This is a genomic window from Chthoniobacter flavus Ellin428 (genome assembly GCF_000173075.1).
In the GTDB taxonomy this organism is placed as follows: domain Bacteria; phylum Verrucomicrobiota; class Verrucomicrobiia; order Chthoniobacterales; family Chthoniobacteraceae; genus Chthoniobacter; species Chthoniobacter flavus.
The window spans coordinates 400,248-457,918 of sequence record NZ_ABVL01000001.1 but is presented as its reverse complement, the minus strand read 5'-3'; the positions used below and the strand labels follow the sequence as shown (position 1 = coordinate 457,918).

The window sequence follows — 57,671 nt, the reverse complement described above, 5'->3', positions numbered from 1 at the left end:
CGAAAAGAAGGTGATGATCTTGTGGAAATCCCCCGATGGCACCAATTGCATGGCGTTCCCGGTTCCGATGCCGGCCGTATCGTCCACGATCGTCACCTGCCCCGTATTGGTCGTGTTCTGCCACCATACTCCGCCCAGCGTATCGCCGCCGGTCGTGTTCGTGCGATTGCCGTCCGCGAACGGATCGCTCATGAGCGTCACATCCGCCCGGGCCATGGTCACGAGGAACAGGAGCAGGATCGCCACTACGCATCGACGCCGATCACGTCGTAGTTTTGCCCACTTGGACAGGGCTTCCACGCAGGCCTGGAGGGATTGGCGAACCAAACGAACGCTCGTCATTCACTAATGACACAGCCCGCCCTGTCTAATGTCAATCTTGGGCCTTTAACTAAACAGCGGCAGGATATGACGGGAGAAGAGATTTCCGGTCACGTTGCGAGCGATGATGGCTTCGTTCGTGGCCAGCGCAGCGGTGTAGGCCTCGCCGAATTCGGCGGCAATCTTGAAAGAGACATGCAGGAATTGCCGGAAATGCGGGTTGTATTCCGGGCACGACGGAACATGACGGAGCGCGCCCACGAATTGAGCGGAACTCCATCGGGCAACTTCACCCGGAATGGGGAGCCGGGCCGGATCGATGTCCACCACCGGCGCGTACGGCTTCACCAGTTCCTCAAAGCGCGTCATGGCCCGCGCGTAGATCTCCGCGGCCAGGGTAAGGCCTTCGCCACCGCTCTCCGCCAGACCGATCAACTCCTCCAGCCAGGTCGTGCCCGCGGTTTTCACATGCAGACCGGCGTCGTGTTGGCGGATCAGGCGGCGGATGATGGGGTAGAGAGAAAACTTGTCGCTTCCGGAGTGGACGCTGAGCTTGAGGGTTTCCGGCAGACCAAATTCGCGGATTGCGAACGCGACGACATACAGGTCTTCGTCGAACTCCTTCTCGAACTGCGCGAGGTCGCCGACGTAATCGACGCCCTTGTTGAAGCGGCCGGTGAATTTCGGCGCGATGGTTTGGACGGGAATGCCTTCGCGGGCGATCATCGCGAGAATGAGCAACAGCTCCGCCGGAGTCTGCGGCCGGTCCGTCTCATCGACGGACACTTCGGTGATGAAGCGGTTTCGTTCTTTGCGCTCGGCAATGTAACGATAGATCCGGCCCGCTTCCTCCATGGCCCAGAGAAACTTCTCCGCAGTGGCGCGCAGGAGCTGCTCATCGATGGCCAGCGGCTCGTCCAATCCCGGGATGAAAACGCGACCGCGGAGATGCCAGTTTTCCTGGATGAAACCTTCGATGGATTCCTCGGTCGCCCGCTGGCCGACGTAATCGGCAACATCGAGCGTGAAGAAATCACTGGGCGCGATGAAGCGATCGACGGTCTGGAGATGGATGTGGTCCGCATCGACGTGGAAGCCGCCTGCCCACTCGAGCGCGGCCACCGCGGCCTCGGCCTCGGCGAGAACACTGGCTGGCTCGGTGCCCACGAGAGAATGCTCGCGGTTCGATTTGTTCCAGACGGGGGTGACCCCGATACCCATGGTGCGGGCCTGGGCGATCGCCGCCAGTTGCGCTTTGCCCTGCCGGGCGAAACGGTCGCCCATGCCAAGAGTGTATTTTTCAACGGATTTAAAGGATTGCATGGAGAGATTCAGTGAAGTGGTTTGCAGCCATTTAGCCCAATTCCGCCGCCGCGAAATCGCTGCTTTCTGCATTCCCCATTGAGTTTTCGGCAGTCCGCCGTCATCTGCCGTTTTTTCAATATCTAATGCCGAAACCGGCATTGCGGACGCCCGGCAGCGGGAGCATGTTCCGGACATCGATGTCCCCCGCCCTTTCCACCATCCCACTCCTGCTCGGCGCAATCGCCATTGCCGCCTGCTCTTGCCGGGCGGCAGAGATTGAGACCAGTGAATCGCAGGCGATCCTTGCGCAAATCCGGTCGCCGGAATTTCCCGCCCGCGATTTTTCCATCACCGACTTCGGCGCCTCGCCGAATGCGGACAGCACGGAAGCCATCGCGAAGGCCATCACCGCCTGCCACGCCGCCGGCGGCGGACGCGTCACTATTCCCGCAGGAGTGTGGCTCACCGGCGCCGTGCATCTCCTGGGCAACGTAGACCTGCACCTGGCGAAAGAAGCGACGCTGCGCTTCGTCCCAGAGCCGGCGAAATATCTACCGGTGGTCCTCACGCGTTACGAAGGCATCGAGTGCATGAATTACTCGCCGCTGGTTTATGCCTTCGAGCAGGAGAATGTCGCCATCACCGGTGCAGGGACCCTCGACGGCTCGGCCAGCTCGCAGAACTGGTGGGCCTGGAACGAGCGCGCCCCAGACAAACCGGCATTGCAAGCGGCGGATCGAAAGCAACTCGATCAGCAGGGCGCCGACGGAACACCCGTGGCCCAACGCATCTTTGGCGCGGGCCATTTTCTGCGGCCCAGCTTCATCGAACCTTATCGATGCAAAAACGTGCTCATCGAGGGCGTCACCATCGTCAACTCACCCATGTGGGAGATTCATCCCACACTTTGTACCAATGTCACCGTGCGTGGCGTCACCGTGCATAGCCTGGGGACGAACAACGACGGCTGCGATCCAGAGAGCTGCCACGATGTCCTCATCGAGGATTGCACTTTTCAAACCGGCGACGATTGCATCGCCATCAAGAGCGGACGCAACAACGACGGCCGGCGCGTCGGCGTCGCTGCGGAAAATATCATCATTCGCCGGTGCACGATGAAAGACGGCCACGGCGGGGTGACGATCGGCAGCGAAGTCTCCGGCGGGGTGCGAAACGTCTTCGTGTCCGATTGCCAAATGGACAGCCCCCGGCTGGATCGTGCTTTTCGATTCAAGTCGAATGCGGTCCGCGGCGGAGAGATCGAAAACATCCAGGTGTCCCAGGTGAAAATCGGCCGTGTCGCCAGAGCGGTCCTTTCCGTGGAATTCGACTACGAGGAGGGCGCCCATGGACCGGAAAGACCGGTGCTGCGCCACGTGCGCATCGAGAATGTGACCGCAGAGTCCTGCGGCAGCGTGGCCACGATCACCTCTTTTCCCGCGGCGGTGATCGACGATGTCCGCCTGAAAGATTGCACGTTTCACGGCGTGGAAGCGGCATCCCGAACCCAGCACGCCGGATCAATCACTTTCGAGAACGTCGACATTGAACCCGTGCGCAAGAAATGACTTACGAGAACTCCTCCTCCCGCCGCGTGGGCAGTTATCGTTGGGTCGTCTGCGGACTGCTCCTCTTCGCCACGACGATCAATTACGTCGACCGGCAGGTCTTCGGTATCCTCGCTCCGGAGATGGAGCGCATCTTCGGATGGAGCAATACCAATTACACGGACATCGTTTTCTGGTTTGAGGTTGCCTACGCCATCGGCCAATTGCTGGCCGGCCGCCTGTTGGATCGCATCGGCACCTTTGCCGGATTTGCGCTGGCCATGTTCTTCTGGAGCGGCGCCTCGATGCTGCACGCCGCCATGGCGGGCATCGTGGGCTTCAGCGTCGCCCGCTTTCTCCTCGGCCTGGGCGAATCGGGCAATTTCCCCGCATGCATCAAAACCGTCGCGGAATGGTTTCCTAAAAAGGAACGCGCGCTCGCCACGGGCATTTTCAATGCGGGTTCCAATTTCGGCGCCCTTCTCGCGCCATGGCTCGTGCCGCTCATTTTCGTCAAATGGGGCTGGCAATGGGCGTTTATCGGAACCGGCGCCGTCGGCTTTTTCTGGCTGGTCCTCTGGCTCAGGACCTATCGCGCTCCGGAGCAACATCCGCGTCTTTCCGCCGGGGAATTGGCTTACATTCGCAGTGACCCTGTCGAACCGGTCACGAAGATCTCCTGGCTGCGCCTGCTGCCCCACCGCCAGACATTGGCCTACGTCGTCGCCAAATTCCTCACCGACTCCGTCTGGCGCTGGTATCTCTATCTGCTGCCGCTGTTTTTCAATCAGCAGTACCACCTCGATATCAAGAGCTTTGGTCTACCCTTTGTCCTGATTTATTGCCTGGCCGACGTCGGCAGCATCGCCGGAGGTTGGCTGTCTTCGTCGTTGATTCATCGCGGCTGGTCGGTGAACGCGGGGCGCAAAGTCGCGATGCTCGCCTGCGCGCTCTGTGTCGTGCCGGTGGCCATGGTCACGCAGATCTCTCACATGTGGGCCGCGGTGTGGCTCGTCGGCCTGGCGGCTGCCGCCCATCAGGGCTGGTCGGCGAACCTTTACACGACGGCCTCCGATATGTTCCCGACCCAGGCCGTGGGATCCGTGGTCGGCATCGGCGGAATGGCCGGAGCCCTCGGCGCCATGGGGCTGCTCAAACTCACGGGTTACATCCTCGGTCACTCGGGGAGTTACACCCTGCTCTTTTTCATCGCCGCGGCGGCTTACCTGCTCGCCCTGGCCCTGCTGCACCTCCTCGCGCCGCGGTTGGCCGTGGCGAAGATCTAGCGAATCATGGCCAGGACCAAAAACGTTCTCGTTGCGCTCGGCTGGTACGATCACCGGCTGCTGCAAGGCATCGCCACCTATGCCACCGAACATCGCTGGCATCTCGCCGCGCACAGCATCATTCACGAAAAGGTCATTCCATGGGGATGGGAAGGCGACGGCGTGCTTGCCTGGTTGGCCGCCGGCGACGATCTCGCGCATTTCGTCGCCTCGGTGAAAAAGCCGACGGTGGATTTTTCCATGCGCCGGCCGCACCTGCCCTTTGCCCACGTGGTCCAGGATCACGCCAAAACGGGCCAGCTCGTGGCCAGCCATTTTCTCGACCGTGGTCTGCGGCACTTTCGCTTTTACAGCGACTCCGAGAATTGGTCGCAGGTAGAGCGTGGCGAAGGCTTTGCCAGGGCGCTGACGGCCTCCGGAGAGGAGTGTGAATGGTGGCGCTGGCGGGAAACGTCCGGGCAGGGCTCCGGACAAAACCAATGGCTGCGCCGGCGCGAGTGGCTGCTCCGCCAGATTCAATCCGCGCCCAAACCCCTCGCGGTCTTTACCGCCAACGGCACGCTCGCCGTGGAAATCCAGGAGGTCTGCGCGGAAGCGAAAATCCAGGTTCCGAGCGAAGTCGCCATCGTCGGGATCGACGACTATCTCCTTTCCGTCGGTGCGGCCAACCGCTCGATCTCCGGCGTCGATACGAACCTGGAAGAGCAGGGCTATCGCGGCGCGGAACTGCTCGATCGCATGATGCGCGGCGCCAGGCAACCGGTGAAACCGGTGCGGATTCCCCCCGCGCAAGTGATTACGCGGAAGAGCAGCGACATTCTCGCCGTGAACCACGGTGGCGTGGCCCGCGGGCTGCATTTCATCGCGGAACACTTTGCCCAGGCCATCAGCGTCGACGACGTCGCGCGTGCCGCGGGGATGTCGCGCCGTGGATTGCACCAGGCGTTTTCGGAACATGTCGGCTGCACTCCCGGGGACAAGATTCGCGGTGTGCGGCTAAATCTCGCCAAACGCCTGCTGGCGGAGACCGAAGACAAGATCGAGTCCATCGCCCAGCAAAGCGGATATCCCAGCATCAACACCTTCTTCATCGCGTTCCGCCGGGCGGAGAAAACCACTCCCGCGGAGTTCCGGAAGATCGCCCGCCGCGGGCGCTAACGCCCAACGCCAAACCACTATGAAAGCAATTCCCTTTTCCACCCTCTTCCCGGCAGTCGCGCTCGCCACCGCGTTGCTCTCGGCGCCCCTATCGGCAAAGGATCCCGTGCCGATCGAACCGCGTCCCGCCGTCATTCCGCAGCGTTCCGTTTCGATCCTGCAATTTGGTGGCAAAGGCGACGGAAAGGCCCTGAACACCGAGGCTTTTCGTGCCGCCATCCAGGCCTGCGCCAAAGCGGGCGGCGGCCGGGTTGTCGTCCCCCCCGGAACCTTCCGCACCGGCCCGATCGAACTTGCCAGCCATGTGGCGCTGATCGTGGAAAAGGGCGCGATCATTCAAGCCTCCGATCGCTTTTCCGATTTCGGTCTCCCCGATCCTTTGCCGGCTACGCAGCAAGAGATCGACGGTTACAAGAAGCTGTTACGTCCGCTCATCAGCGGCACCAAACTCGACGATATCGCTATCGCCGGTGAAGGGATCATCGACGGAGCGGGCTCGGGCTGGTGGGCCAAATCCGACAAAGCCGCCGAGCGCGCGGCCGCCGCTGCAAAGGCAGGAGAATCTGCTTCCACCAAGCCGGCCGATTCCACATCCCCAAAAAGTGAAAAGCCGGCACCGCCAGAAAAGCCGCTCTATGTTCCGCGCCCCTTCCTCATCACCCTGCGCGATTGCGCGCGTGTTCACCTCCAGGGAGTGACCCTGCGCAATTCGCCGATGTTCCATTTCGTTCCGCATCATTGCCACGACGTGGTCGTCGAGGATGTAACCATCTTCTCTCCCGCCGACGCTCCGAATACCGACGGGATTGACCCAGCCAATTCGCGCGATGTGCTCATCCGCCGATGCACCATCGATACCGGCGACGATAACATCGCGGTGAAAGGCGGCGGAGTCGCCAATGAACCGACGGAAAACGTCACCGTCACGGACTGCAAATTTCTCCACGGACACGGCGTCTCGATCGGGAGCGAGACCGAAGCCGGCGTCCGCAATTTCCTCGTGCAACGATGCGCATTTGAAAACACCGGGACCGCCCTGCGGATCAAATCGGACCGAACCCGGGGTGGCGTGGTGGAGAACGTCCTCTACCGCGACATCACCATGAAAAATGTCGAGACTGCCATCACCATCTTTCTCTTCTACGACGACAAGAAGGCCGCGGCTCATCCTGAGCTGGCGCCGGTGACGAAACAAACGCCGATGGTGCGCAACATCACCTTTCAAAAGATCGTCTGCCACGGGACCACCAGGAAGGCTGGCGAATTGGTCGGACTGCCGGAAAGCCCGATCAGCGATGTCGTTTTCGACGACGTGCATATCGACGGTGCGGCCGCTCCTTTCACCCAACAGGACATCCACAATCTGCGCACCGCCAATTTCGATGTGCAAACCGTGCCCGCCGCCAACGCTCTGCCCGCCACGCATTGAATTTCCACGACCGTCTCATGCAATCGCGCCCTTTCATTCACGACGACTTTCTTCTCACCACGCGCACTGCGCGCCGGCTCTATCATGAGTTCGCCGCCCCGGAGCCGATCTTCGATTACCACTGTCATCTCTCCCCGCGCGACATCGCCGAAAACCGGCAGTTTGAAAACCCTTTCGAAATCTGGCTGGAAGGCGACCATTACAAATGGCGGGCGATGCGCTCCAACGGAGTCGCCGAACGCTTCTGCACGGGAGACGCCACGCCGCTGGAAAAATTCAAGGCCTGGGCGGCCACCGTGCCCCACACCCTGCGCAATCCGCTCTATCATTGGACTCATCTGGAGCTCCTCCGCTATTTCGGAATCAGTGATTTGCTGGACGAATCGAACGCGGAGCGGATCTGGCATGAGATCAACGAACAGCTCACGAGCCCGGAATTCTCCACCCGCGGCATTCTCAAAAGATTTCGCGTCACGACTCTCTGCACTACGGATGATCCCACCGATGATCTGGCCCATCACGATACGCTCCGAACCAGCGAACCCGGCACCGAGGTCTGGCCGGCATTCCGTCCCGACGCCGCCCTGGCGGTAAACCGTCCGCAGGCTTTCAGCGCGTGGTTGCAACGCCTGGAGATAGCCAGCCAAATGGAAATCCGCTCCCTGGATGAACTCCTGGAGGCGCTTCGCAGACGCGGCGAATTCTTTCATCGGCACGGCTGCCGTCTTTCCGATCACGGGCTGGAACGCTGCTACGCCGAACCCTGCAGCGAAGCGGAGGCCGCGGCCATTTTCACCGCCGCGCTCGAGGGGAAGGAAGTTTCACCCGCCGAGCACGTGGCATACGCCTCCTTCGTGATGCTCTTTCTCGGCCGCTTCTACGCCGAGAAAGGCTGGACCATGCAGCTCCACCTCGGCGCCCTCCGCAATAACAACACACGGCTGCGCGGTCAGCTTGGGCCGGATACCGGATTCGATTCCATCGGCGATTTTCCGCAAGCCGGTCCGCTGGCGACTTATCTCGATCGTCTGGATTCCGAAGGCGCCTTGCCCCGAACCATCCTCTATAACTTGAATCCGGCGGACAATTACGCCTTCGCGACCACACTGGGAAATTTTCAGGACGGAAGCGTCGCCGGTAAAGTCCAACTGGGAAGCGGTTGGTGGTTCCTGGATCAAAAGGAAGCGATGGAATGGCAACTCAATGCCCTTTCCAATCTCGGCCTGCTCTCCCGCTTCGTGGGCATGGTCACCGACTCGCGCTCCTTCATGTCTTATCCGCGTCATGAGTATTTCCGGCGGGTCCTGTGCAACCTCCTTGGTCGCGAGGTCGAGTCCGGTGAACTTCCGGATGACGTCCCGCTGGTCGGCGGACTCGTCCGCAATATATGCCACGAAAACGCGCGGACCTACTTCGGCTTTCCGTCATGATGCGCCTTCTGCTCCCGCTTCTCTGCAGCGCGATGCTGGCCACGGCTCACAGCGAACTGAACCTCGTCGCCCACGGACCCGTCGGGAACAATGCCTGCGTCGATAGCCCACTACGGTTGACCTTCAACGAACCACCGGTTCTCGCGCATCACGGAAGAATCGAAGTTCGCCGCGAATCCGATGGCGCGACGGTGGACACCGTCGACCTCGCAGCGACCAAGTACACGGACCGCTTTGGAGATTCCGAGAACAGCACCGCACTATCTTACGAACCGGTCTGCATCGACGGAAACACCGCGTTCGTTCGTTTGCGGACGCAGTGCCTCCGGCCTAACGAATCCTACGAGGTTCGCATTCCGCCCGGCGCGTTTCAGGACGCCGAAGGGCACGACTTCACGGGCTTCAACACAGGGTGGACTTTTCGGACGAAAGCGACGCCTTCATCCAAAGCCGACCGCCTCATCGTCGCGGCGGATGGCACCGGCGACTTCTGCACCGTGCAGGGTGCGGTGGATCAAATGAAACCGGGCCTCACGCACGTTCCGGTGATCTTTATCCGGAAAGGGAACTATCACGAATTGGTGCGCATTGATCGCGAGCGCAAACATGTTCACCTCATCGGAGAGGATCGGCAGGGCACGATCATTAGCTATACCAATAACGAGAAGCTCAACTCGGGCTGGATCCAACGTGCCGTCCTGGGGTGCGAAGCCGACGATTTCATGCTGGAGAATCTCACGGTGCAGAACACGACGCCTTATCGTGGATCGCAGGCGGAAGCGGTTTGCATCAACGCCCAACGTTGCGTGTTACGAAACGCAAACTTTCTCAGCTTCCAGGACACCCTCAATCTCAGTGGCCGCGTTTACGTGGCCGATTCTTACATCGAAGGCGATGTCGACTATGTGTGGGGCTATGGCACGGCGTCTTTCGAGCGGTGCGAACTTCGATCGATGCACGACGGCTATATCGTGCAGGCGCGAAATTCCGCGGCACGACCGGGCTATCTCTTCGTCCACTGTCGACTCACGGCGGCGCCAGGCGTCCAAAAATGCTGGCTCGCGCGCATCGACACCGGGCGTTTTCCGGCCAGCCACGTCGCATTCGTGCATTGCGCGATGGGCCCGCACATCCTGCCCGAGGGATGGCAGATCATTGGTCCACCGGCGGACACTTTGCGGTTCGAGGAAGGCGGCAGCACGGACTCGAGTGGCCATCCGCTGGAGGTCAGCGGTCGGAATCCCGCGGCAAAAGCGCTCGCGCCAAAGGTGGAGTCTTCCCTTTCGGCCGAATCCATCCTCAGCGGGCAGGACGGATGGCATCCGCAGCAAAAGTGACGCCTAACAGGCCTTTTGAGAAAGGCGCCGGGCGCAGGCAGCGACGTTTTCAGATTCACGAACTGCCATACAAGTCGAAGGATGTCTCTGTTCACACCGCCACGGCTCACACCCGCAACGCGTCAACCCGTCGCGGAAACAATACTCCCCAAGGGCCGGCATGGCTTGTCGGCGGCACAACGACTGAGATGCGTCGTCCAGCCGAGGATTTCTAATTCGCTGCCAAGATGATTCCAGCTTTCGACCGATTCGGAAAAGGATCATGGAAGCCACGGTCGCCGCAAAGAGCCACCACAAGTGAGCCCGATCCAGGAATAGTTCACATCCAAAGATCACCGCACAAATCGCAAAAAATGACGACCCCTGAGACCCTCATCCACTTCGCGATGACCAGGCGAAGACTGGGAAAACCACCTGCAGTAAGGGAATCGATTTTGCGCGGAAGAAGAGGCTGCACAGTGAGTATCAATCTGGGTCCGCCCATCAAACTCCACTTCCCATGACGCGCGGCTGAACATTCCCTGAATGTTTAGTCATTTTCAGGGGCGTTTTTTGCGCCGGCCTTCAGTGTAGCCAGACAAATTTTCAGCCGAGAGAGGCCGGAGATCAAACCATTTGCCTTCGGCTCGCGAATCCTTATTAGGTGCGTCGCTTATCTCACCACGCGGGATCTACGAGAAGGCTGCGACCCAACACGCTTCATGTGCCATGAATACTCGTCTCTTTTTGTCTTTTTTTCGAGTGGCGGCAGCCGCCCTGCTTGGTGTCTCGGCGGTGGCGGCCGATATCCCTCCCACAGCCCCACCGGCGCTGGACGATTTGATCAAGCAGGGAGCGGAATTCGACGACCGCTTCGACGCCAAGGATGCGCTGCAATATTACAATCAAGCCGAGAAGCTGGATCCGAAAAACGCCGATGTGCTCGTGCGCATCGCAAGGCAGTATCGATATATGCTGGCGGACGCTTCTTCGAAGGCGGAAAAGCTGCGACTCGGCCATATCGCGCTCGGCTATTCCGAACGCGCCGCGGCCGCGGGCCCGAAGGATCCCGAGGCGCAGCTTTCCATCGCCATTACCTTGGGGAAGATGCTGCCTTACATGAAGACCAAGGATCAAGTGGACGCCACACCGCGGATCAAAGAGTCGGTGGATAAGGCACTGGCACTGGATCCGCGCGATGACACCGCGTGGCATATTCTAGGGCGATGGAATCGCGTCCTGGCCGATATCACCGGCTTGAAGCGCCTGTTAGCCGGTGCTGTTTACGGTAAACTTCCCAAGGGAAGCAACGCAGAGGCGGAGGCGTGTTTGCACAAGGCGATTGCCATTAACCCACATCGCCTCATGCACTATGTCGAACTCGGCCGGGTGTACGCGCAAATGGGAAGAAAGGATGACGCCCGCCGCTGCATCGACAAAGGGCTCTCCATGCCCAACCGGGAAAAGGACGATCCGGAAACCAAGGAACGGGGCCGCGAGGCTTTGACGAAGCTGAAATAGGTCGCAGGACACTCGGGGGTACGAGAGTGTGAAATAGTCTCCAAAACGTTTCGAACAGAAAAGGCAATTGTCGGGCGGCGATCTTCGCCGCCGCAGGGCGACGCATGGCCTTGGTTCGGGCGGAGGTGGCCAGGATGGCCGCCCTACCATTGCTCTCTCTACTTTCACCCGCCTGGAATGCCCTCCAGCAACGATCTCCAGAGGGAGGATTTGGACCCGTCACGCTGTAAACCATTCGTCTACGCTTTGCAGTATGAGGAATTCTTAATAGTACTTTCATAAGAACCCCAGAACGACAGTGTCTAGTAGTTCCCCATGCGCATCCTTCTCGTTGAAGACGAAGAGAAAGTAGCCCGCTTCATTACAGTCGGCCTCAAGGCCGAGCGTTTTGCAGTGGATACGGCGCGTGATGGGAAGACGGGATTGCAGATGGCGTCGCTCAATCCTTACGACTTGCTCATCGTCGACCTGATGCTGCCGGAAATCAACGGCACGGAACTGATCCGGCGCGTGCGCAAGCAGAACACCGATGTCCCCATCGTAGTGCTGACGGCTCGCGATGCGCTTTCCGACAAGGTGGCCAATTTCGAATCGGGCGCGGACGACTATCTGACCAAGCCGTTCGCCTTTGCAGAATTGCTCGTCCGCATCAAGGCGCTGCTCCGGCGCGGCGCCGTGCCGCGCGCCAATGTCATTCAGATCGCCGACCTCGAGATCGACCGGCTCGCGCACCAGGTGCGGCGTGGGGGCCAGTCGATCAAGCTGACCGCCAAGGAATATGGCTTGCTGGAATACCTGGCGACGAATGCCGGGCGCGTCCTCTCCCGCACCATGATCGTGGAACACGTGTGGGACCAGAGCTTCGAGGGATTGACCAACATCGTGGATGTCTACGTCCGCCAATTGCGGGCGAAGATCGACGAACCCTTCGACAGAAAGTTGATTCACACCGTGCGCAGCGTGGGCTACGTGATCAATGAAAACGGCATGGAATGAATTCCCAGTCGATCCATTTTCGGTTGATCGTCTGGTACGCGGGCGTCCTGCTCCTCGTGCTCCTGGGCTTCGGCGCGTTCACCTACACCACGCTCCGTTTTTTTGGCAATCAAGTGTTGGGTGAAAGCATGGCGCACCGCGCGCAACAGATCGCGGATTTGGTGACCAGTAATCCGGCGGGGAAGGATCCTCAATACGTCTCGCGGGAAATCGTCAAACGCTACGACCCGGCGACGAACGACCGTTTTGTGCGCGTCTCGCGCAGCGATGGACAGATCCTGTTTCTTTCCGACGAGCCGAATGACCGGAGCTTTGCTCCGCAGGAAATTCCGGTGTGGCAGCGCAAGGCGGAAAAACCGACGACGTACATGGTCGTGGCGCCGGGCGGCACCCGGTTGCTCGTCGCCGCCCAGCGAGTGCAGGCGCGCAACAACACGTTTTTAATCGAGGTCGGCGGCACGCTCACGTCCAACGAACAACTGCTTCAGCGCCTGCTCCTCACCCTTTTGCTGGGCCTGCCGGTGGTGCTGGCCGTCGTGATTTTCGGTGGCTATGTCCTCACCAAGCGCGCGCTGCAACCGGTGCAGACCATGATGCGCGCGGCCCAGGAAATTACACTGAGCCAGCTGAGCCGGCGGCTTCCGGCACTGAACAGCGACGATGAAGTCGCGCATCTGGCCGCGGTGCTGAACCAGATGATCGCCCGTCTGGATGAGTCCTTTCAAAACACGGCGCGTTTCACTGCCGACGCCTCGCATGAACTGCGCACCCCGCTGACCATCATCCGCGGCGAACTCGAAGCCATCCTGCTCGACCGCAAGCTCGAGCCGGATCTGCGCGATTCCCTGGCCAGTCTGCTGGAGGAAGCGGAGCGCCTCGTGCGTATCGTGGAAGGTCTTTTCGCCCTTTCCCGCCTCGATTCCGGTGAAGCCCAAACCGAACGTGTGCGGTTCGACCTGGCCAAACTCGCGGAGACGACTGCCGAACAGATGTGCCTGCTCGCCGAGGTGAAACACATCGATCTCGTCTACGAGACTTCCCACTGTGTGGAAATCGAGGGGGACCGCTCCCGGCTCAAGCAAGTCGTCGTCAACCTGCTCGACAACGCGATCAAATACACGCCCGAACATGGACGGGTCTCTCTCGCGGTGCGCTCGCAGAATGGCAGTGCACTGCTCGAGGTCTCCGATACCGGGACCCGGGCGTTTCCGAGACGGCCCTGCCACATTTGTTCGAGCGTTTTTACCGGGCGGATGAAGTGCGCTCCCGCGAGATCGGCGGAGCGGGGCTCGGTCTTTCCATCATCCAATCCATTTGCACCGCCCATGGCGGCGGTGTCACCGCCGCCAATACACCGCCCAGCGGCTGTCGTTTCACCGTTGAACTCCCGCTCGCCCACAAAAGCTAGCTCCGCATATCCATGAGCCAATCCTCCCTCTCGGCACCACCACCATCCGAGGCCAAACCCATGACGGAATCCACCCCGCCGCATCCTCACCCCGCGGCCACCACCCCGCCGGCACCTGCAGTTCATCCTGCCCCGCCGCCCACAGTTTCCCCAGCCCACTCCACTCCGCCGCAAAAGCGCCGTATGCCATGGTTCACCATTGCCCTGGTGCTGGCGGCACTGGCGGCAGCGATCCTCTATATGGGTCGCCATGAGAGCGGTTCCGCCGAAACTGCGAAGACGACGGTGGCCGTGGCGAAAGTGGCGCGTGAAGACCTCGTCCAGGATCTTTGGTTGTCGGCCGAATTCCACCCTTATCAGGAAGTCTCGCTGCACAGTAAAGTGGCCGGCTACTTGAAAGAAATCTCCGTCGATGTCGGAGACCAGGTCAAAGCCGGACAGAAGATTGCCGAACTGGAAGTGCCCGAATTGCAGGACGAACTGGCCCGGGACCAATCCGCCTACCAGGCGAGCCTGGAGGACGTGAAGCGGGCGGAGGCCGATTTTGCCCAGGCCAAGATCGTTTATGGACGCCTGCAAGGCGTGAGCAAGGACCATCCGAAATTGGTCGCCCAGCAGGAACTGGATGACGCGCGGGCGAAGAACGACGCGATGCAAGGGGCGCTCGGCGCCGCCCAGCAGCGCGTGCAGGAACGCCAATCGGAGGTGAACAAAACGAAGACGCTGCTCGATTACGCCACGATCACCGTCCCTTTCGAAGGCATCATCACCCATCGCTATGCCGATCCCGGCGCGCTCATCCAGGCGGGCACGACTTCGAGTACGCAGACCCTGCCGCTCGTCGATCTCGCCCAGCAGGACATGCTGCGTCTCGTCTTCCCCGTGCCGGAGTCCGCCGCGCCGCTGATTCAGGACGGCAACCCGGTGGAGGTTTCGGTCAGTGCGCTCAATGAAACCTTCAAGGGCAAGATCTCGCGTTTCTCGGGGAAAGTGGAACGCGCCACCCGCACCATGCACACGGAGGTGGACGTGCCCAATCGCGACGGCCGCTACAAGCCGGGCATGTACGCCTTCGTGCGCCTCATTTTGAAGGAAGAAAAAAATGCCCTGGCCGTCCCGGTCCAGGCCGTCTCCACGGGCGACAAGCCGACCGTCTTCGTTTTGAACAAGGACAACGTCGTCGAAGAACGCCCGGTGACCGTGGGCCTGCAAACTCCGGACAAAGTGCAGATCCGCGATGGCGTCGCCGAGGGCGATCTCGTGATCGTCGGCAGCCGCACGCTGGCACGTCCAGGCCAGAAGGCCACCGGCAAGCTGATCGAAACGCCCAAGACCAACTGATTCACCCAGCGCTGCATGAATCCACTCGTCTCCCAGGAAACTCTCGCCGCCCTCGGCCAGCTCGATACGTGCGCCGTGGTGAATGCCATCGAGTGCTTCGACGTGCGGCTGCGCAACGAAGGCTTCACCGACGCCTCCATTCGCTGCCAACTGCCCGCCCTCCCTCCCATGGTCGGCTATGCCATGACTCTGCGCGTGCGCTCCGAATCCCCCTCATGGAAGGGCGAAAACTATCTCGATCGCACGGATTGGTGGGCCTTTCTCCAGACGCAACCGAAGCCGCACGTGCTGGTCATCCAGGATATGGACCGCCACGCCGGCACCGGGGCGTTCATCGGCGAAACGCACGCGGCCATCCTGCAGGCCCTCGGCTGTGTCGGCGCCGTCACCAATGGCGCCGTTCGCGATCTGCCGTCGGTGGAGCGCCTGGGCTTTCGGCTGTTTTCCAGCAGTGTCGCCGTCTCGCACTCCTACATACATGTGGTGGAAGTCGGTGGCGCGGTCGAGGTTGGCGGGCTGCGCATCGCTCCGGGAGATCTGTTGCACGGCGACCAGCACGGCGTGGTGCTGGTTCCCGCAGAGATCGCGGAACAAGTTCCCGCCACCGTGGAGCGCATCCAGGAACGCGAACGTGCGATTGTCAAATACTGCCATACTCCTGGCTTCACCCTGGAAGGGCTCAAGCGCATCACCAAAGGCAGCCCCTGCACTGACGAATCCCAGCCGGATTCCGGCCGCAAAAGCTAACTCCTCCCTCTTCTTTCATGTCTCGTTTTTCCATCAAGTATCCGTACTTCATCATCGTCATTTGTTTGATGATTTGCGTGATCGGCGTCACCAGCCTGGTGCGCATGCCGGTCGACCTGTTTCCGGCGATTCGCATTCCCGTGGTCGTTGTCGCCACCTTCTTCTCCGGCATGCCGCCCGAGCAGATCGAAAATGACATCACCGGCCGCTTCGAACGCTTCTTCACCCTCGGCAGCGGCATCGACCATATCGAGTCGCGCTCGCTGCCCGGCGTGAGCCTGATCAAGGTCTACTTTCAGCCCGGGACCAACGCCGACTCGGCGGTAACCACCATTTCGAATCTGGCCATGGCGCAGCTTAGACGCCTGCCTCCCGGCACGCTGCCCCCGGTCGTGTTGAAGTTCGATGCCTCGAGCCTGCCCGTCTGCCTCATCACCTTGAAAGGCGAGGGACTCAACGAAACCCAACTCCGTGACATCGGGCAATTCACGGTCCGCAACCAGGTGGCGAGTGTGCCCGGCGCATCGGTGCCGCAACCGTTCGGAGGCAAGTATCGCCAGATCATGGTTTACGTCGATCCGCTGAAGCTGGAGGCACATCAACTCAGCGTCATGGACGTGGTCCGTTCGGTGAACGAATCCAACCTCATTCTTCCAGCCGGCGACGTGAAGATCGGCCCGATCGACTACGGTCTCTACACCAATAGCCAGCTCCGCGGCATCGAGGATATTAACAATCTGCCGCTGAAGACGGTGGATGGGAAACCCGTGCTGGTCGGCGACGTAGGCCACGCCAAGGACGGCGCCCAGATCCAGACCAACGTCGTGCGCATCGACGGCCAGAAATCCGCCTATCTCTCGATTCTCAAGCAAGGCGGCGATGCCAATACCATTTCCATCGTCAACGGGGTGAAAAAAGCCGTCTCCGAACTGCTCGACGTCCCGAAATCGCTCGTGGCAAATGTGGTGTTCGATCAATCCGTCTTCGTGAAGACCGCCATCGAAAACCTCCTCCACGAAGGCGCGATCGGCCTTGTCCTCACCGGGCTGATGATTCTCATCTTCCTGGGAAACTTTCGCGCGACCGTTGCGGTCTTTCTTTCCATTCCGCTCTCCGCGCTGGCGACCTTTATTGCGCTGTCCTTTGGAGACAATTCGATCAACGCGATGATTCTCGGCGGCCTCGCGCTCGCCTTCTCGCGACTGATCGATAACTCGGTCGTGGTGCTGGAGAATATCTTTCGCCACATCGAACTGGGCGAAACGCCCGAGGTGGCTGCGGAAAAAGGTGGCTCGGAAGTCGCGTTGCCGGTGCTGGCGGCCACCCTCACCACGGCGATCGTGTTCTTCCCGGTCACGTTCCTTTACGGGGTCAGCCGTTTCCTGTTCTCCGCGCTGGCGCTGTCGGTCGTACTCTCGCTCTTCGCCTCCTACGCCGTGGCGATGTCGGTGGTGCCGCTCTTCTGCGCGAAGCTCATCAAGGCCCACCAGGAACACGGCTCGCATGACGGCCCGCCCCCGGCCGGCGCCTGGGCCCGCTTCAACTTCTGGTTCAACAAAAACTTCCACGCCTTTCTCAATCGCTTCGACGGCGCGCAAACCTTTGCCCTGGCGCGTCCGGCGTCCACGGTTCTGGCCATTCTCGGACTGTTCGTCCTGAGCTTTGCCCTCGTTCCGGCGCTGGGCCTCGCGTATTTCCCGCGCACCGATCCCGGACAGTTCGTCATCAACCTCAAAGCGCCGACCGGCACCCGCATCGAGGTCACGGAACAGGAAGTCGCGAAAGTGGAGGCGCTCGTTCGCAAGATCGTCGAACCGAAAGACCTGCGCCTGATCGTCTCGAATCTCGGTTCCACCGCCGATTTCTCCGCCATCTATACCAGCAACTCCGCTTCGCATACCGCCTTTGTGCAAGTGAGCTTGCAGGATGAACACAAGATCGGCAGCTACGAATACATGGACCGGATGCGCAAGGCCATCCACGACGAAGTGCCCGAGCTTTCCGCTTACTTCCAGTCCGGCGGCCTCGTCGACGCGGTCTTGAACCTTGGCCAACCGGCGCCGATCGACATTCAGGTCAGCAGTTCGAATCTGCAAAAGGCCTACGCCACAGCCACGGAAATCGCCGCCAAGGTCAAGGCGATCAAGGGAGTGAGCGACGTGCTCATTCCGCAGGACATCGACATGCCTTCGATGCGCCTCGAAATCGACCGCCTCCACGCCAGCCAGCTCGGCCTGAGCGAAAAAGAAGTGGTCGGCAACGTCATCACCGCCCTCGCTTCGAACGGCATGATCGCCCCGAGCTTCTGGGTTGATGAGAAAACCGGCAACGACTACCTGCTCACCGTCCAGTATCCCGAAGACACCGTGAAAACGATGTCCGACTTGAAGGGCATTCCTCTGCGCGCCTCCAATCAAACGGATCCGGCCCGGCTCGATGCCGTGACCAAGCTGGTCCCGATGCTCTCGCCCACCGAGGTCGACCACTTCCAATTGCGCCGGGTCATCGACGTCTTCGTCGCTCCGCATGGCGAGGAGCTCGGCCGCATCGCCAGCGCGGTAAACAAAATCGTCAAAGACACCAACAAGCCGGAAGGCGTTCGCATCGCCATTCACGGATCGGTGCAGGCGATGAATTCTTCGTTCACTTCGTTCGGCCTCGGTCTGATTCTCTCTCTGGTGCTCGTCTACCTCGTGCTCGTCGCACAGTTCAAATCCTTCATCGACCCCTTCTTGATTCTGCTCGCCGTGCCACCGGGCATCGCCGGGGTGATCGTGATGCTCACCGCGACCGGGACGACGCTCAACGTCATGTCGCTCATGGGTATCGTCATGATGGCCGGCATCGTGGTTTCCAATAGTATTCTCATCGTCGAGTTCACCCATCGCCTCATCGAAGACGGCATGGCCTTGCGCGAAGCCGTGCAATTTGCCTGCCGGGTGCGTCTGCGTCCGATCTTGATGACGTCGCTCGCGACGATCATCGGCCTAATTCCCATGGCCATGAAGTTGGGCACGGGAAGCGAAGCCTACGCTCCGCTGGCCCGTGCCATCATCGGCGGCCTCACCGTGTCGGTAGTGCTCACCGTCTTCATCGTGCCCGCCGCGTTTTATATCGTCTATCGCAAGCGTTTCGCCGACAAACGCCCGGCCTCTCCCATGCGCGTCGAGAGCGCTCCCCACAACGAACTCCAGCCCATTTCATGAAGCGCTTTTTCTTCGTTTTCTTCGGGATCACCTGCTGCGCAATTGCGGCTACACCGAAAGCCCGACCCCTCCCGGCGCCAGCCGCGCCGGAAAAGCATCCCGCGCCGGTGGATCAACTGGACCTCACCCAAGCCGAAACCATCGCTCTGCAGCAATCGCCGACGGTCTACGCTGCGCAGTACCAGGCGCTGGCCGCCCAACAGGTCGTGCGGCAGGTGAAGTCCGCCTTTTATCCGCAGATCACGGCGGAATTCAGCGCCGTCACCACGGGAGATGACTTCGCGGGCTTTTTCGGCCTCCATCCGATCACCAACCAGGATACCCGTATTGCCGCCTCAGGCGGTTTGAATAACCCGACCATCCTGAGCCGCCAGGCCAACGGGATTCTCTTCAACCAGCTCATCACGGATTTCGGGCGCACGTGGAACCTTACCGCGGCCTCGAAAAACATGGCGCTTTCCGCTGTCCAGAAAAGCACGCTAGCGCGCGCCAAAGTAATGCTGCTCGTCGACCGTGCTTATTTCCAGGCGCAGCAGGCGCAAGCGCTCCTGCGAGTAGCGGATGAGACGGTGATGGCCCGCCAACTCCTGGCCGATCAAGTCGGCGCGCTGGCCAAGAGCCAGCTCAAGTCCGAGCTCGATGTGAGTTTCGCCCGGGTGAGCCTCGACGAAGCCAAGCTGCTTCGGCTCGAAGCCCAGAACCAGGTCAACGCCGCTTTCGCGGATCTCTCCTATGCTCTCGGCTACCACGAAACACACCGGTTCGCGCTGGTGCCGATCCCGCAATTCGCGATGCCCAAGGGCAATCTTGCCGGTTACATCACCCAAGCGCTGGCGATGCGGCCGGAGGCACTTTCCTTGCGTCATGAACGCGATGCCGCCAAACAAACCGCGACGGCCGAACGCGCCGCTCATCTTCCCAAGGTCTCCCTGATCGGCGCCGCCGGCCGAGGCACCGCGGGCGATCCTCGCGTGGAAGGCGATTACGCCGCGGCGGGCGTTAATGTCGAGCTGCCCCTGTTCACCGGTTTTCGGCTGAGCGCGCGGGACAAGGAGGCTTCTTTGCAGGCGCAAACCGCCGACCAGAATTTGCAGGAAATCGAAGACCTCATCGCCAAAGACGTGGAAGTCGCCTTGCTCAACACCACCAATTCCGCCGACAAAATCGACGTCACGGCGAGCCTCCTTGCGAACGCCGAGCAGGCCTACAATCTCGCCGAGGCGAAATACAATATTGGCATGACCTCAATCGTGGAATTCAGCCAGGCGCAACTCGCCAAGCTGCAGGCGCAGATCAATCACACGACGGCAACGTACGAGTATCAGATCAATCGGCTGGTGCTGGATTTCCAAACCGGCGCGCCGAAGTACCTGCAATCGCCGGTGCCGCAGGTAGTGCCGCGGCGGTGAGGAGCGCTATCCGCCGGCTGTTAATAGCGTTAGCGCCTGGCAGAAAAGCGCGAAGCGCCCAAAAAAATCTCTGTCATCCTGAGCGGAGTGTCCCGGTGGTAAAGGGGCGGGACACGGAGTCGAAGGACCTCCAATATCCCGGGCGAAGGCGGTGGCTTGATGGACGCGTGGTCGCGAGCAAGTTGTGGAAGCTCCGCTCGAAAACCCAAAGAAGTCAGAGGTCCTTCGACTCCGCCCATACTTCCCCGCTTCGCTCAGGATGACGGTGTTTTTGGAGCGCTTCGCGCATCTCTGCGGTGCGCTCACCGCAAATATCCTCTTCGCATTTTCGGAAATGCCTTCCAGCAATTCATTCTATTCCTCGCTCAACAGCATCTGCTTGAACGCCTGACCGACTCCCGAAGGCGAAGGCCCCTGCCGGAACAGCAAGGAAAACGCTCCGCGAATGGTCAGCTTCGGACAATGGATCTTCCGCAGGATGCCGGACGCGATCTCCTGTTCGACGCCCAGACGAAACGCATAACCAATCCCCAATCCAGCAGCGACGAGCCGTTTGACGCCCGCGGGGCTGGGAATTTCCTGCACGATCTTCAGCCGATTCGGGCGAATGCCCAACCGGCGCAACGCCGACTCCATGAATTGCCGGGTTCCCGCCCCGACCTCGCGAACCACGATCGGACACTCGATCACCATCGTCGGAGTCACCTTGGCCTCTTTCGCCAGCGGATGGGACGGCGCAGCGATCCAAATGATTTCGTCCTCAAAGAACGTCTCTTTCTGAATCTCGGTCCGATGACACGGGCCTTCGATCAGCGCCAGGTCGATGCGCTGATCAAGCAGCGCGCCGATGATCGTGTCGGTGTTACCGTCAGTGACATCGCAGGTCACGGAAGGGAACTGCTTTTTGAAGCGGGCGAGAATTTTCGGCAGGTAATACGAAAGGATCGTCTTGTTCGTGCCGAGGCGAAGCCGTCCGGTCAGAATGCCCCGCAGGAGCCTGGCAACCGTTGCGCGACCGCTTCATGCGCCGCGGCGATTTCACGCACATGCTGCAAATACACCAGGCCCGCCGGGGTCAGGTCCATCCCCCGCGCGGAGCGAATTGAAAAGAGGAACGCCCAGCGTTTCCTCGAAGTTGCTGGATGTGCTTGCTCACCGCCGGCTGCGAAGGAGGTGCAGCAGGCGGGCGGCTTTGGAAATGCTCTGGCTCTCCGCGACACTGCGGAAAACCTCGAGGCGATAATTCATCATGGGCGGTTTACATTTTTCCGGGCCGGGGGAGCGGCCCCGTCGTAGGCCACCCGCTGCGCCGTATCGGAATGGGAAACCCATAACCTAAAGTTATGGCCCATGTCGAAAGGCGATTAGACGTTAGCGGTCGTTTTCGGAGAAGATGCCGCCCTCATGCATCTGTCCACTCCACGAGGAATGACCTGCCCCGGTCGCCGTAATCCTGCTCCCAAACGGGGCGGGACCGTCGTGGTTCGCGCCCTCGGCAGAAACGGCAGCGTGATCGGGCGGTTGGCGGTGACATGAGACCACTGCTGCACCCCTCTTCCATCCGTTATTCGTTGGCAGCCTGGCTGGCCACGGTGCTGGCGCTGATCACCGCTTTCATCCTGCAACTCGAGCCGGCCCAATGGTGCGGAATCACGGTGTGGATTCTCTTCATGCAGTCGCCGCGGCTGAACTATTCCAAGATCATCTGGTGGGTCTTTGGCACCCGTCACCGGCGCCTTGGTCGCCGTCGTGCTCATCGCGCTTTTTAACCAGACGCCCGACCTCTTCCTGGGCGCGCTGGCCACTTACCTCGCCATCTGCGCCGCCGCCGGCGCACTCGTCCGGAGTTACCAGGCCTATGGCGCCGTCCTCGCCGGCTATACCTGCGCCATCGTTTCGATGTCCGCCGCGGACCATCCCTCCCAAGTCTTCCATCTCGCGATCATGCGGGTCTCCTGCATTTTCGTCGGCATGGTCGCCGCGGTGATCGTCATGGCAGTGATGCTCCCGCCCCAGGGTCACTGGCGCGAAACCGTCCACCAACTCGGTGAGTATTTGAAAGCGACCCTGCATCAAGTGGCGCACGCCCTGCACCCCGCCGCGGCACCTTCGGCGCTGGGCTGGCGGCATGTGGTGGATCGCCTGGCCACCATCGAGCACACGCTGGACGTCACCACCGCCGAGACTCCCGAGTCGCGCTTGCGCACAGGACAGGCCCGCAGCCTCGTCGCCACGCTCTCCTGCCTGCTGGCCAAGGCGCAATCGATCGAGATTCATCGCCGACACCACCCCCAGCATGGCATTCCGGAAAATCTTTTTGTCCGCACCGCGACGCTCCTCGATGCCTTCGCGCAAAAGGCCGTGGCGGAAAAAGCCGAAACCCAAGCCACGGAACTCGTGCGCGAGTTGACCAGTCTGCGCGAGGAAATCGCGGCGCTGAGCGCGCTGCATCACGGTGATCCGGCCGGCGAGAAAATGTCCGATCGCTTCGTCCTCGATCGCCTCGGCGAAATCCTCGAGGAACTCGAGGAAGCGGTTTACGACTGGGCCGGTTTGTACGGCTCGTGGAAACCGCGGCGCCCCTCCTGCGTCACCCAGCATCGCGACTACTACACCGCCGCGCTCCACGCTCTGCGGGTTTTCGTAGCCGTAGGCATGGCCAGTGCGATCTGGTTCATCACCCAGTGGCCATCGGGTTCGATGCTCATTCTCTTTATCTGCATCGTGCTCGCCCTGCTCTCGTTGCAGGAAAATGCGCCCGACCTCGGCTTCTCCTTCATGAAGAGCGCGACCTTTTGCGCCTGCATGGCGTACGTCGATGCCTTCTGGGTCTGGCAGAAGGCGGAAGGGCTCGGCATCCTCGTGCTTTCCCTCGGGGTCTTTCTCGTGCCAGCCACCTATGCTTACCGGCATCCGCGCCTGCTCGGGAGCTCGGTCGTTTCCATGCTCATCTTCTATGGGCTCGCCAATCCGGCGAACCAGATGACCTACGACATCTCCGCGTTCCTGAACAATGGCCTGGCCCTGCTCACCGCCGCGGCTTGCGGATTCCTCTCCTTCCACATCGTGCGCCCGCTCACCCCGCAGGCACGGCGGATCCTCCTGGTGCGCTCGATGCGTCGCGAACTGGCCGGCGCCACGCTGCGGGCCGGTTTCGTTTCCGAGCAACGTTGGACGGCGTGCAGCTTCGACCGATTGCGGCTCCTCCACCGGGCGACCAGCCAGTTGCCCGTCGCCCCGGACGACTTCCGCGAAGACCAAATGCTCACCGGCTTGCAACTGGGCCTCCGGCAAATCCGTCTCCGCGAATTGCTCGACGCCGACGGCATGAGCCGCGAAGTCGCCCGCGAAATTCACGGCGCGTTCCGCCACTTCCGCGCGCTCTCGCGCCACCCGGAGCGGGTCGCCGGATTCCTCCGCGCCACGTGCGACCGGTTGGGCCAGCGCTTCACCGGCACTACTCCCATTCCCGAGAGCCAGCTCCAGGCCGTGGCGGAGCTCCAGGAAATGACATCGCTCCTCGAAACCCGCGAACTTTTGCCCACCCCCTGAACCACCATGTACAAGGAATTCAACTTCTGCGGAATTTTCTGCGCGCCCTTTTTTGTGCGGCTGGTCATCGCCTGGCTGCTCTATCTGCCCCTCCACTGGCTCGGTGACCGCATCCAGGTGCAACGCTGGGTCTGGAATCGGGCCGTCTTCGAAACCGCGCTCTTCGTGATCCTGCTGAGCGCACTGGTGCTTTACGTATGATCGACAAACCGAAATATCACGTCAACGAAGGCGGCCTGCGCCGGCTCGGGAACACGATCTTCTTCGTGCTCGTCGCCGCGATCGCCGGGCGCGCGATGTGGCAGTACTACATGCTCTCTTCCTGGACGCGGGACGGCCGGGTGCGCGCGGAGACGGTGAATGTCGCCGCGGAAATCTTCGGCAAGGTGACCGACGTCAAGGTGGTGGAAAATCAACTCGTCAAAAAGGGCGACGTCCTCTTCACCATCGATCCCGAAGAATTTCAACTGGCCGTGGCCCGGGCGGAAGCGACAGCCGAAAGCAAGCGGCAGGACATGCTCGTTCACGAGGAACTCTCCAAGCGCCGCGCGCAATTGAGCATGCAGGCGGTTTCCAAGGAAGAGCAGCAAGTCTCGGAAAGTTCGGCATCGGTCTCGGAGGCGGCGTATCGCGAAGCGAAAGCGCAATCGGATCTGGCCAAACTGAATCTGCGCCGCACCACCGTCACCTCGCCCTGCAATGGTTACGTGACCAACCTGCGCCTGCGCGTCGGCGATTACGCAACGGTCGGCCAGACGAAGCTGACGATTATCGACAGCGATTCCTATTGGGTGAGTGGCTACTTCGAAGAGACCAAGATGCCGCGCATCCATGAAGGATATCCGGCAATCATGGCGCTCATGGGCGTCGATGCACCGCTTACCGGCCACGTCGAAAGCATCAGCCGCGGCATCGCCGACCAAAACGGTGGCGTCGACGCGCAGGGCTTGGTGAATGTGAACCCGGTCTTCTATTGGGTACGACTCGCCCAACGCATCCCGGTGCGCATCCATATCGATAAAGTGCCCGAGGGCGTCACCATCGCCGCGGGAGATACCTGCACGGTCACCGTCAATCCGCCCGCAGGAAAATGAGACGCCCTCGCTTCTTCCACTCCGCCCTCTCGATCCTCGTCGCCGGCCTGATCGCCGGATGCGCCGTCGGCCCCGACTACCAGCGCCCCTCTTCCCCCACGCCGCCGGGCTGGGGCTGGAAGGTCGCCGAACCGCGCGACGAAAGCATCCGTGGTGATTGGTGGCAACTCTTCCACGATCCCGAACTCACCCGGCTGGAAAACCAGGCGACCGCGGCCAACCAAACAGTCCAGGCCGCCATGGCCCGCGTGGACCAGGCGCGCGCGGTGGCCCGCATCACCGCCTCGCGTTTCGCCCCGCAGATCGGCTTCGATCCTTCGCTGAACCGGTTCCACACCCAACTCAATCATGTGCCCTCCCTGCTGACGGCCACGCAGACGACGCTGCCCCTCGACCTGAGCTACGAGGTCGACCTATGGGGCAAGATTCGCCGGGCCTTCGAAGCCAGCCGCGCCCAAGCCGCAGCTTCGGCGGCGGACTACTATCAAGTGCTGCTCACGCTGCATGGCGATGTGGCGGCAAACTACTTCCTGCTTCGTCAGGCCGAGGCCCAGGTCGAGATTTTGCAACGCACCGTGGAGTTGCGACAAAAGGCTGTGGACATCGTAGCGCAACGCCAGCAGGTCGGTCTCGCGCCCGCCTTCGATCTGGACCGCGCCCGCACCGAACTCGCGCAATCGAATACGACGCTGACCGAGATGCAGCGCCAGCGCACCACCTTGCGGGACACCATCGCCCTGCTCTGCGGGCAGCCGGCGCCGGGCTTCCACATCGCATCCGGCAAGCTCGAACGCGATATCCCCTCCGTGCCCACCGGTCTGCCCTCGGCACTGGTCGAACGGCGACCGGATATCGCAGCGGCTGAACGGCGCATGGCCGCGGCCAATGCCCAGATCGGGGTGGCGAAGGCGGCTTTTTTCCCGTCGATCACGCTGACCGGCGACATGGGCTACTCTTCCTTTCACGCGAGTACGCTGCTTGATTGGGAGAGTCACCTTTTCCAGGTCGGTCCTGCGGTCACCATGCCGCTCCTGAATGGCGGACGCCTGACGGCTGGCCTGAAAGACGCCAAGGCAAACTACCGCGCGGTCTGCGCCGGTTATCAGCAACAGGTGCTGGTCGCCTTCAAGGAAGTGTCTGACGCCTTGGTGGACGTGAACAGTTACGCCAAACAGGCGGGTTCGGAAAAAGACGCGGTCGCCTCCTCGACCCGCGCCGCGGACTCTTCCTATGAGCGCTACCAGCAAGGGCTGGTGCCTTATTTCGACGTGCTCGACTCCCAACGCACGCAATTGCAGACCGAACTCCAGGCAGCGCAGTTGAACGGCCTGCGACTGATCTCGACGGTCCATCTCATCAAGGCACTTGGGGGCGGTTTCAATCAGGCGACGGCTCCGAAGCTGTAGAACACACGGGCCAGTGGGGAACATTCTGCGCATCGGGGCGGATAAACATGTGATCCGCGTGGGAGTGCGGCATGCGGCGATCTGATCGCAGCGGGCCCGGCCGCCACATAGAGACCAACAAGGAGGAATGCGCCTTTTCGGAAGCCGACGTGCCTTTTCAATTGTGTCAATTTCTGCCTTGATCGGCCGCGCCCGCCTAAATATGCCTCGTCGCGCATCTTCTGCCGAGAATTCACACAGCCGTCACCTGGATGTCACTGAAAACGCGAACTTCACGCTATTTTCACACAGCCGTCACACGTTTGTAACATTCCCTCCCTAGCCTCGCTTTGTTTTCAGATCGCCCAATTGGGTGATTCGGAATCCCACACGCAGCTAAAACCCGAAAACATCCCTATCTACCCAATGACAAGATCCATCCTGTGCGGGACGATCGCACTCGTCCTCGCCTCAGCCACCGCTCTCGCGGCCGACTCCGAGGATGCCCGCCTGAAAAAACTGGAAGCCGCCGTCAGCCAGTTGCAGCAGGAAAATGCGACGCTGAAGACCGAACTCCAATCGCAAGGTGCGTCGACCTCGAGCACCGACTTCGCGAACAGCGCCGCCGCGAAGATCAAGATGTCCGACTCCGTGACGCAGGTGCGTCTCTACGGTGAAGGCCGCCTCCGCTACTTCATGAACGAAGGCACCGCCGCCGGTCTGGATTCCGGCGACTCCGCTCAGCGCGAACGCCTCCGCTATCGCCTGCGCCTCGGTGCGGATATCCAACTGCAGGATAACTGGATGCTCGGCGTGGTGCTCGAAACCAGCACCTCCCCGCGTTCGGCCAACGTGACGCTGGGTGAGAATCCCACCTTTGCCAAGGCGACCGTCTCCTCTACGAGCGTCGTCGGCGGTGTCACCACCACCAATGGCACTTTCATCAACGGCGCCACGATCAAGGGCGGCAAGATTGTGACCAGCAACGGCACGGTCGTGACCGGCGTGGCGACCTCGAAAAGCTCGGTCGTCTCCAACGTGAACTTCGGCGACGCTCTCTTCGTCGGCCGCGCGTTCCTGCAGAATCAACCGACGGATTGGCTCACCCTCCGTGGGGGTAAACTTCCGAATCCTTTCGTCTCGACTCGTATGACGTGGGACCCGGACATCAATCCGGAAGGCTTCTCCGAGCAAATCAAGTTCACCCTCGGCGGTGGTTCGCACGGCCCGAGCGGCAAGGAAAGCAAGGAAGTCGAAGTGCCGCAGCCGGGCATCACGGTCGACCTCTTCGCAAACTTCGGCCAGTTCATCTACAACGATGTGGCCTTCGAAAATACCTTCAATCCCGATCCGTTCTCCACGGCGCCCGACTCACATGACCGTTGGATGTTCGAATACCAGATCGGCACCAAGGTCAACTTCACCAAGGACAACTACTTCCAGATCGCCCCCTCCTTCTATCACTACACCGGTGGTGGCAACTCCGCCTCGTCCGGTCCTTTCAACGGCGACAACGCCATTGTCATTCTCGACAACAAGGCGAATACCTCGCTCATCACCTTCAACCAGACGGGCGTGAATGACCTCGCGGTCATCGACATCCCGGTCGAATTCGGCTGGAAGATGTGGAATACCCGCTTCTCGGTCTTCGGCGACTACGCGCAGAACCTCGACGCGGCTTCCCGCGCGACGAACGCCGGCCATCCGAATACCCGTCAGGGTCAGGCCTGGCAACTCGGCGCCAGCATCGGCCAGACGAAGAAGAAGGGCGATTGGGAACTCCGCGGCTGGTACCAGCACAGCGAACAGTTCGCGCTCGATCCGAACCTCATCGACGACGATATCTTCGACGGCCGCCTGAACATGCAGGGTTACTTCCTGCAAGGCACTTACATGCTCACGGATGGCGTCTCGGTCATCCTGCAGTACTGCCATGGCAGCCGCATCGACACGAACCTCGGCACCGGTGGCACCGGCGGCGCCCTCGGCACCGCTCCCGGCTTCCCGCTGCAGAGCATGAATCTGGTCTACATCGACCTGAATCTGAAATTCTAATTCTGGGTTAGGTTAATACCATGGTCGGTCCGGACGCTGTCCGGGCCGGCCATTTTTTTTGCAGATACCAAGGTGGCGGCAACATCCTGCCGCCGATCAAACCAAGCCAGTAGCAGGATGCCGCTACCACTTTGACTAGTGCTACCCGGCGTGGGAGCGCTTCTCGAGATTCACCACCGTCGTCCGCAATCCACTGACGATCACCGGCACGGCGACCTGGCCCTTCGTCTCGGATTTGCCAATCACGGTGTAATGTCCCGGCGGCAAGCTCACTCGTGTCGGCTGTTCATCGCGCTCGCTCATGTGGTTCCGCACGGATTTGAAGAGGGCGCCGTGGTCATCGTAAATCTGGTACGCCGTGTGCGGGTAGTAGACGATGTCGCCGACATTGATCGGGTTCTCTGTCTCCGTGTAGACCACCAGATATCCGCTGGCCGGATTCCTGGGCGCACTGTCGGGACCGACCGCGGGAAGCGCCGTCACAGGCTGGCTCCGGGCACCCACGGCGCCGGCGAAAAGCGCGGCGGCGGCGAACAAGCCGGCCATGTGACGCGAGCGCTTCGGGGCTTTCATGGAAGAAAAGATCAGCAGGCGATGCGATAGCCGAAACCGTAGACCGTCTTGATGTGTTGCCCGGCCTCACCCAGCTTGTTCCGCAGCCGGCGCAGATAGGTATCCACGCTGCGGTTCTCGATGGCGTTCTCGTTGCCCCACACCTCGGTGAGCAACTTGTCGCGCGTCTGCACCACATTGGGCCGCTCCGCGAGTGTAGCCAAAAGCTTGAATTCCGTGGGCGTCAGATCGATCGCCGCGCCGTTGACCAGCGCACAGCAACGGGAATGGTCGACGGCGATCGGGCCCGCTTTCACCACGTTCCGCTTCGAGCCACCGGCCCGGCGCTGGACTGCTTTAACCCGCAGCACCAGTTCGCGGACGCTGAACGGCTTCGCCACGTAATCGTCCGTGCCAAATTCGAATCCGAGAATGCGATCCAGCTCCGACTGCCGTTCCGTGAGCATGATCACATGGATGCCTTCCGTCGCCGCGTCCCCGCGCAAAACCCGGCACAACTCCAGTCCAGACAGCCCGTCCAACCCAACCTCCGTGATGATCAATGCCGGACGGAGATGACGCGCCATCTCCAGGCCATCCGGCCCATTGTCGGCCGTTACCACCTCATAGCCGGCCTCCGCCAGGCTCGCGGTAATCTGCTCGACACATTGCGGATCGCTGTCGATGACGAGAACGGTGTCGGTCGAGGGCGTCGAAGGATGCGAGGCCGAATTCGCGGAAGGGCTGATATTCCTCATGCCTTACACCGTAATTCCCCGGAATTAGCGGCGTATGACCGTTACATTAAGATTTCTTAATCTTCCACCCTTCCCAAAACTCCCAAATCTACTCGGCCGCCCCGTGCGGAATGGCGATGGTCTTCATGCCTTCCGCACTCAAATCTGCGTCGGTAAAATTGACGTCGTGCCGAATGCGGGAGCCGTCGAGCAAGGTCGTCGAATTCTCGTGCGGGCCACGCACGGACAGGTTCGCCGGAATCGAATGGCCGGCATCCGACACCACCCGCGTGGTATCGATACGATGGACCAACTTGCCCGACTCGGAATACTTCTCGACGCGCAACGGCACCATGCGACGCATATCGACCCAACTTTTCACGCTGCCGTAACTGGAGCGATCGCCTTTCCCGGGTTTCGATTCCAGGACCTGGCAGTTCACGCCTTCCACTTCCTCCGTCCCCACGATCGCCTGTTGTGGCCACCCATAGAAGTTGTCGATGACGTCTTCGTACGAAAGATCGCTACCAAACAGCGGCTCCTTCAGATCGCTGATCTGCCGCATGCTGTTCGGCGGCGTAAAGCTGGCCCCACTCGCTCCTCCTTTTGCCGAGCGCTTCAACAGCACCGATTCCCCTTTTCGCTCCTTGGGGAAAAGCACCTGATACATCACCTCGGAAGAGCCCCTCGTGAGCCGTTGCTTGATCTGCAATTGCAGCGTCTCCGCCTTCCCCCCCTTGATCTCCATGCGCAGGCGCACATACGAGGAGCCATCCTGCCGCAACGCGCTGAGCTGCGAAGCGAGCTGGCTGGCGGAAACCGGGGCGGCGTTCTCCGCGGCCAAGGCCGGGACGGCCATGACCATCGCGACCAAGGATGCAAAAATCAGGCGGGTTGGATTCATACAACGTGATTCGGTTTTGACGGGAAGGAAGGATGTCAGCCATGCAAAGCCTGGCTCGGCATGAGGCGCGAACTCCGCCACCCCGGATAGAGTCCGCTAATCACACCGACGACCACCGAAATGACCACCGCCTGCGCCAGTAAGACGGCATTCAGGTCCGGTTCCAGCAGCCCTTTGATCGCCGGCGCGGTGATCAGAATCTTCACCCCGATCACCCCCAGCACCACCCCGCCGATCCCACCGAGGAATCCGAGCAACGCCGACTCCCAGAGAATCATGCGGACGACGCGCCCCCGCCGCCAGCCCACGGCCAACAGGATGCAAATCTCCTGCCTGCGCTCGAAGACCGTCATCAGCATCGTATTCATCACGCCGAGCACACCGACGAGCACCGCCAGCAGCGAAGTCCCCCAACTCATCGCGTTAATAATCCGGTAGCCCTGGCTGTTGCGGATATTGTCGCCCGCCGACACCGCCTTGGCCTCAGGCACCAGGCTATTGATGCGCTCGGTGAGTTCCGCCGCCTCCTCCTTGGTCGTCCCCGGCGTCATGCGCAGATCGATGACGTTGATCTTCCCGTCGTTGCCCGTGATCTCCTGGTAGAGCGAGAGCGAAAGAATCACCGAGCCGTTTTCCACGATGGCACCACCATCGACGATGCCGACGACCTGCAATTCGTCCGTCTCGAGCTGCAAGGTATCGCCGACCTTCTTCTTCAAAACATCCGCGGCGGTCTGTCCAAGAACCACCGCCTTTTCCTTTTCATCCTTTGGCAACCGCCCGGAGACGATCTTCAGATTGCCCCACGAAAAACCGCCCCACTGCCGGGCCGAGACGATCATCATATCCGCCTTTTCCACGCTGATGAGATCGACCATGAGTGTGCAGATCGCCGCCACGTGCGGCAGCGACTTGATCTTGTCCGCCTGCGTCGCGGCAAAGGGTTTGGGCGTGAGCGCGCTACCCATGTTACTCACCACGATATCGGTCCCGCGCGTCTTCAAGCCATTCGTCCAACTCGTCTGGAACCCGCGCGACATGCCGACCAACGCCACGACCGCGGCGATGCCGATCGCAATACCGATCATCGTGAGCCCGGTGCGCACCGGACGCCGCATCAGCCCACGCGAGACAATGGAAAGAAAAGTCATGTGAACAAGCTCTAGGAAACTGCCGAGGGAACACCTGCTCCATCGGACACGATGTGGCCGTCTCTCATCGCAATGACCCGCGTGGCCCGATGCGCGATGCCCATGTCATGCGTGACCATGACCAGGGTGACGTTGTGCTCGCGGTGCAAATTGACGATCAGATCCATGATGTAGCCGGCATTCTCGCTATCGAGGTTGCCGGTTGGCTCGTCGGCGAGCAACACCGAGGCGCCATTGGCCAGGCTGCGTGCGATCGCCACTCGCTGGCGTTCACCGCCGGAAAGCTTCGAGGGAAAATGATGCACGCGCTTCTCGAGCCCCACTGCCTTGAGCAATTCCATCGCTCGCGTCTTCCGCTCCGCGACCGGGCGCGAGGTTTCAAACATCGGAATCTGCACATTCTCCAGCGCGGTGAAGGTCGGCAGCAAATGAAACGCCTGGAAAATGAACCCGATCTCGCGCGCGCGATACGCCGCCAAATCCGAGCTCTCCTCCAGCGACTTTCCGCGATAGAGCAATTGCCCGCTGCTCGGATGATCCAGCGCCCCGAGCATCTGGAGCAGCGTCGACTTTCCCGAACCGCTCTGCCCAACGATGGCGACAAACTCTCCCGTATGGATGCGCAGGTCCACACCGCGCAAGGCCTGCACCTGACCGTCGTCGTATTCCTTCTTCAGCGCGATCGCTTCAAAAACACATTCGTCCCCAGCATTCGTCGTAGCCATTAGTTTGTTCCCTGGCGGGCCAGTTCCTGTCGCGTGGGCACGCTCACGCCGCGCCATTGCGCGCCCACTTTCGGATCCGGCAGGTTGATGATCAGGTCCCACACCGCCGCGGTGAAGCTGCGGAAGGGCGGGCGTTCCTCGGCCACGGCGGGCTCGAGGGCGGCGGCGTGCCGCGGCAAATCCGGGTGAGACAATCCAGAGCGCCAATGGTGCACGCCGTGATAGGGCTCATGGAGCAAAGTGAAATTCAAGAAAGTCGCCGTCCATCCCTCGGCCACCACACTGCGCGTGGAAGCGTTCACCGTCGCCCCGGTCAATCCCACATGCTCCACGTACTTGCGGACGCTTTGCATATTCCCGGCGAGCCAGGCCGGCGCGAGGTGCATCCAGAGGAAATAGGTCCACCAATGGAAATAGCCGATTACCGAAAGGATCACGGGCCACGCGACCGCCATCCCGACGATCTCCAGCCAAACACGCCGGCGCACCTTCTGGCTCCGTACCGGCGAATCCTTTCGCAGGAAAGTGCGAAAGAAAAGGAACGGCGTGAAGAACATCCCCATGGTGAGTTCCGCCACGGCGGCAAGCACCCGCACGCCGCGGTTCATGCGCGGATGAATGAACGGCCAAAGCTCCTCGTCGCGCTCCGTGGCGAGATAGGCGTGGTGCATTTGATGCGCCGCGCGATAGAGCGAAAAACTCATCAGGCTGAGCGTGCCAATGAGCACGCCATCGATTTCATTCAGCGTCCGGTTCTCGCGCAGCAGACCATGGGTCGCTTCGTGAAAGCCGATGAGCATGCCGTGCATGAGATGGCTGACCACGAACACGAGGATCACCGCGACCCAATAGACATGATGATAAACCGCCACGGCCAGCGAGACCTGTGAGAGCCCGAGCAGGGCGGCGAGGATCGGGAACGCCACCCGGGTGATCCAGTGGGGCTCGTGCAGATCGACATCGATCTCGGTGGTCGGCGCGGAGTTCATGAGGATGATTCGGTCAGAGCAGCCACACGGGCCTCGGGAGTCCGGCATGCGGTTGCCAGAACACTCTCGAACAAGCGCCCGAGGTTTTCCACCTCGGCTTGCTGAAAGAGTTGCGGCCGGAAGAGCCAGACGACTTCGAGCTGTTCGCCTTCTTCCGTCACTTCACACGCCAGATGGTAACGGGCTGTACCGGTGGAACGCATGCGCAGTTTCGCAGAAAGGCCCGGTAGCGCGACATCGGGAATCGGATGATTCTGCAAAGCGAACCGGATTTCGAAAATGGGGTTGTGTCCCGGTGCGCCGGCGTCGCCGAGCGCCTGGGCGAGTTCGGCAAAGGGAATCGCATTGGCGAAGCAATCGGCCGTCTTCTGGTGCATTTCGCGCAGGCTCGCCGAAAAAGTCTTCTCCACATTCACCGGTCCGCGGATCGGCACGATGCCCGCGTAATAACCCATGGTCTCTTTCGTGACCTGCTTGGTCCGATTCGCCACCGGCGTGCCGACGAGCACGTCGTCCGTTTTTGCCCAGCGCGCGAAGGCCACCTGAAACGCGACCAGCAACGTACTGAAGAGCGTCGCGCTCGAACGGCGGGCCAGTTCGCGCGACGCCTTGGCAAGTTCCGCCGGGAAGTGGGAGACCAGCCGCACATGCGAACCGGAGGCCGTCACCGGTCCTTCCAGCGCGCTCCACAGGCGGCGGTATCCCGCGAGGTGACTTTTCCAAAACGCGATGCGCGGCTGCAATTCCGACGGCTGCCAGAACGCCCGCTCCACCGCACCCCACGCGCTGTACGTCTGCGGCACCACCGGCAGCGGGTCCTTCATTCCGCGCGCGCGCTGGATGTAGGCCAGGCACAATTCCTGGACGAACAAGCCCAGCGTCCAGCCATCGCCGATCGCATGATGAATGGTGAAGACAAACACGTGATCATCCGGCGCGCGACGCAACAAGTTGACGCGGTAGAGCGGTCCCTGCAGCAGATCGAAAGGCTCGCTGGCAATCTCGCGGACCATCTTGTCCACCCCCTCGGGCGTCCCCTCCTCCGCAGGTCATTCGCGGAAGTGGAAGTTCATGACACCGTCGGCACGGATCATCTGCACGGGCTTGTCTTGCCCGGCAGGAACGACACGCGGAGCGCTTCCTGGCGATCGAGGACCATCTGGAAAGCACCGGCGCCATCCTCCGGGGTCAGGTTGCCGCGAACCTCAATGATACAGCAAATATGGTTCGCCGCGTCCTCCACGGGCACAGGCGAGTTCTCCCACAACTCGCGTTGCGGGAAGGTGAGCGGCTGCAGCTTGAGCTGCCCGCTCTCCCAGCTTTTGCTTCAGTAAAGCGCGTTTATCGCCGGACATGATGTCCCACTATTTCGTCGCTCCTTGCGGATCGGGATCTTCGTCCGACGCCGAGCCTTCGCCCAGCAGAAGGTCGAGATCGTCGTCCGAAATCGCTTCGAGATCGACGTGCTCGGTGGTCGTCGCCGCTTCGACCGGAGCAGCCGCCGCGGCCGGAGCCGGAGCGCCACTCTTGCCGCCCATGTGGCCGGCGATGAGGCTGGCGATCTGCCCGATGGTCCGCGCCCGCATGAGGCTGGTCGGGGGCAGAGCCACGCCGATGGCGGCTTCGAGCGAGTTTTCGATCTCCACGCCCATGAGCGAGTCGAGTCCGAGATCGGTGAGCGGCTGATCGTCGCGCAGGCTGTCCGGCTTGACGCGCAGCACTGAGCCGACGACGTCGCGCACGGCCTGGGCAATGACGCCTTCCTTCTCCTCCGCCGAGGCGGCTTCGATCTTATGGCGCCAATCGCTGGTCGGGCCCCCACCCTCCTGTCCTTCGACTGAAGAGAGGATGCGCTCGAGCAACGGATTGTCCTGCGCGCTGCGGAAGAATTGCTTCCCACTTCGCCCAGTCCACGCGGATCGCCACGACCTGCGTGTTACCGGCGGCGAGCGAGGATTCGAGGAGCGACACCACTTCGCCCGGCGAGAGCTCGTAGGTGCCTTGCTTGGCAAGGAATTCGGCGACACGTTCATTGCGCGCCACATAACCCGCACCACCGAGCACGCCCCAGTTCATGGTCAGCGCCGGCAGGCCGAGCGCGTGTCGATGATGAGCGAGCGAATCGAGGAAGGAGTTGGCCGCGCCATAATTGCCCTGCGCCGGGTTGCCGAAGATGCTGGAGACCGACGAGAACATCACGAAGCAGTCGAGCTTCAGGTGCGCCGTGCCTTTATGCAGCAACCACGCGCCGTAAGCCTTGGGCGTGATGACGCTGCGCAGACGGTCACGGTTGAGCGCAGCGAGCGGGGCGTCGTCGATGACCATGGCCAGGTGGAACACACCGCGGAGCGGCTGCTTCCCGGCGCTGACCTCGGCTAGCAGAGCGTTGATGTCCTTTTCCGAACCGGCATCCGCGCGCACCACGCGCACTTCCGTGCCGGCGTTTTCGAGGCTCTTCACGAACGCCTGCGCTTCCGGCGTGGACGCGCCGCTGCGGCTGCTGAGCACGAGGTGTTTCGCCCCGGATTTCACCAGCCATTGCGCGAGCACTTTGCCGAAGCCACCGAAGGCGCCGGTGATGAGATAGCAACCATCCGGTTGGATGGCAAAGGCCGGCGGGAGCGGTTCGCCCTGCCGCGGCACGAAGGCCTCGGGGAAGGAGACGACCACCTTGCCGATGTGCTTGCCGCTCGCCATGAGGCGGAAGGCCGCATCCACGCGGCAGGCCGCGAAGGAACGGAAGGGCAGCGGGGTGAGCGCGCGCTTTTCGACGAGCTCGGCGATCTCCCCGAGCATGTCGCGGGTGAGCGATTCGTCGCCGCTGAAGACAGCATCCATCGCCACCACGTGGAAGGAGGCGTTGCGCCGCAGATTCCACAGCGGGATGCGCGAGTTTTGGTAAATGTCGCGTTTGCCGATCTCGATGAAGCGGCCGAATTCCGAGAGGCACGAAAGGCCCATCGGGATCGCTTCGGCGGCGAGTGCGTTGAGCACCACATCGACCCCGCGGCGGTTGGTCAGCTCCATCACCGCCTCGGCGAAATCGCCGCGTCGGGAATCGATCACATGCTTCACGCCGAGCGTTTCCAACAGGGCGCGCTTGGTGTGGCTGCCCGCGCTGGCGATGACTTCTGCACCAAGATGATGCGCAATCTGGATCGCGGCCATGCCGACGCCGCCCGCACCCGCGTGAACGAGAATGCTCTCGCCCTTGCGCATGCGCGCCACGTTGACCAGCGCGTGCCAGGCGGTCATGAAGACGACCGGAATGGTCGAGGCTTCCTCAAAGGACAGCCCGGACGGAATGCGGCGGATATCGCCCCCGCGGGCCAGCGTCTGCGTGGCCAGACCGAAGACGGCGAGACCGAGGACGCGGTCGCCCGGTGCGACGTGTTTCACGCCCGCACCGACGGCTTTCACCAGGCCACCGATTTCGTCGCCGAAGATGCGCGCGTCCGGCGCTTCGCCGGGGTAGAGCGCAAGCGCCTTGAGGACGTCGCGGAAGTTCATGCCCGCGGCTTTGACGTCGATGAGCACTTCGCCCGGGCCGGGAGCCGGCAGCGGGAAAGGAGCGAAAACGCAGCGTGTCGAGATGTCCTCGTTCGCGGGACTCGAGGCGCAGCGGCACGCTGGCCTCCAGCGTCTTCTGCACCACGGGACGTCCGCGATCGAGACGCTGGGCATAGCGGGCTTCGCCACGGAGCGCGACTTCGCGCTCGGGTTCAGTGCGCAGCAGTTCACTCCACAACGCCTGCAGATCGGTCGGCGCAGCCACCGGCGGCAGATCGATGCCGCGGCAGGCGAGGTTCGTGTATTCGTTGAGGATGACACGCAGCAGGCCGACGGCCGGCGCTTGCGCCACCGCCGTGGCGGAGGCTTCGCGGCCGACGGGTTGGGCGCCGCGCGTGATGGAATCAATGCGCAGCTTGGCCGCGGGATAGATGGCCTCGAGTGCCTGGGCGAGATGCAGCAGCGCATCCGTGCCCATCAGCGGATCCTCGGAGCTCACTTCCGTGGCATCGAGATTCCACAGATAGACGATGCGCTCCGGTTGCGGATCGGCGCAGGCCTTGAGCAGGCGCGACCAATCTTCCGGCTCCTCCGCCCGCAGGGTAAAGGTATCGATGCCCGTGGTGGCGAATTCGTGCGCTTTGTGAGCGATGCGGCAACGCGCGCCCACCGTGCGCAATTGCGCGGCGAGTTGCTCACCCAATCCGCCTTCGTCGGCAAAGATGAGCCACGACTTCTCCGCCGGCGCCTCAAGGGCGACAGCGGCTTCCGTCGTCGCCGGCTCCCAAGCCTGGCGAGCAAACATGCAGAACTGGCCTTCACCACCGGTCGGACCCACGAGACCCGGCAGCGAAGCGGTTTCGCTGAAGCCGACTTCGAGCAGGACGTTTTCCCATTGCCGGCGCTCCATGAGCGGTTGTTCGGGACGCAGGTCACGGTCGGTGAAACGCCACCAACCGCTGGTCAGGCCGAAGACGGCCTCGGTCCAGAGCTGCGGCGTCGCCGTGTCCATGAAGCCCAGGCTGCCACCCGGCACGAGCAATTCGCGCAGGTAGCCCAGCGTGGCGCGCACGTCGCTCACCGCGTGGAGCACATTGGTGCCGATGATGAAATCAAACGAGCCCGCCTCGAAGCCCTGCTCGGTGCCCGATTTTTCGAGATCGAACACCTTGCATTCCACTTCGGGGAAAGCGGCGAGTTTGCCCAGCGCGCCGGGGAAGAAGCCCGGCGAGACATCGGTAAACGTATACGTGTGCAGGCCGCGTTCGAGCAGCGGCAGCACATGCGAGGCCAGGCCCGCCGTTCCGCCGCCGACTTCGAGGATGCGCAGGCCACGTCCCTCGGGCAACTGGCGCGCGGCTTCGCGCACCGCCGCCGCGATGGCGGTCAACCATTGGCTGGTATAGAGGCCGTCGCCGTAGAATTGATCGAGCAATTCCGCACCGGCACCGGCGAAGAGCACCTGCACCGCGTCCTTCTCGCCCCGCAGGATCGGGCCGAGATCGTGACAATTGCCCACGCAGAGCAACGCTTCCGGCAAATGACCGGAATGCTGCGCGATGTAGCCACGCAGGGTCTTCTGCGCGGATTCGGCGGCCTTGGTGAATTTCGGCGTCGCCGTCCAACCGGTGGCCGTTTTCTCGAAAAGACCGTGCTTCACGAGGCCCAGCATGAGGCGCTCGAAGGCCAGGTGCATGGTCGCCGCCACGCGTAGGGATTGCGCGCTGATCGCCGCACCGGCCGTAACGCCCATCTGGCTGAGCCCTTGAGCGAGCAGAGCCACGGCAAGATCGTCGCCGGCGTACATCGCCGCTTCGAGTTCCTTGCGACCACGCGTTGAAACCACTTCCTCGAGCGCATGCTCGGCAACGCCGTGCAATTGCTGGAGCGCGACGGGCGGAAGCGACGCACGCGACGAAGAAGCGGTGCGCTGCCAATCCACGTGATAGATGACATCGCGCGTCCCACCGGGGGCACCGGAACGGCGCACGCCCGTGACGCTGATCGCGCGGAAGCCATCGACCAGCACGCAGGGCTGGCCGGCTTCGTCATAGAGTCCGATGCGGCCTTCGACAAACTCCGTGTTGCACTGCAGGACATTGGCCTGCACGCGGGTGGAGGCACCGGGTGAGCGCAGGAAAAGGATGCGGGCAAAACGCACCGGCAGCTTCATGCGCGAACGGCGGTCTTCGATCGTCGCGGCACCCGCTGAGAAGGTCTGCAGCGCACCGTCGAAGAGCACAGGATGCAACGGAAACTCGCTGGCGCGCGTCGCGGAGGCTTCGGAAAGCGTGACGCGGCCCGATGAATGTCCGGCACCGGCCGCGAGTTCGCGGATCGGACGGAATTCCTCGCCATAGCGCAGGCCCAGGTCGCTCATGTAGCGGTAGAAGCCTTCGACTTCCACCGGTTCGACTCCCTTGGCGGCATGGCCGTCGTAGGTGGTCGAGGCGAAAGGCGATTCGGTGCGTTCACCGCGGATCGAACCCACCACATGCAGCGACCAACTGGAACTCTGCTCGAAGCGGCTCTGGATGGCGAAAGTGCGATCGTTCGGCTCGTAGGTGAGCTCGAGATACACGCCCGAGGCCGGGTCCGGCAGGATGAGCGGTTTGCGAATCTCGAAGTCTTCCACGACGAAGGGGCGGCCTTCGAAAAGTTGCACGCCCGCTTCGAGGACCATGTCCACGAAACCGGCAGCGGGGAAGATGACGTGACTGTCCACCTTGTGGTCCTTGAGGAAGGCCATGTGGCGGTTGTCGAGCCGCGCGGTCCAGGTCGGCGTGGAGTGCGCGAGGCGCGCATCGAGCAGGCCGCGTCCACCGGCGGCGAGACGGCCGTCGCGCCAATCGTTGGATTCATTCCACCAGCGGCTCTTGTCCCACGCGTAGGCGGGCATGGCGAGCAGGCGGCGGGAAGGCGTCATGCCCGCGAAATTCAGCGGTACCGCGACGCGATGCAGGTCGAGGACGGTTTCGAGCAGCGATTCGTGTTCGCGCTCGCGGCGCACCGACGAAAGCACCGGCGGCTTCGTGCCGCCACGGGCGGCGAGACATTCCTGAAGGGAGTGCACGAGCGCGGGATGCGCACCGAGTTCCAGCCACACGTCCACGCCGAATTCGGCGATGGCATTGACCGCCGGCGCGAAAAGCACCGGCTGGCGTACGCCCTGGCCCCAGTGGAGCGCCTGGCACTCTTCACCGGAACAGCGACCGCCGGTCACCGTGCTGAAGAAGGGCGTCGTCTCCGTCTGCGGTTTCAGATCGGCGATGGCCTGCTCGAGCTCCTCGGAAGCCGGGCGCATGAGCGGGTGATGGAAAGGATGATCGACCTTGACGAGGCGCGCGAAGACGCCTTGCGGTTCGAGTTCGGCGAGCATCGCCTCCAGCGAAAGGCGCGGACCGGCGAGGGTCAGCGAACGCGGGCCGTTGATGGCGGCGATGGTCACGGTGCGGTCGTGCCGCGCGATCAGGGCGCGAACTTCTTCCTCCGGCAAACCGACGGCGAGCATGGTGCCTTCGCCACGGGCGCAGCCATCCATGAAACGCGAGCGCAACACGATGACGCGTGCGCCTTCCTCGACGCTGAAGATGCCCGCGACGCAAGCGGCGGCGATTTCGCCGACGCTGTGGCCGACGATGGCCGCCGGTTCCACGCCCCACGATTTCCACAGCGCGGCCAGCGCCACTTGCATGGCGAAGATGGCTGGCTGGGCGATTTCCGTGCGGCTCATCTGCGAGGTCTCCTCGCTGCGACCGAGTTCCTCGAGCAACGAGAAACGCGCGTAGGGCTTCATCGCCGCGGCGCAACGCTCCATCATCTGGCGGAAGACCGGCTCGTGGCGCATGAGTTCGCGGCCCATGCCCCACCATTGCGGCCCCTGCCCGCTCATGACGAAGGCGATGCGCGGCGCGGTCTCGCGGCGCGGCGTGAAGGCGGTGCGAATTTTCAGGCTCTCCTGCTCGGTGGCGAAGCCTTCGAGTTCGCGGATGAGTTCGGTCATCGAACTCGTCGCCAGGGTCAGGCGATGCGCGTGGTGATTGCGGCGTGCGCCAAGCGAGTAGACGAGGTCGGGCAACAGCGGCGCGTCGCCATTGGCGTGCGAACGTTCCTCCAGCCACTTGGCGAAGGTACCGGCATAGGTGCGAAGCGCTTTTTCCGAGCGCGCGGAAAGGACGATCGGCCACGGGCGCTCGACCGGCTTTTCATGATGCTCCGGGTGCGGGCGCTGCGGCGGTTCCTCGAGAATGACGTGGGCGTTGGCGCCGCCGAAGCCGAAGGAATTGACGCCGGCCAGGCGCGGGCCTTTCGCCTCGGGCAACGGCTCCAGCGTGGTATTCACGCGCAGGCGCAGCTTCTCGAAATCGATGTTCGGGTTCGGCGTTTCGAAATGGAGATTCGCCGGGATCTGCTTGCGCTTGAGCACGAGCATCGCCTTGACGACACCGGCGACGCCGGCGGCCGTCTCCAGGTGGCCGAGATTGGTCTTCACCGAACCGATGGTCAGCGGTTCGTCCGCCGGACGGTTCGCGCAGAGCGCTTCCGCGAGGGCGTGGGCCTCGATGGGATCGCCCACCGCGGTGCCCGTGCCGTGCGCTTCCACGAAACGGATCTGCAGCGGATCAATGCCCGCGATTTTGCAGGCGTCTTTGACCAGTCGCGCTTGCGCGTCGGGGCTGGGCAGCATCATGCCATTGGTGTGGCCGTCCTGATTCAGCGCGGTCGCGACGATCACACCGTGAATCGGGTCGCCGTCGGCGATCGCTTGCGAAAGCTTTTTCAGCAGGATCATGCCGGCGCCTTCGCCGCGGACGAACCCGTTCGCGGCGGCGTCGAAGGCCTTGCACTTGCCATCGGGCGAGAGCATCGAGGCTTGGGAAAAGCCGATGAAGCCGCCGGGCGTGATCATCACCGTGACACCGCCAGCCATGGCGACGTCGCCGTGGCCACCCCAAATGTGCTCACAGGCGGCATGCAGCGCGGTGATCGCCGAGGAACACGCGGTGTCCATGGCCACGCTCGGGCCGGTGAGATTCAGGCAGTAGGAAATACGATTCGCGGCGATGCTGTGTGCCGTGCCCGTGGGCGAGTGCGGGGTGATGCCCGCGGAATCCGAAGGCGTGGCCTGGATGGTGTGATAGTCGTTGTGCGAAATGCCGACGAACACGCCGATGTCAGTGCCCTTTTCGAAATCGAGCACGATGCCGGCGTCTTCGATGGCTTCCCACGCGGTCTCCAGGAGGAGACGGTGCTGCGGGTCGACGTAGGGAGCTTCGCGCGGCGAGATGCCGAAAAACTGCGGGTCAAATTGGTCGATGCCGTCGATAAAGCCACCGCGGCGGGCGATCGATTTGCCGACGATGCCGGGCTCGGCGTCGAAAAAGCGGGCGACATTCCACCGGTCCGGGGGCACGTCACTGACCGCCTCCCGGCCTTCCACCAATAGTTTCCAGAGGGCGTCAGGGGTGTTGATGCCTCCGGGGAATCGACAGCCGACTCCAATGATTGCGATACGGTCTTTGGACATGAGTTTGAGTAAAGGGCCGGAATGGGACCGGACGGCAATTGACCGATGGCAGAGATACCCCCGTCAAGCCGCGTTTATCATTTATCGTAAGTCGTCTTGGGGCTGCGTCTACGTGAAAGCGCGCGGATACAGAGAAACCTCGGGGAATTCCACTAGAAAAATATCGGGGCGACAACCGTAAAATGAAGACTGGAGTCGACCGGAATTTGTATATCTCCCTGTGCATATAAATGGGGGTTATGAATTAACGGGAATACATCAGATCGCCGCCCTTCATCCCGGCCGTTCGAAAATAATCCGAAAATGTCGAACTGCCTCCTCCTCGGACGACATTCTCATGAGCCGCGGAATGATCCCCGGTTCGAATTCAAACACTCCATCACTATGCAATTCGCACTCCTCGTTCATCAATCCCAGGAACACTTCGACCGCCGCAACGACACGACCGCACTCGCCGCCGGACGGGCTTACGGCGAGGCGCTCATGGCGGCGGGCATTTTCGTCGGCGGCGCGGGTCTCGAATCGCCGGTGAAGGCGACAACTGTGACCGTGCGTGAAGGCAAACGTCAGGTCCATGATGGGCCGTATGCGGAGACGAAGGAATTCCTCGCGGGCGTCGGGATCATCGATGTGCCGGACCTGGAGACGGCTCTCGAATGGGCGGCGCGGCATCCGGCGGCGGCTTATTCATCGGTGGAAGTCCGGCCGCTGCTGGGCGGGCGGTTCATGGTCGGCACTGGAAAGGCATCGCGATGACCTCGCGCCCCACCCTGCTGCACATCGACTCCAGCCCGCGCCGCGCGATGTCGATTTCCCGGCAACTGACCGCCGAATACGTCACCCAGTGGAAGCGGGCCAATCCCGAGGGAGCGATCCGGCGGCGCGATCTGTCCGGCAGCGATCTTCCGCTCCTCACCGGCGAATGGATCAACGCATCCTTCACGCCAGAAGTATCCCGCACGGCGGAGCAACGCGAGTTACTCCGTATTTCGGATACGCTCGTCGCGGAGCTGCAAGCGGCCGACGAATATGTGATCGGCGTACCGATGCATAATTTCACCATCGCAGCGAGCCTCCGGCTGTGGATCGACCAGATCGTGCGCGTGGGCGAGACCTTCGCCTACGTCGATGGTCTCCCCACCGGCTTGCTGAAAAACAAACGCGCCACCTTCGTGATCTCCACCGGCGGCGTGTATCAGCCCGGCACGTCCCTGGCGGCGTGCGATTTTGTCGAACCCTACCTGCGCGCGATCTTCGGTTTCATGGGGGTCGCTGACCTTCACGCCTTCACCGCGAGTGGCGCTGCCGCCGTCACCTCCGGCAGAATGGATGCAGCGACCTTCCTGCGACCGCACTTCGAATCGATCCGACAACATTTCGTGCCCATGGCTACAGCCAGCGCGAGTTGACCTTCGACAAAGTTCTCGAAGGCCCCGCCCCCACCGTTCGCGGTCGGGGACGGGGCTTCGGTTCCCCCCGGAACTTAGAGATATCGTCACCGACCCGCCATTCGCGTGTAATTTTTTACGAAGGCTGAAATCATCGATGCGTCCAGGGGCCGGAAAACTGCACCTGCCCGGCAAAAGAAACCGGTCGCCAAGGCTGGGGCATCCGATTAAACGACAAAAGCATGTGCGGCATCGCAGGAATTTTCGACCTCTCTGATCAACGACCAGTACCGGAGGAAGTGGTGCGCCGGATGACGCGCGCGATTCTTCACCGCGGCCCCGATGAAGAAGGCTATTACTTCGGCGCCGGTGTTGGCCTCGGCATGCGACGACTCAGCATTGTGGGTCTCGCCGATGGCCAGCAGCCAGTCGTGAATGAAGACCGCAGCGTCACCGCGATTTTCAATGGCGAGTTGTTCGATCATCTCGCCAAGCGCGCCGAGCTCGAAGCGCGCGGCCATCGCCTCATCAAGCATTGCGATACGGAAGTCATCCCCCACCTGTGGGAGGAGAATCAGGCAGGCATGTGGGAGCGATTGCGAGGTCAGTTTGCCATCGCCGTATGGGATGAAAAAGAGCGCCGACTGCAACTCGGGCGCGATCGCTTTGGCATCTGCCCGCTTTACTGGACGCGGCAGGGCGACTGGCTGCTCTTCGCTTCGGAAATCAAGGCGTTGCTCGCCTCGGGCATGGTGCCGGCGCGGCCGGATCGACGCGGCATCGATCACATCTTCAGCTTCGCCGCGCTGCCCGGCCCGATCACCTGCTTCGAAGGCGTGCAACTGCTGCGCGCCGGCCATTTCCTCGATATCACCGGCGCTCGGAATGGACACACCGCGGAGATCAACGAACGCGCCTATTGGGCGATGGATTTTCCCGACATGGGCGACGAGGAGCGCGGGCAGGATCCGAAGAAGCTCGTTGACGCTTTCGAGGAGGTAATGCTCCGCTCCGTGGACATGCGTTTGAAAGCGGACGTACCGGTCGGCTCGTATCTCTCCGGTGGCGTGGATTCGAGCATGATCGCCGCGCTGGCCTGCCATCTGAAAGGCTCGTCGATCAATACCTACACGATCCGCGTGGATGCGCCGGAGATGGATGAACTCGACGCCGCGAATCTCGTGGCGCGGCACATCAAAACCAAGCCGCCGATCGTCCAAGAATTCCGCGCGCAGGATGCCATCGACACCTACCCGGAATTGCTCCGAGCGGCCGAGGCGCCGGTCGTTGATACCTCCTGCGCCGCGCTCCTCATGCTGGCGCGACGCGTCCATCAGAACGACCAAAAGGTCGTGCTCACCGGTGAAGGCGCCGATGAATGGATGATCGGCTATCCGTGGTACAAAGTGGCGAAGATCCTCGACTCGCTCAACGTCATCCCCGGGCTGAGCGACATCGTGCGGCGCGGCTATCTGCGGCTCAACAACGTGCCGCAATATGAGCGCGAATTCCGCCACCGCGTCGAAGCGACGATCGGTGGCCCGAGTGCGTGGATCGATGCCTATGGCATTATTACGCTCTCGAAGCTGCGCTTTTATTCCGAATCCATGCACGCCGTGCGTGAGCAGGCCAATCCCTGGGCTGATCTGCAGATTCCGCTCGAGCGCTCCAAGCGCTGGCACCCGCTCAACCGCGGCATCTGGATTGCCGGCCGGGTGACGCTCGCCGGTCATTTGCTGCAAGCGAAAGGAGATCGCGTGGCGATGCACTCCTCGGTGGAAGTGCGTTACCCTTTTCTCGACGAAGAGGTCTTCAACTTCCTCGCGAAGCTGGATCCCGTGCAGTGGAAACTCCGCGGCTTCCGCGACAAACATATCCTGCGGTTGCTTGCCGAACGTTGGGTGCCGCCGTCGGTCTACCGGCGCGGAAAGGTCATCTTCCAGGCGCCGCTCGACAGCTTCCACATGGATCCCGAGCCACCTTACATTGCGGACCTGGTCAGCGAAGAGTCGCTCCGCAAGACTGGCTATTTCGATGCGGCATCGGTCCGTCATTGGCGCCAGGCCTATCGCCAATTGCGTCCCCGTTCGCTGCCACGTCTATCCGTCGAAGGCGGTCTCGCCGCCGTGGTCGCGACCCAGCTCTGGCACCACCTCTACATCGACGGCAGCCTCACGGATAAGCTGCCGGGGGCTTCGGCCGCTAACAGCAGCACTTTCAATCTAGTTTAGTTATTCGCACGGAATGGAGCGCTCGCGCTTTATCTCGTGCGGCCAACTAAACCGAAAAGCCTACTGCAATTTAGCGAGCAGCTGACGCCCCATCGCCTTCGTCTCCGGATCGTCCTTTTCCGTATTAGGCATCGACAGCCCTTTGCCGATAAACTTCCTCGCCTCGTCGAACTTTCCCATCTGCACGTAAGTCCGCCCGAGCTCGATGTAATGCATGAGCCGGTTGGGATTGAGTTCGATCGCCTTTTCAAAGCACCGCACCGCGTCTTCGTATTTGGCCGGCGGCAACTTTCCGTACGCCATCTGGGCCAGCGCACGCTTCACCCCGCTCACGTCTGCCAGCGCCAAATACCAGCGCCCCAAAATCTGCCATGCGAGATCGTTGTTCGCATCGAGCGAAATCACCTTGTCCACCGCGCACTTGATCAGCCGGGAATCAGCGATCTGTTCCTTCGTGCTTACGAAGGGCAACAACTTGCCATAGCCGATCGCCACCGCGAGCTGCGTGTCCGGATCGTTCGGCGACAGCGTCGCCGCACGTTGCGCATACTCCACGGCTGTCGTGCAAAATTCCTGCTTCTTTTCCTTCGCCAACGCCTCGCTCATGAGGTGGCGATACTGCCGGGCGATGCGCACCAGCAGTTGCGGGTTGTTAGGCTCCAGCTTTTCGGCAGGAAGATAAAACTTCAGCGCCTCAGAGGGCTGAAGTTTGGCGTAATAAACATCGCCTTTCCGGATCAATTCGTCCGCTGAATCCGAGGCCTTGCTTTTGCCAACAAAGAACAAACCCGAGGCGGCGATAATAGTACTAAAAAGAATGGCACGACGCATAATTTTCAAGAGGGCTTAAGGGCTTAATGATACCCATGGCAGTTCGCGCGCACTTCGCAAGGTGGACTTTGCTGAATTCTTTTTCATTTACGCGGCTTCACTGCCTGTTCAACGAGCCGTCCGGCGTTGAGCAATTCCGCCTCCTTTTTCGGCGGCGCGATAAGCTGCAAACTGGTTAACCGCACATTCGTGTGCGCCAGAGGCACCGGCACCGCGAGCGCCGGATTCCCGGCAAAATTCACGGCCACGGTGTTTTGAAAATCGAGCATGAAGATCTCCAGGAGACCGATCTTCAGATTCGGCGGAATCCCTGGCGGCGTCGACTGCAGTGTAGGCAACGCAATGAAGTCCACCTTATGGAAAGCGTGACGCAGCGCCTCCTGCCATTCCTCGCGACGGGCCAGCGCGCGCCGGTAGGCGAGCGGATATTGCACCCGGCCCACGAGAATCGTCGCCTTGGTGCGGGCGCTCACCCCGTTCCTGGTCAGGTAAGGCCCCTCACTAAGCCACACGCCCGCGGCCGCCATGGTGTTGCCATCCTTTTTCGCCTGGTCCCATTTTTCCCGGAATCTCTCATCCAGCGGCACCACTTTGAAACCCGCCTTCTGCAGCGCCGCATCCACCGCCTTGTCCACGCCCGAGCTCGTCCCCTTGAGATACAGGCGCCCCACGCGAATGTCCCGCCCCGCCGGCTTGGCGGCCTTCGCCGCCGCATATTTTCCGGCAAATCCCGCTTCGAGCAGATCCATGCCCTTGGCGGTATCTTCGACGTTCTTGCCAATCGGCCCGACGGTGTCCAAATGCTTCGGTTCGACCGGCACCACGCCGTGCAGCGACACCAGTCCGAAGGTCGTCTTGAGTCCCACCACGCCGCAACACGCCGCCGGCACCCGCACCGAGCCCGCAGTATCCGTGCCGAAAGAGACATCCGCATAACCTCGCGCCACGGCCACTGCCGAACCACACGAAGAACCGCCCGGGATCAACCGATGCATATGACTCAGTGGACTCTTCGGCGTGCCGTAATATTCATTGAAGCCGGATGGCGCGACCGCGAACTCACTCAAGTTCGTCTTGCCCACGATCGGCACCCCGCGCGCCCGGGCGATCGCCAGGCACTGCGCATCCGCCTTCGCCGGCGGATTGTTCTTCGCCAGATATTCCGAGCCCGCCGTGGTCACCACACCGCGCATGTCGATGTTGTCCTTCACCGCCAGCTTCAGCCCCGGCTTGTGGGCTTCTTTCGGCCAGTAATCAATGAAGGCGTGATGATGCTCGGTGTGTCCCCTCGAATGCGGCACGAGCAAGCAACCACTGAATAACACCGGCACCCATCCGAGCAGGAACCATGAAGGAAGAAAACGTCCGCGAACTTTCATGAGAGCGGTAAGATTACGCGGAAGGATCGCAAGGCAGAAGCTCTTTGCGTGCACCGGGCGGGGCGAGCGGCCCTCCCTTCGTCCCGCGCGAAACAATCCTATAAGCATCATTAATTCCGAATACCGCCGAACTTGCCCTGACTGGATGATTAACCACGGATTACGGATTTCACGGATTGTAAGAACGCATGAGACTCGTCCGTGAAATCCGTAATCCGCGGTCAATTTTTCCCATCACCAATTTTGAAAACGCTTTGTGAGGTCATTTCGCACGGAGGATTCGCCAACGTCCAATCTCTTCCATTATACAACTCGCCGTCATGAAATCCCTCCTGCTTCCTCTCCTCGCCCTTTTCGCCTTCACGCTCCTTCCCCTGCATGCCGCGGATGACCCGCGCACGCCCGCCTTGCAAACAGCGGACGACGAACGCGTGGCGGCCACGCTGGCCGGCGATCGCGCGCGACTCGAGGCCATTTATTCCGACGATCTTCACTATTCACATTCCAGCGGTGCCGTGGACACGAAGGCGTCTTACATCGACGCGCTGACCGGCGGAAAACTCAAGTATGTCTCGTGGGAATACCAGGAGCGCAGCTTCAGCTTTCCGGCGCCGGGCATCGCCCTCATGACCGGCCGCGCGCGTGTGAAGGTGGGCAAGGCGGACAGCGCGGAGATGGTGCTCGTCTTCCTCGGTGTGTGGCGCGAGGAAAAAGGCCACTGGCATTTCATCGCCTGGCAATCCGGCAAATTGCCCGACGCCGCGGCGGCGAAGAAATAACGGCGGCGGTAGCCGAGCTCAGTGAGCTGATCTTTACCCATATCCTAGTTGGTGCCATCGAGTCAGATTTGGCGAAGCAGCAGACTGTCCCGGAGGGACAACGGAATTTAGCCGGTGTGCAAGCCCGTGAGCTTCAAGCGAACAGGCGCAGCCACCGGAACTGCGCCCCTCCACGGGCCCGCCCTGAAAGGGCGGAGGAATCTCCCGCCTAGCGAAGGAATCCCGCGCCACCTCCGGGGCGCATCCGTGTGGGGGCGTGTTCCGGGGTGTCGCTCGCAAGCTCGCTGTACCCCCGGCTAAATTCCTTTGTCCCTCCGGGACAGCCTGCCTCTGCACCGCAACGACTCGAACGCGTCCGGCAAGACGCAGGCCAGACTGCGTCCGAATCGTAACAATGCTGTGACGATGGCGAATGCATACAGCCGCCGCGACGGCGGGCGGCGATAGGCACGACATGAGCGAAAAGCACAACCCTGTTGGATGGTTCGAGATTTACGTTCAGGACGTGAATCGCGCGAAGGCGTTTTATGAAAAGACCTTCACTGTGAAACTGGAAAGCCTCGGTGGTCCGGGCGTGGAGATGTGGGCCTGGCCGATGGATCATCAAGCCCCCGGCTGTACCGGCGCGCTGGTGAAGATGGAGGGCAAGGATTCCGGCGTCGGTGGGGTGATCATTTATTTCCCGGTGGAGGATTGCGGAGCGGGCGCGGAGCTCGCCGAGAAAAACGGCGGGCGCATCCAGAAAAAGAAATCGTCCATCGGCGAGCATGGGTTCATTTCCCTCGTCGTGGATACGGAGGGAAACATGATCGGCCTGCACTCGATGAAGTAGATCCTGCGTGGGCGTGTGCCGTGGATGGCACGCCTCGTAAAACGGACGTGACCGCATGAACCGTTTCGCGTGGTGTTCGATAGCACCGCGGCCGCAGTTGATCGTCGACACATTTCGATTTTTCCACGACGGCCCTCCCAGAAGCAACGTGGAATCTCCTTTACGCATCGGGGCTTCCTGCATTAGGCGATGCAGCGCCCCGAAATGGAAATCCAACCAACTAGAGGGTCTTGTTTTTTCTTTTGCCTGGCTGTGGCGCTTTTCAGTCAGGTGCATCTGTCGGCTCAGACCGCCGGGCAGGACAGCGCGCTTTCATCACAGGACGCCGCCAGGCGCTTGCAATGGCTGAGTGCGACGGCGCCAGCCGGGGCGTCATCCACCACGCCGGCGCCGACTCCCTCGGGGAAACATTTTGCCGAGACGCGAAACCTCGGCGTCCGTTTCAACGACGCGGCGCCAGCTGCGGCGAGTGCGACTGCGGAAGTGCCGCCGAAAGAGGCTCGTACGGCGGATATGCACAAGAGCGAAGCTGCGCCGGCCAAGGCGGCATCTTCTCCAGCGCCTAAAATCGCCGAGGCGCATTCACCCGCAGTGTCCACCCCTAGCGGCAAAGCTACGGAAAAGGCGCACCACGAAGAGAACGTGGCGAGGGCGAAGCATCACTCCGAATCGCACGCGACCGAGACACCTTCGGGGAAATCCAAAGCGTCCACTGCTCACACCGAAAGCATCGCCGAAGCGAAGCGCACTTCCGAGATGCGCGTGGCGGAAAATCACTCCGCCCCGTCTCCGGCCCCGAAGCCGACCCCGTCGTCGAAGCACGCCGAGGTCGTGGTCGCGATGTCGAAACGCGCCGATCTGGAAATAGCGGATACGCATCCGCTCGAAACGGCACGGCCCGCTCTTCCTCCAGCCCACGGCGGAACGAGGGCCGATCGTTATCCCTGGAAGGCGGGAATCGTCACCACCGTTTTCTGGATTGGCGAACCGGTGGGCGGCAATAATTTCACGCCGAACTGTTCGAGTTCGTGGGACGCGCATTGGACCCAGAGCTATGGGGGCTTCGACAATCCGAATCCCGAGGCGCGGCGCAATTTCCTGCCGGTGAATTTCACTCCGCGACAAAATCCATTCTACGTCGCGTTGCCCTACAACGACGTGACCCGCGGCACCACGAAGCCGGAAGCCCGGGTCGCCATCCCCTGGTTCCGCGAAGCGTTTCGCAAGGAAGGACAGTCGGTGTGCCGCGATCGTTGGGTGGAAATTCGCGGCCGCTCAGGCCGCGTGGCTTATGCGCAGTGGAGCGATTGCGGCCCCTTCCGCACGGACCACTGGCAGTACGTCTTCGGCATGGATCGGCCGAAGCCGAATCTCAATGGCGGCGCCGGTCTCGATGTGTCACCCGCGGTGCGCGATTATCTCGGACTGCAAAGCACGGACGTCACGGATTGGAAATTCGTGGACACGCACGAAGTGCCCAACGGCCCGTGGCTGCTTTACGGAGACAACAATCCCTTTGCCCAGAGGCATTCGCGCGGATCCGCGCTGGGCGAGGTCGCCGAGAACCGCCGCTGATTTGCGGACAGGGCTGCGTCGCGGCTCGAGGGGAGCGCAACGCCCGGCATTACCGGCGTTCGCTTTCTTCGGCCGCCGCAGCAGTCAACGCATAACAGCAGGTGCCGTAGGCAAATATAACTAAAAGGAAATAGAGCATGGTGTGTGTATCTCTTTTCCAATGGCAACGCGACCCGGGGGCTTCACGGATGTTTTGGAGACTGCTGCACAATCTCCTGCGCCCCGGATGCTTCAGTCAGAGCTCCACCTCATCCGCGGCTCTCGAACACAGAGAGAAGACCGATTCAAAATCCTATGAAAACAATTCTACCACGTATCCTCCTGTCGAGCGCGGTGGCTCTGGCCGCCAGCGTCACCCTCATTCCCGCGGCGTCTGCTGATGACTCTCCGCTGAACCATACGGACAAGTCGTTCCTGGAAGACTCCTACAAGGGCGGAGTCACCGAAATCCAAAGTGCGCAAATGGCGGAGCAGAAGACCGCCAACCCCGACGTCAAAGCATTTGCCGAGAAACTGGTTACCGACCATACGCAAGCCAACAACGAACTGAAAGCCATGGCGGATTCGAAGAAGGTGGGCGTGGAGGGCGGGACGTCGCTCAAGGACCAGTCGAAAGGCAAGTCGCTCGACGCGAAGACTGGCGGCGATTTCGACAAGGCCTGGATCGATGACCAGATCAAGGATCACAAAAAAGACATCGAGGCCTTTGAGAAGGAAGCGAACGAGGCGAAAGACACCGATGTGAAAAACCTCGCGAACAAGTTGCTGCCCACGCTGAAGGAGCATCTCTCGATGGCGGAGAGCATCCAGGGGAAGATCGGGAAGTAAGTTGTCAGCAATATCGCGAGCGAAACGCGCCGACTGACTAACGGACACGCGGGTGCCGTTGAGTGGGGTTTAGCCTTCCGGCTGATTCCACCGACGACACCCGCGATTTATTTTAGGTTCTGTTTCCGAACCCGAAAACACTGCCTACCGCATCGCGTGCCTGCCTTTACTCGTAATGGAACGTCGCCGTGGCTTTCACATCGGCATCCGTGCGGACGCGGACCCAATGGGCACCAAAGCCCGGCGGGAATTCATGCTTGAGCGTTTCGCCGGGCTGGACAGTGAGCTTCGTGTATTCGTGCCACTCGCCGTTGGCCACGGCATCGACTTCGATTTTGAAGGTCACCGGCTTGCTGCCGTTGTGCGACAGCGACACGGACTTCTTGTCGAAGTTCGTCATGAGATACGGCTCACTCGGGGCATCGGCGCGGACGTCCGTGTCTTTCCATGGACCGCCTTCACCGACGGCTTTGCCGAAACGCCAGAGGTCATCGGTCTTGCCGAACCACAGCGAGACCTTGCCATCCGCCGACGTGATCACGCGGCCCGCACCCGGCACGGCGGCGCCGCCCGACATCACGAGCAACCCACGCCACGTGCAGTAATCCACCAACGCGGAACGATGCGTGGCGAGCGGTTTCATCTTCTGGAAATCCGGCGGGTCGAGATCGCCTTTGCCCGTAGCGCGCGGGATTTCGTAAAGGATGCCATGGATGTTGCCGAGGAAGCGCTCGCTCTCCACTTCGCGCACCGCGCGCAACGGTGTGGCCGGCGCATCATACGCGGCATCCGTCTTCGGCAAACGCCAGCGACGGCCGAGATGATCGGTGACGATCACCGACGCAGCATCCACGGTCGCGGCCACGGGGATCTTCAAATCCGGCATGACCTTCTTCACTTCCTCGGGCTGGTCCGTCGACGCGAGGTTCAGCGTCTCATCGACTTCATAATAGCCATCGGGCGTGACGACCTGGAGATTGCGATTGCCCTTTGCCGGACGGAGCAGCGCGGATTTCGCGGGGTCGATCTGCGGCGTGGCGGTCGAGGCCGGATGCGGATTCGGATTCGAGCAGTGGAAATAAGCGGTCGCCTTGGTATCGACGTCGGTCTTGAGCCGCACCCACTCGGCGCTGGTCTCGGCCGGGAATTCCCGATGGGCGCTGCCGTGCGCGGGCACTGAGATCGTCTCCAGCGGCTGCCACGTGCCTTTGCCATTGGCATCGGCTTCGATGGTGAATTTCACCGCCGCGTCGCCGTCGTTGGCCAGGTGCAGGCTGCGATTTTGCCAGCCGGCAAATTGGAACGGATCGCTGGGCTCGCCGGCTTTCACCGGATCATCCACCCACACCCCACCCCACCCCGCGGAGGGTCCCCCACGTCTTCAAATCGTCGAGTTTGCCGAACCACAGGTTCGACTGCGATTGCCCGGCGAGCGGGTTGCGCATGATGCTCGTATCGTCGCTGGCGACGACCAGTTTGTCGCCCCACGCGCAGAAGTCCGGGACATAGCGCAGGTGCGTGGCGATCGGGCGAATGCCCGCGGTGTTCGCGTGCGAAAAGGTAGGCGGGAAATTGAAGAACTGCGCGTGCATGTCCATGAGGAACTTGCCGTCGTTCACCTCACGAATGCGCGGCCACTCCGTATACCAGCCATGCCAGGGATCGAAGGCCAGCGAGCCTTTTGGCAGGCGGAAGGTGAACCATTCGCCGCCGTCGAGAAGCTTGAGCACCACGCTGCGTTTGTCCCAGCCGATGGTCCAGAGCGGCGCCTTGTCATCCGGCGAACCGTAAATACCGCCGGGGCCGGTGACGTCGGTAAATTGCCGGCGCTGGATGATGCGCCAGTCCTTGCCGTTGTATTCCGCGAGCACACCGCGATCTTCCGGCGTCTTCGGCGGCAACTCGGCGAGGTTTTCAATCTTGATGCCGCCGACGGGTTCCTCGCCGTTGTTGGCGATAACCAGCCGTCCTTGTGCGGTGTAAGCGCCTTTGCCATGCCAGCCGGGTACCGGCTTGCTGAAGAGCTTCTTTACCTCGAGCGTATGGACATTCACTTCATAGAGCGCGCCCTCCATGTCGTAGAAATAAACGAGATTCTCCGGATCGGTGAGATGCCGCGCCACCGCGGTCATGCGGCCGATGAGCTGCGTCTTCACATCCACCGCGCGCACGTGACCCTCGGCGTCGATGAAATACGGGCCGATGATGAGCTGGTTCGATTCCTTGTGAATCATGCGGTCGGCGTGCGTGCCGCCGACGCTCTCCTTCGCCATCTCCAGCGTCTTCATGTCCGGTGACAACGAGTAGAGCTTGTCGTTGCTGCCGTGCGTGAGATGCGGCGGGTAAGTAATCCACCACAGTTTGCCTGCCCAAGGGACGACCGCGCCGATACCGCATTCGCCGTTTTTATTGAACGAAGCGAGGCCCGGATAAATACCGCTGATCTCCAGCGGCTCCTCGGCGTGCAGCGAGAACGAGAGGGCCAGTGCGAGAGAAAATAGGAATCGTTTCATGAAAGGCAGTGGAGACGACAGGGTTAGTCCGATGGTGAGAATTTTGGACAGGAAATCTGCGCGCGGGAGCACACTCCGTTTCGTCGTGCGCGCAGAAAGCGACCGCCTAGTCGCGGAAATTTTTGAAGCCGAGGGTGACGTCGAAATCGCGGCTGCGGAGGAAGGCGATGACTTCCTGCAGCTCATCTCTCTTCTTTCCGGTCACGCGAATCTGCCGATCCTGCAACGCGCTCTGCACCTTGAAAGTCTGGTCCTTGATCGCCTTCACGATCTCCTTCGCCTTGTCGCCATCCAGGCCCTGCTTGATGACGAAATCCTGCGTGGCATGCCCGAGTGGCGAGATCGCGGGATCCTGGCGATCGACGTTGCGGAGATCGACCCCACGCCTGGCAAGCTTGCCGGTGACAATGTCATGCAACGACTTGAGCCGCGAGCCGTCCTCGGCTTTCAGCTCGATCTTCGAGTCCTTGGCATTCCACTCGATGGTCGCGGTGCTCCCCTTGAAGTCGAACCGCGTAGCCAGCTCTTTCACGGCCTGATTGATGGCGTTATCGATTTCCTGTTTGTCGATTTCCGAGACGATGTCGAAGGAAGGCATGCGGAGGAGTTTCTCCGATCCCGGAATGTCTCGAAAGCTATTTCCGCCGGCGCAGCGACTTGTGACGGCGGTCTATGATCGCCGGAGGCCATAGGAGGAATAGGAGCCATGGGATCCTATCATTCCTATTCTTCCCATTCCTCCTATCCGCCGACGAGCATAGACCCCCGCTCCAAAGGCGACAGTCGCACCTACTCTTTCGGCCGCACGATGGCGGTGATGGCGGGCTGGGTAAAATATTTGCGTGCGATGGCCTGAACCTGCTCGACGGTCAACGCTTCGATCTGACGGCGTTGTTCGAGATGGTAGCTGTGGCCGAGGCCGTAGAGTTCGTTGAGCGCGGCCTGAAAGGCGAAAGCCTGGTTGCTCTGATTGCGGATTTCCTGCTGGCCGATGTATTTCTCCTTCGCCCGGGCGAGTTCCTCGGGCGCGAGGCCGAGCTCGGCGAGCTTGGCGATTTCTTCGTTCAAGGCGGCTTTCACGTCGGCCAGTTTCGTCGGGTCGGTGCCGAGATAGAATCCAAACATCCCGCGGGCGAGACCGCTCATCTGGCTGCTGCCAACGAAATACGCGAGACCCATTTCCTCGCGGATGCGCAGGAAGAGCCGCGAGCCGAGATCGCTGCAGGCTTCATCGATGATTTCCAGCGCGGCGTTATCGTCATCGAACAAATCCGTGCCCGGAAAGCCGACCATGAGCACGGCCTGCTCCTTGTCCTTGATCTCCTCGACTTCGCGCGACGCCGCCAGTCTCGGAGGCTCCGCAACCGAAACCAGCGCCGGTTCCCCAGCGGGCAACGAGGCGAACAATTCCTCGACGGCCTTCCGCACTTCCTCGGCCTGCACATCACCAAAGATGGAGAGCACACCATTGCGCGCCACGATGTGGCGATCGCGAAACGCGCGCAGGACATCGGGAGTGAGGCTGGCCACGGACTCCGGCGTGCCGGACGCGCGCAGACCGTAGGGATGCGCGCCGAACAACTCCTCGCGCAGCAGATTGCGCGCGACCACGGTCATCTCTTCTTCCTCGCTCTTGATCGCGGCGAGCTGGGCTTCTTTTTCGCGGCTGACCGCCTTTTCAGGCATGGTCGCGTGGCAAAGGATATCCGCGAAGATCTCCAGACCGGCACGGAAATCCGGCTGCATGACCCGGGCCGAAACATTCACGCTGTTGTTGCCCGCATCACTGCCGATGACCCCTCCCATGTCCTCGATTTCGTCGGCAATCTGGCCGGCGGTGCGCGTTTTGGTCCCCTTGAGGATCACCTTGGAAAGCAGGCGCGTGAGGCCGTTGTTCGCCGCCGTCTCAGCGAGCAGGCCGGCCTTGAAGGAAGCATTGAACGAGACCAGCGGCAGGCGGTGATCTTCACGGACGAGGAGCCGCAGGCCATTCGAGAGCTCGAACTTCTGGATCTCGCCGGCACTGATCGCCGCATCGGCCGCCTTGGCCGCGGCAAGAGAACCGGGCGGATTGAGCGAGACGAGCGACATGTTCCGGTCGACGATGTAAGTCGCGAGCACGCGCTGGATGTCCTCCGAGGTCACACGCTGGATCGCATCCAGGTAATCACGCGAAAAATCGAGATTGCGCGCAATCAGCCAGTTCGAGCCGAGATCGGCCGCGCGACCGCGCATGGTGGTCACGGACTGAAGTTGATGACTCAGCGAGGCTTTTTTTGCCTTGGTGAGCTCCTGGGCGGTAACGCCCGAGACGCGCAGTTGATCGAGGAGCGCCAGCACCTCGCGCTCGACCTGTTCGCGCTTCCCCGGATCGAGCACGGCATCGACGCCAAATAATCCGCCGTGCATGAGCGCGTAACACCAGGCATCCGCGGAATGGACGATGGCGAGATCCTCGCGCAGGGACTTGTAGAGATGCGAGCTGCGTCCACTGCCGAGAACCACGGCGGCCACGTCGAGCGCCGGGATATCCGGATGCGACGTCGGCGGGATGTGCCAGGCGAGATGCAAGCGGGTGAGTTCGGTCGGAAATTCGGTGTGCGACACGCGTTTCCCGAGCTGCGGCGGCTCCGTGGGAATGTAGGTCGACGGCAAACCGCGCCGCGGATGCGGAGCGAAGAGCTCGGCCAACTTGGCGTGCACTTCGTCGGCAT

44 protein-coding genes and 2 pseudogenes (2 of these 46 cut by a window edge) are annotated in these 57,671 nt (G+C 61.6%); 27 read left to right on the top strand and 19 right to left on the bottom strand.

Translation table 11 applies throughout. The features are described from left to right. Both CFE428DRAFT_RS01860 and CFE428DRAFT_RS01850 read right to left on the bottom strand, forming a co-directional pair. A protein-coding gene (locus CFE428DRAFT_RS01860) for a PA14 domain-containing protein (protein WP_049975514.1) crosses the window boundary here: on the bottom strand, window positions 1–246 show its beginning. The gene continues 5,868 nt to the left of window position 1, outside the view; 246 of the gene's 6,114 nt are visible here — the first part of the coding sequence; its start codon is at window positions 244–246; the stop codon falls past the left edge of the window. Between the two features lie 141 nt (window positions 247–387). Then, window positions 388–1,644 (bottom strand): tagaturonate epimerase family protein, encoded by a 1,257-nt coding sequence (locus tag CFE428DRAFT_RS01850; RefSeq protein WP_042724294.1) that lies wholly within the window; start codon window positions 1,642–1,644, stop codon window positions 388–390. A 179-nt stretch (window positions 1,645–1,823) separates the two neighbouring features. Between CFE428DRAFT_RS01850 and CFE428DRAFT_RS01845 the strand changes: the two genes are divergently transcribed. The 14 genes and pseudogenes from CFE428DRAFT_RS01845 (at window position 1,824) to CFE428DRAFT_RS01785 (ending at window position 20,420) form a co-directional block, all read left to right on the top strand. Further along, entirely contained in the window at window positions 1,824–3,194 is a 1,371-nt protein-coding gene (locus CFE428DRAFT_RS01845; protein ID WP_006977722.1) for a glycoside hydrolase family 28 protein, read from the top strand. Next, the gene (locus tag CFE428DRAFT_RS01840) at window positions 3,191–4,459 is read left to right on the top strand and encodes an MFS transporter (protein ID WP_006977721.1); all 1,269 of its coding nucleotides are present in this window, start codon (window positions 3,191–3,193) and stop codon (window positions 4,457–4,459) included. Before CFE428DRAFT_RS01845 ends, CFE428DRAFT_RS01840 begins: the two co-directional genes overlap by 4 nt. A gap of 6 nt (window positions 4,460–4,465) precedes the next feature. After that, window positions 4,466–5,617 carry an AraC family transcriptional regulator gene (locus CFE428DRAFT_RS01835; protein WP_006977720.1) on the top strand — a complete coding sequence of 384 codons (1,152 nt, stop codon included), beginning with the start codon at window positions 4,466–4,468 and terminating at the stop codon, window positions 5,615–5,617. Between the two features lie 19 nt (window positions 5,618–5,636). Continuing rightward, complete coding sequence (locus tag CFE428DRAFT_RS01830; protein WP_006977719.1) at window positions 5,637–7,046, top strand: glycoside hydrolase family 28 protein; 1,410 nt, start codon at window positions 5,637–5,639, stop codon at window positions 7,044–7,046. A 17-nt stretch (window positions 7,047–7,063) separates the two neighbouring features. Next, window positions 7,064–8,476, top strand: a complete 1,413-nt coding sequence (gene uxaC / locus CFE428DRAFT_RS01825) for a glucuronate isomerase (RefSeq protein ID WP_006977718.1) — start codon at window positions 7,064–7,066, stop codon at window positions 8,474–8,476. Continuing rightward, entirely contained in the window at window positions 8,473–9,813 is a 1,341-nt protein-coding gene (locus CFE428DRAFT_RS01820; protein WP_006977717.1) for a pectinesterase family protein, read from the top strand. The genes uxaC and CFE428DRAFT_RS01820 overlap by 4 nt, the downstream gene beginning before the upstream one ends. Before the next feature lie 708 nt (window positions 9,814–10,521). Further along, window positions 10,522–11,313 carry a tetratricopeptide repeat protein gene (locus CFE428DRAFT_RS01815; protein ID WP_006977716.1) on the top strand — a complete coding sequence of 264 codons (792 nt, stop codon included), beginning with the start codon at window positions 10,522–10,524 and terminating at the stop codon, window positions 11,311–11,313. A 315-nt stretch (window positions 11,314–11,628) separates the two neighbouring features. Further along, on the top strand, window positions 11,629–12,309 hold the full coding sequence (locus CFE428DRAFT_RS01810; protein WP_006977715.1) for a response regulator: 681 nt from the start codon (window positions 11,629–11,631) through the stop codon (window positions 12,307–12,309). Beyond that, window positions 12,306–13,496, top strand: a pseudogene (locus CFE428DRAFT_RS01805) (sensor histidine kinase); the annotation flags it as partial. The gene CFE428DRAFT_RS01810 and the pseudogene CFE428DRAFT_RS01805, both read left to right, overlap by 4 nt. 71 nt (window positions 13,497–13,567) lie before the next feature. Continuing rightward, window positions 13,568–13,717, top strand: coding sequence for an ATP-binding protein (locus tag CFE428DRAFT_RS40865; RefSeq protein WP_420196870.1), 150 nt, complete (start codon window positions 13,568–13,570; stop codon window positions 13,715–13,717). Window positions 13,718–13,729: 12 nt separating this feature from the next. Further along, on the top strand, window positions 13,730–15,058 hold the full coding sequence (locus CFE428DRAFT_RS01800; RefSeq protein WP_083804926.1) for an efflux RND transporter periplasmic adaptor subunit: 1,329 nt from the start codon (window positions 13,730–13,732) through the stop codon (window positions 15,056–15,058). A 15-nt stretch (window positions 15,059–15,073) separates the two neighbouring features. Further along, window positions 15,074–15,805 carry an RraA family protein gene (locus CFE428DRAFT_RS01795; protein ID WP_006977712.1) on the top strand — a complete coding sequence of 244 codons (732 nt, stop codon included), beginning with the start codon at window positions 15,074–15,076 and terminating at the stop codon, window positions 15,803–15,805. 17 nt (window positions 15,806–15,822) lie between these two features. Then, window positions 15,823–19,011, top strand: a complete 3,189-nt coding sequence (locus CFE428DRAFT_RS01790) for an efflux RND transporter permease subunit (protein WP_006977711.1) — start codon at window positions 15,823–15,825, stop codon at window positions 19,009–19,011. After that, window positions 19,008–20,420 (top strand): TolC family protein, encoded by a 1,413-nt coding sequence (locus CFE428DRAFT_RS01785; RefSeq protein ID WP_006977710.1) that lies wholly within the window; start codon window positions 19,008–19,010, stop codon window positions 20,418–20,420. The genes CFE428DRAFT_RS01790 and CFE428DRAFT_RS01785 overlap by 4 nt, the downstream gene beginning before the upstream one ends. A 354-nt stretch (window positions 20,421–20,774) precedes the next feature. Here CFE428DRAFT_RS01785 and CFE428DRAFT_RS01780 read toward each other — a convergent pair whose 3' ends face one another. Further along, window positions 20,775–21,401 carry a LysR substrate-binding domain-containing protein gene (locus tag CFE428DRAFT_RS01780; protein WP_272941091.1) on the bottom strand — a complete coding sequence of 209 codons (627 nt, stop codon included), beginning with the start codon at window positions 21,399–21,401 and terminating at the stop codon, window positions 20,775–20,777. Window positions 21,402–21,952: 551 nt separating this feature from the next. Between CFE428DRAFT_RS01780 and CFE428DRAFT_RS01775 the strand changes: the two genes are divergently transcribed. The 6 genes from CFE428DRAFT_RS01775 (at window position 21,953) to CFE428DRAFT_RS01750 (ending at window position 28,506) form a co-directional block, all read left to right on the top strand. Continuing rightward, window positions 21,953–22,189 carry a hypothetical protein gene (locus CFE428DRAFT_RS01775; protein ID WP_006977705.1) on the top strand — a complete coding sequence of 79 codons (237 nt, stop codon included), beginning with the start codon at window positions 21,953–21,955 and terminating at the stop codon, window positions 22,187–22,189. Next, window positions 22,137–23,972, top strand: coding sequence for an FUSC family protein (locus tag CFE428DRAFT_RS01770; RefSeq protein ID WP_006977704.1), 1,836 nt, complete (start codon window positions 22,137–22,139; stop codon window positions 23,970–23,972). The genes CFE428DRAFT_RS01775 and CFE428DRAFT_RS01770 overlap by 53 nt, the downstream gene beginning before the upstream one ends. Window positions 23,973–23,978: 6 nt before the next feature. Beyond that, on the top strand, window positions 23,979–24,173 hold the full coding sequence (locus tag CFE428DRAFT_RS01765; RefSeq protein WP_006977703.1) for a DUF1656 domain-containing protein: 195 nt from the start codon (window positions 23,979–23,981) through the stop codon (window positions 24,171–24,173). Further along, on the top strand, window positions 24,170–25,066 hold the full coding sequence (locus CFE428DRAFT_RS01760) for an efflux RND transporter periplasmic adaptor subunit (protein ID WP_006977702.1): 897 nt from the start codon (window positions 24,170–24,172) through the stop codon (window positions 25,064–25,066). The genes CFE428DRAFT_RS01765 and CFE428DRAFT_RS01760 overlap by 4 nt, the downstream gene beginning before the upstream one ends. Continuing rightward, window positions 25,063–26,472 carry an efflux transporter outer membrane subunit gene (locus tag CFE428DRAFT_RS01755; protein WP_006977701.1) on the top strand — a complete coding sequence of 470 codons (1,410 nt, stop codon included), beginning with the start codon at window positions 25,063–25,065 and terminating at the stop codon, window positions 26,470–26,472. Before CFE428DRAFT_RS01760 ends, CFE428DRAFT_RS01755 begins: the two co-directional genes overlap by 4 nt. Window positions 26,473–26,877: 405 nt before the next feature. Next, window positions 26,878–28,506, top strand: a complete 1,629-nt coding sequence (locus tag CFE428DRAFT_RS01750; protein ID WP_006977700.1) for a putative porin — start codon at window positions 26,878–26,880, stop codon at window positions 28,504–28,506. Window positions 28,507–28,647: 141 nt separating this feature from the next. Here CFE428DRAFT_RS01750 and CFE428DRAFT_RS01745 read toward each other — a convergent pair whose 3' ends face one another. From CFE428DRAFT_RS01745 to CFE428DRAFT_RS39445, 10 genes and pseudogenes are all read right to left on the bottom strand, one after another. Continuing rightward, window positions 28,648–29,079, bottom strand: coding sequence for a hypothetical protein (locus tag CFE428DRAFT_RS01745; RefSeq protein ID WP_006977699.1), 432 nt, complete (start codon window positions 29,077–29,079; stop codon window positions 28,648–28,650). Window positions 29,080–29,090: 11 nt separating this feature from the next. Next, window positions 29,091–29,816 (bottom strand): response regulator transcription factor, encoded by a 726-nt coding sequence (locus CFE428DRAFT_RS01740; protein ID WP_006977698.1) that lies wholly within the window; start codon window positions 29,814–29,816, stop codon window positions 29,091–29,093. 88 nt (window positions 29,817–29,904) lie between these two features. Then, complete coding sequence (locus tag CFE428DRAFT_RS01735; RefSeq protein ID WP_006977697.1) at window positions 29,905–30,699, bottom strand: outer membrane lipoprotein-sorting protein; 795 nt, start codon at window positions 30,697–30,699, stop codon at window positions 29,905–29,907. A gap of 35 nt (window positions 30,700–30,734) precedes the next feature. Continuing rightward, window positions 30,735–31,850, bottom strand: coding sequence for an ABC transporter permease (locus tag CFE428DRAFT_RS01730; protein WP_006977696.1), 1,116 nt, complete (start codon window positions 31,848–31,850; stop codon window positions 30,735–30,737). Window positions 31,851–31,861: 11 nt separating this feature from the next. Further along, window positions 31,862–32,575 carry an ABC transporter ATP-binding protein gene (locus CFE428DRAFT_RS01725; RefSeq protein ID WP_006977695.1) on the bottom strand — a complete coding sequence of 238 codons (714 nt, stop codon included), beginning with the start codon at window positions 32,573–32,575 and terminating at the stop codon, window positions 31,862–31,864. Further along, window positions 32,575–33,564, bottom strand: coding sequence for a fatty acid desaturase family protein (locus tag CFE428DRAFT_RS01720; RefSeq protein ID WP_006977694.1), 990 nt, complete (start codon window positions 33,562–33,564; stop codon window positions 32,575–32,577). The genes CFE428DRAFT_RS01725 and CFE428DRAFT_RS01720 overlap by 1 nt, the downstream gene beginning before the upstream one ends. Continuing rightward, entirely contained in the window at window positions 33,561–34,577 is a 1,017-nt protein-coding gene (locus CFE428DRAFT_RS01715; protein WP_006977693.1) for a condensation domain-containing protein, read from the bottom strand. The genes CFE428DRAFT_RS01720 and CFE428DRAFT_RS01715 overlap by 4 nt, the downstream gene beginning before the upstream one ends. A gap of 351 nt (window positions 34,578–34,928) precedes the next feature. Beyond that, complete coding sequence (locus CFE428DRAFT_RS01710; protein WP_042724200.1) at window positions 34,929–35,426, bottom strand: acyl carrier protein; 498 nt, start codon at window positions 35,424–35,426, stop codon at window positions 34,929–34,931. Continuing rightward, the gene (locus CFE428DRAFT_RS38640) at window positions 35,356–37,074 is read right to left on the bottom strand and encodes an SDR family NAD(P)-dependent oxidoreductase (RefSeq protein WP_157447404.1); all 1,719 of its coding nucleotides are present in this window, start codon (window positions 37,072–37,074) and stop codon (window positions 35,356–35,358) included. The genes CFE428DRAFT_RS01710 and CFE428DRAFT_RS38640 overlap by 71 nt, the downstream gene beginning before the upstream one ends. Window positions 37,075–37,690: 616 nt before the next feature. Further along, window positions 37,691–42,601, bottom strand: a pseudogene (locus tag CFE428DRAFT_RS39445) (beta-ketoacyl synthase N-terminal-like domain-containing protein); the annotation flags it as partial. Window positions 42,602–42,985: 384 nt separating this feature from the next. Between CFE428DRAFT_RS39445 and CFE428DRAFT_RS01695 the strand changes: the two are divergent. The 3 genes from CFE428DRAFT_RS01695 (at window position 42,986) to asnB (ending at window position 46,220) form a co-directional block, all read left to right on the top strand. Further along, a complete protein-coding gene (locus CFE428DRAFT_RS01695) occupies window positions 42,986–43,357 on the top strand; it encodes a YciI family protein (protein WP_006977688.1) in 372 nt (123 codons plus the stop codon). Further along, window positions 43,354–44,010 (top strand): FMN-dependent NADH-azoreductase, encoded by a 657-nt coding sequence (locus tag CFE428DRAFT_RS01690; protein WP_006977687.1) that lies wholly within the window; start codon window positions 43,354–43,356, stop codon window positions 44,008–44,010. The genes CFE428DRAFT_RS01695 and CFE428DRAFT_RS01690 overlap by 4 nt, the downstream gene beginning before the upstream one ends. Window positions 44,011–44,231: 221 nt before the next feature. Then, window positions 44,232–46,220 carry an asparagine synthase (glutamine-hydrolyzing) gene (gene asnB, locus CFE428DRAFT_RS01685; RefSeq protein WP_042724198.1) on the top strand — a complete coding sequence of 663 codons (1,989 nt, stop codon included), beginning with the start codon at window positions 44,232–44,234 and terminating at the stop codon, window positions 46,218–46,220. 60 nt (window positions 46,221–46,280) lie between these two features. Here asnB and CFE428DRAFT_RS01680 read toward each other — a convergent pair whose 3' ends face one another. Both CFE428DRAFT_RS01680 and CFE428DRAFT_RS01675 read right to left on the bottom strand, forming a co-directional pair. Further along, on the bottom strand, window positions 46,281–47,051 hold the full coding sequence (locus CFE428DRAFT_RS01680) for a tetratricopeptide repeat protein (RefSeq protein WP_006977685.1): 771 nt from the start codon (window positions 47,049–47,051) through the stop codon (window positions 46,281–46,283). An 83-nt stretch (window positions 47,052–47,134) separates the two neighbouring features. Continuing rightward, window positions 47,135–48,430 carry an amidase gene (locus CFE428DRAFT_RS01675; protein ID WP_006977684.1) on the bottom strand — a complete coding sequence of 432 codons (1,296 nt, stop codon included), beginning with the start codon at window positions 48,428–48,430 and terminating at the stop codon, window positions 47,135–47,137. A gap of 320 nt (window positions 48,431–48,750) precedes the next feature. Between CFE428DRAFT_RS01675 and CFE428DRAFT_RS01670 the strand changes: the two genes are divergently transcribed. The 4 genes from CFE428DRAFT_RS01670 (at window position 48,751) to CFE428DRAFT_RS01655 (ending at window position 52,444) form a co-directional block, all read left to right on the top strand. After that, window positions 48,751–49,209: a nuclear transport factor 2 family protein gene (locus tag CFE428DRAFT_RS01670; protein WP_006977683.1), complete on the top strand. Its 459-nt coding sequence runs from the start codon at window positions 48,751–48,753 to the stop codon at window positions 49,207–49,209. Between the two features lie 412 nt (window positions 49,210–49,621). After that, a complete protein-coding gene (locus CFE428DRAFT_RS01665) occupies window positions 49,622–50,041 on the top strand; it encodes a VOC family protein (RefSeq protein ID WP_006977682.1) in 420 nt (139 codons plus the stop codon). A gap of 252 nt (window positions 50,042–50,293) precedes the next feature. Further along, complete coding sequence (locus CFE428DRAFT_RS38370; protein ID WP_049975513.1) at window positions 50,294–51,616, top strand: hypothetical protein; 1,323 nt, start codon at window positions 50,294–50,296, stop codon at window positions 51,614–51,616. A gap of 294 nt (window positions 51,617–51,910) precedes the next feature. Further along, window positions 51,911–52,444 carry a DUF4142 domain-containing protein gene (locus CFE428DRAFT_RS01655; RefSeq protein ID WP_006977680.1) on the top strand — a complete coding sequence of 178 codons (534 nt, stop codon included), beginning with the start codon at window positions 51,911–51,913 and terminating at the stop codon, window positions 52,442–52,444. 166 nt (window positions 52,445–52,610) lie between these two features. On the opposite strand, the gene CFE428DRAFT_RS32785 is transcribed toward CFE428DRAFT_RS01655, so the two are convergent. The 4 genes from CFE428DRAFT_RS32785 to CFE428DRAFT_RS01640 all read right to left on the bottom strand — a co-directional run. Beyond that, window positions 52,611–53,774, bottom strand: coding sequence for a hypothetical protein (locus CFE428DRAFT_RS32785; protein WP_157447403.1), 1,164 nt, complete (start codon window positions 53,772–53,774; stop codon window positions 52,611–52,613). Between the two features lie 4 nt (window positions 53,775–53,778). Then, the gene (locus CFE428DRAFT_RS32780; protein ID WP_006977678.1) at window positions 53,779–54,957 is read right to left on the bottom strand and encodes a hypothetical protein; all 1,179 of its coding nucleotides are present in this window, start codon (window positions 54,955–54,957) and stop codon (window positions 53,779–53,781) included. A gap of 106 nt (window positions 54,958–55,063) precedes the next feature. Next, window positions 55,064–55,555, bottom strand: a complete 492-nt coding sequence (locus CFE428DRAFT_RS01645; protein ID WP_006977677.1) for a YajQ family cyclic di-GMP-binding protein — start codon at window positions 55,553–55,555, stop codon at window positions 55,064–55,066. Window positions 55,556–55,746: 191 nt separating this feature from the next. Next, window positions 55,747–57,671: the 3' portion of a M16 family metallopeptidase gene (locus CFE428DRAFT_RS01640; protein ID WP_006977675.1), read on the bottom strand. The gene runs 643 nt beyond the window's last position; only the last 1,925 of its 2,568 coding nucleotides appear in the window; its start codon lies off the right edge, out of view — the gene reads right to left on this strand; its stop codon occupies window positions 55,747–55,749.

Coding starts and splice junctions, on each gene's coding strand:
- CFE428DRAFT_RS01850 (WP_042724294.1), bottom strand. CDS start 1,644: ATGCAATCCTTTAAATCCGTTGAAAAATACACTCTTGGCATGGGCGAC.
- CFE428DRAFT_RS01845 (WP_006977722.1), top strand. CDS start 1,824: ATGTCCCCCGCCCTTTCCACCATCCCACTCCTGCTCGGCGCAATCGCC.
- CFE428DRAFT_RS01840 (WP_006977721.1), top strand. CDS start 3,191: ATGACTTACGAGAACTCCTCCTCCCGCCGCGTGGGCAGTTATCGTTGG.
- CFE428DRAFT_RS01835 (WP_006977720.1), top strand. CDS start 4,466: ATGGCCAGGACCAAAAACGTTCTCGTTGCGCTCGGCTGGTACGATCAC.
- CFE428DRAFT_RS01830 (WP_006977719.1), top strand. CDS start 5,637: ATGAAAGCAATTCCCTTTTCCACCCTCTTCCCGGCAGTCGCGCTCGCC.
- uxaC (WP_006977718.1), top strand. CDS start 7,064: ATGCAATCGCGCCCTTTCATTCACGACGACTTTCTTCTCACCACGCGC.
- CFE428DRAFT_RS01820 (WP_006977717.1), top strand. CDS start 8,473: ATGATGCGCCTTCTGCTCCCGCTTCTCTGCAGCGCGATGCTGGCCACG.
- CFE428DRAFT_RS01815 (WP_006977716.1), top strand. CDS start 10,522: ATGAATACTCGTCTCTTTTTGTCTTTTTTTCGAGTGGCGGCAGCCGCC.
- CFE428DRAFT_RS01810 (WP_006977715.1), top strand. CDS start 11,629: ATGCGCATCCTTCTCGTTGAAGACGAAGAGAAAGTAGCCCGCTTCATT.
- CFE428DRAFT_RS01800 (WP_083804926.1), top strand. CDS start 13,730: ATGAGCCAATCCTCCCTCTCGGCACCACCACCATCCGAGGCCAAACCC.
- CFE428DRAFT_RS01795 (WP_006977712.1), top strand. CDS start 15,074: ATGAATCCACTCGTCTCCCAGGAAACTCTCGCCGCCCTCGGCCAGCTC.
- CFE428DRAFT_RS01790 (WP_006977711.1), top strand. CDS start 15,823: ATGTCTCGTTTTTCCATCAAGTATCCGTACTTCATCATCGTCATTTGT.
- CFE428DRAFT_RS01785 (WP_006977710.1), top strand. CDS start 19,008: ATGAAGCGCTTTTTCTTCGTTTTCTTCGGGATCACCTGCTGCGCAATT.
- CFE428DRAFT_RS01775 (WP_006977705.1), top strand. CDS start 21,953: ATGAGACCACTGCTGCACCCCTCTTCCATCCGTTATTCGTTGGCAGCC.
- CFE428DRAFT_RS01765 (WP_006977703.1), top strand. CDS start 23,979: ATGTACAAGGAATTCAACTTCTGCGGAATTTTCTGCGCGCCCTTTTTT.
- CFE428DRAFT_RS01760 (WP_006977702.1), top strand. CDS start 24,170: ATGATCGACAAACCGAAATATCACGTCAACGAAGGCGGCCTGCGCCGG.
- CFE428DRAFT_RS01755 (WP_006977701.1), top strand. CDS start 25,063: ATGAGACGCCCTCGCTTCTTCCACTCCGCCCTCTCGATCCTCGTCGCC.
- CFE428DRAFT_RS01750 (WP_006977700.1), top strand. CDS start 26,878: ATGACAAGATCCATCCTGTGCGGGACGATCGCACTCGTCCTCGCCTCA.
- CFE428DRAFT_RS01745 (WP_006977699.1), bottom strand. CDS start 29,079: ATGAAAGCCCCGAAGCGCTCGCGTCACATGGCCGGCTTGTTCGCCGCC.
- CFE428DRAFT_RS01740 (WP_006977698.1), bottom strand. CDS start 29,816: ATGAGGAATATCAGCCCTTCCGCGAATTCGGCCTCGCATCCTTCGACG.
- CFE428DRAFT_RS01735 (WP_006977697.1), bottom strand. CDS start 30,699: ATGAATCCAACCCGCCTGATTTTTGCATCCTTGGTCGCGATGGTCATG.
- CFE428DRAFT_RS01730 (WP_006977696.1), bottom strand. CDS start 31,850: ATGACTTTTCTTTCCATTGTCTCGCGTGGGCTGATGCGGCGTCCGGTG.
- CFE428DRAFT_RS01725 (WP_006977695.1), bottom strand. CDS start 32,575: ATGGCTACGACGAATGCTGGGGACGAATGTGTTTTTGAAGCGATCGCG.
- CFE428DRAFT_RS01720 (WP_006977694.1), bottom strand. CDS start 33,564: ATGAACTCCGCGCCGACCACCGAGATCGATGTCGATCTGCACGAGCCC.
- CFE428DRAFT_RS01715 (WP_006977693.1), bottom strand. CDS start 34,577: ATGGTCCGCGAGATTGCCAGCGAGCCTTTCGATCTGCTGCAGGGACCG.
- CFE428DRAFT_RS38640 (WP_157447404.1), bottom strand. CDS start 37,074: ATGAACTTCCGCGACGTCCTCAAGGCGCTTGCGCTCTACCCCGGCGAA.
- CFE428DRAFT_RS01695 (WP_006977688.1), top strand. CDS start 42,986: ATGCAATTCGCACTCCTCGTTCATCAATCCCAGGAACACTTCGACCGC.
- CFE428DRAFT_RS01690 (WP_006977687.1), top strand. CDS start 43,354: ATGACCTCGCGCCCCACCCTGCTGCACATCGACTCCAGCCCGCGCCGC.
- asnB (WP_042724198.1), top strand. CDS start 44,232: ATGTGCGGCATCGCAGGAATTTTCGACCTCTCTGATCAACGACCAGTA.
- CFE428DRAFT_RS01680 (WP_006977685.1), bottom strand. CDS start 47,051: ATGCGTCGTGCCATTCTTTTTAGTACTATTATCGCCGCCTCGGGTTTG.
- CFE428DRAFT_RS01675 (WP_006977684.1), bottom strand. CDS start 48,430: ATGAAAGTTCGCGGACGTTTTCTTCCTTCATGGTTCCTGCTCGGATGG.
- CFE428DRAFT_RS01670 (WP_006977683.1), top strand. CDS start 48,751: ATGAAATCCCTCCTGCTTCCTCTCCTCGCCCTTTTCGCCTTCACGCTC.
- CFE428DRAFT_RS01665 (WP_006977682.1), top strand. CDS start 49,622: ATGCATACAGCCGCCGCGACGGCGGGCGGCGATAGGCACGACATGAGC.
- CFE428DRAFT_RS01655 (WP_006977680.1), top strand. CDS start 51,911: ATGAAAACAATTCTACCACGTATCCTCCTGTCGAGCGCGGTGGCTCTG.
- CFE428DRAFT_RS32780 (WP_006977678.1), bottom strand. CDS start 54,957: ATGAAACGATTCCTATTTTCTCTCGCACTGGCCCTCTCGTTCTCGCTG.
- CFE428DRAFT_RS01645 (WP_006977677.1), bottom strand. CDS start 55,555: ATGCCTTCCTTCGACATCGTCTCGGAAATCGACAAACAGGAAATCGAT.